This window comes from Nesterenkonia halotolerans (assembly GCF_014874065.1).
Classification (GTDB): domain Bacteria; phylum Actinomycetota; class Actinomycetes; order Actinomycetales; family Micrococcaceae; genus Nesterenkonia; species Nesterenkonia halotolerans.
Genome location: NZ_JADBEE010000001.1, coordinates 683,743 through 741,413, shown reverse-complemented (window position 1 = coordinate 741,413; position 57,671 = coordinate 683,743). Strand labels below are relative to the sequence as shown.

Sequence of the window (57,671 nt, the reverse complement as noted above, 5' to 3'; positions counted from 1 at the left end):
GAACGAATCGCACCCGATCGAGTCCACCGGGCGCGAGCTGCGCAAGCTCTTCTCCTGGATCCCGCAGGATGATGACTACACCGAGGGTTCCACCGCTCGATGAATCATCACGGTGAGCGGGGCGGGCCATCGCGGCCCACCCCGCTCACCGTCTTTGCGTGCACCACACCCCAAGCCACCCCACGAAGCGCCCAGAAAAGAAGGACATAGTGAGCACTCACCGCCCCGTCGTCGTACTTGCCGAGGAACTCTCACCCGCCACCGTCGAGGCACTCGGTCCGGATTTCGAGATCCGTCAGTCCGACGGCACCGACCGGCAGCGGCTCTTCGCTGATCTCGCCGACGCGGACGCGCTGATGGTGCGCTCCGCCACCCAGGTCGACGCCGAGACGCTCTCCCACGCCAAGCAGCTCAAGGTCGTCGCCCGGGCCGGCGTGGGTCTGGACAACGTCGACATCAAGGCGGCCACCGCCGCCGGCGTCATGGTGGTCAACGCTCCCACCTCGAACATCATCTCCGCCGCAGAGCTCACCTGCGCGCACATCCTGGGCCTGGCCCGCAACATCTCTCCGGCCCACCAGGCGCTGCGCGAGGGACAGTGGAAGCGCTCGAAGTACTCAGGCCTCGAGCTTGCCGACAAGACCCTCGGCGTGATCGGCCTGGGCCGCATCGGTGGACTGGTCGCCGAGCGGATGAAGGCCTTCGATATGGACATCATCGCCTATGACCCCTACGTCACCTCGGCACGCGCTCACCAGCTCGGTGCGCAGCTGGTCAGCCTGGATGAGCTCTACGCGAAGTCTGACGTGATCACCATCCACATGCCCAAGACCCCCGAGACCCTCGGCATGCTCAACACCGAGTCCTTCGCCAAGATGAAGGACACCGCGTTCGTGGTCAACGTCGCTCGCGGCGGACTGATCGATGAGGCTGACCTGGAGAAGGCCCTGGCCGAGGGCAGCATCGGCGGCGCCGCCGTCGATGTCTTCGCCGCGGAGCCCTCCACCGACCTTCCCTTCTTCACCCGAGAGAACGTGGTCGTCACCCCGCACCTGGGCGCCTCCACCGCCGAGGCTCAGGAGAAGGCAGGCGTCTCGGTGGCGAAGTCGGTGCGCCTGGCGCTGGCCGGCGAGCTGGTCCCCGACGCGGTCAACGTCGCAGGAGGCGCCATCGATGAGCTGGTCCGCCCGGGCATCCCGCTGATCGAGAAGCTCGGCCGCGTGCTCAACGCCCTGGCCACCGACGCCTTCACAGACATCGAGACCGAGGCCGCCGGCGAGATCGCCGAGCTCAACGTCTCCGCGCTGCAGCTCGCGGCGCTCAAGGGCCTGTTCACCGATGTGGTCTCCGAGCAGGTCTCCTATGTCAACGCCCCGGTGCTGGCCGAGCAGCGCGGCATCTCCACCCGGCTGACCACCACCACCGAGGTGGAGGACTACCGCAATGCGCTCACCGTGCGCGGGGCCACCAGCTCCGGCACCAACCTCGAGGTCCGCGGCACCCTCACCGGGCCCAAGCAGATCCAGAAGATCGTCGGCATCAACGGCTACGACCTCGAGATCGCACTCACCGAACACCTGGTCGTGCTGGAATACGCGGACCGCCCCGGAGTGGTCGGCGCACTGGGCCGGATCCTGGGGGAGCACCAGGTCAACATCGCGGGGATGCAGGTCTCGCAGAACACCAAGGCCGGCCGCGCGCTGGCAGTGCTGGCCATCGACGCCGCCCTGCCCACCGGGGTGCTCGACGCGATCTGCGCCGAGGTTGAGGCGAACATGGCCGCCGAGGTCGATCTTGAGGACTGAGACCAGCGGCGCTTCCCGGCGTGATCCCGCGACCGGGCTCGGCAGCCCGGAACAGCGTGAGGTAAATTCCTAAGGTGACTTCTTCCCAGCCCTCGTACTACATCACCACTGCGATCTCGTACCCGAACGGGACCCCTCATATCGGGCACGCCTATGAGTACATCGCCTCCGACGCGATGGCACGCTTCAAGCGTCTCGACGGATACGACACGTACTTCCTCACCGGCACCGATGAGCACGGGCAGAAGATGCAGCAGTCCGCGGAGAAGGAGGGGATCGCTCCCCGAGAGCTCGCGACCCGCAACTCCGCCGAGTTCAAGCGGGTGGACGACGAGGTCTTAGGCGTCTCCTACGACCGATTCATCCGCACCACCGATGAAGACCACTATGCCGCCTCCACCGCCATCTGGCGCCGCATGGTCGAGGCCGGAGACATCTACCTGGACAAGTACGCCGGCTGGTACTCGGTGCGCGATGAACGCTTCTTCACCGCCGACGAGACCGAGGTCCGCGCCGATGGCGAGCGCTACGCCACCGAGACCGGAACCCCGGTGACCTGGACGGAGGAGGAGTCCTACTTCTTCCGGCTTTCGAAGTACCAGCAGCCGCTGCTGGACTTCTTCGCCGCCAACCCAGACTTCGGGGGCCCGCGCAGCCGCTTCAACGAGGTGATCCGCTTCGTCGAATCCGGCCTCGATGACCTCTCCATCTCCCGGACCACCTTCGACTGGGGCGTCCCCGTGCCGAAGGACCTCACCGCACCGGAGACCGATCTCGATCACGTGATGTACGTCTGGGTGGACGCGCTCACGAACTACATCACCGGCGTAGGCTTCCCTGACACCGAGTCGGAGAGCTTCCAGAAGTTCTGGCCAGCGGATGTCCATGTGATCGGCAAGGACATCTCCCGCTTCCACTGCATCTTCTGGCCGGCCTTCCTGATGAGCGCCGACCTGCCGCTGCCCCGACGGGTGATGATCCACGGCTTCCTGCACAACGCCGGAGAGAAGATGTCGAAGTCGGTGGGCAACGTCGTCGCCCCTGCCGACTGGGTGGCCGAGTACGGTCTGGACCCGGTGCGGTTCTTCCTGCTCCGCGAGTTCCCCTTCGGCCAGGACGGCTCGTATACCCATGAGGCCGTCGTCGGACGCAAGAACTCCGATCTGGCGAACAACCTCGGAAACCTGGCACAGCGCTCCCTCTCGATGATCGTGAAGAACTGCGGGGGCATGATCCCGCAGCCGGGAGAGCGCACTGCCGCCGACCGCCGGATCCTCGCCCAGGCCGAGGAGCTGCTTCAGATCAGCCGCACCGCCTATGAGATGCAGGACTTCCATCGCGCACTGGAACGGACCTGGTTCGCACTCGGCGAGGCCAACGCCTACTTCGCGGAGCAGGAGCCGTGGAAGCTCAAGAAGACCGACCTCTCGCGGATGAACACGGTGCTCTTCGTGACCGCCGAGGTGGTGCGCAAGGTCGCTCTGCTCGTGCAGCCGGTCATGCCGGAGTCTGCCTCAAAGCTGCTGGACGCGCTGAACATCCCCGCGGCCGGAGATGCCGGGGCCACCAACGCCTCGGGAGCCGGCCCGCGCAGCTTCGCCGCCTTCGGGACCGAGCTCGTGCCGGGCACCCCGATCGAGAAGCCGGCGCCGATCTTCCCGCGACATGAGGAGCGGGTGGACTGAGCCCGCACGATCTCAGATGCTGAGAGGCTGAACTGAACCTCTCGTGCCGCTCGGATCCAGCGCATAAAGTGACGCTATGGCTGAGAACACATTTGAAATCGCAGTAATCGGTGGCGACGGCATCGGACCCGAGGTCGTCGCCGAGGCTCGCAAGGTGCTCGACGCCGCGGTGGCCGGAGAGAGCGCCCGGCTGAACTACACCGAGTACTCCCTGGGTGCCGCCCACTGGCTGAGCACGGGGGAGACCCTGACCGAGGAGACGCTCAACGCGCTGCGCGAGCATGACGCGATCCTCTTCGGCGCCGTGGGAGCAGATCCGCTCGACACGCGTGTCCCCTCCGGCATCATCGAGCGCGAGCTGCTGCTGGGGCTGCGCTTCAACCTCGATCACTGCGTGAACCTGCGCCCCACCCGGTCCTTCCCCGGAGTCACCTCCCCGCTCCGCGGGGTCGATGACGAGCACCCGATCGACTTCGTCGTGGTGCGTGAGGGCACCGAGGGACCCTATGCCGGAAACGGTGGACTGCTGCGCCGCGGCACCACCGCAGAGATCGCCACCGAGGTCTCGGTCAACACCGCCTACGGCGTCCGTCGCGTGGTCGAAGACGCCTTCACCCGAGCCCAGGCCCGCGACAAGCACCTGACCCTCGTGCACAAGAACAACGTGCTCACCTACTCCGGTGACCTCTGGACACGGACGACCGCGGCCGTCGCGGAATCCTTCCCCGACGTTCGCTGGGACTACATGCATGTGGACGCGGCCACCATCCACATGGTCAACAACCCGCAGCGCTTCGATGTGATCGTCACGGACAACCTCTTCGGTGACATCCTCACCGACCTTGCGCCCGCCATCACCGGCGGCATCGGCCTGGCATCCTCAGGGTCCATCAACACCTCGGGCACTGCGCCGTCCATGTTCGAACCGGTGCACGGCTCCGCGCCCGACATCGCAGGCAAGCAGATCGCTGACCCCACCGCTGCGGTGCTCTCCGCCGCGCTCATGCTCGATCACCTCGGGATGTCCGAGGCTGCCGAGCGCATCGAGGCTGCGGTGTTGAGCCAGCTCACCGAATGGGCCACCGAGGGGGCCGCCGGACTGAGCACCAGCCAGCGCGGAGATGCCTTCGTCGCGCGGCTGAGCGGTTGAACGCTCACTGCGAAGAACTCGTAGAGTAGGACCTAATCTCTGCCCGCGAGCTTCTCATCGCTCGTCATCTGAAAGGTCACCATGGAGTTTGATCACACAGCCCACCCGAATCCCACCTCAGCTGCGCGACTGGAGCAGATCCTCGCGAACCCCGGATTCGGGACCAGCTTCGCTGACCACACGGCCGTGATCGACTGGACCGCCGAGCGTGGATGGGCCAACCCGCGGGTGGAGCCCTATGGACCCATCGCGCTGGATCCCGCTGCCTCGGTGCTGCACTATGCCCAGGAGATCTTCGAGGGCATGAAGGCCTACCGCCACGACGACGGCGGCATCTACACGTTCCGGCCCCTGGAGAACGCCAGGCGGCTCAACCGCTCCGCACAGCGCATGGCGCTTCCCGAGCTGCCCGAGGAGCTCTTCGTGGCCTCGCTGGAGGAGCTCGTCCAGACGGACAGGGACTGGGTCCCCAACGGCGACGGCGAGGCGCTGTACCTGCGCCCCTTCATGTTCGCCTCCGAGGCGTTCCTCGGCGTCCGCGCCGCCCGCGAGGTCTCCTACCGGGTGATCGCCTCCCCGGCCGGGAACTACTTCGGCGGCGAGCTCAAGCCCGTGCGCATCTGGGTGACCCGTGACTACATCCGGGCCGCCCCCGGCGGCACCGGCGCGGCCAAGACCGGCGGCAACTACGCGGGATCGCTGGCGGCCCAGCAGCAGGCCACCGCCCAGGGCTGCGACCAGGTGCTCTTCCTGGACCCCACCCGCGAGAACGCCGTCGAGGAGCTCGGCGGCATGAATGTGTTCCTGGTGACCGCCGACAACCGGCTCATCACCCCCGAGCTCACCGGCACCATCCTGGAAGGCATCACCCGCGCCTCGGTCATCCAGCTGGCCAAGGACCGCGGCATGGCCGTGGAAGAACGTCGGGTGACCCTGGACGAATGGGGTGCGGGCATCGCCGATGGCAGCATCACCGAAGCCTTCGCCTGCGGCACCGCCGCGGTCATCACCCCGATCGGCGAACTCGTCGACGGAGACCGCAGCATCGCCTCCGCAGGAACCGGCGAGGTCACCACCTCGATCCGCGAGGAGCTGCTGGGCATCCAGACCGGAACGGTCGAGGATCGCCACGGCTGGATGCACCAGCTCGCCTGAGCCGAACCCTCCAGGAACGTGCAGTGCGCACGGACGATAGAGTTGGTCCATGCGCATTGCACGTTTTGTCACGGACGCCGAACCTTCCTACGGACTTGTCACCGGGGAAGAGGGCGAAGAGACCATCATCGGACTGGCCGGAGATCCCTTCTATCAGGGCATCCAGCAGACCGAGACCACCCACAAGATCGAAGATGTGCGCCTCGTGGCGCCGATCATTCCCCGCTCCAAGGTCATCGGAGTGGGAAAGAACTACGCGGACCACGTGGCCGAGATGGGCGGCGAGATCCCGGTCTCCCCGCTGCTGTTCATGATCCCCAACACCGCCGTGCTCGGCCCGAACGAGCCGGTGACGCTGCCCTCCTTCTCCGAGGAGATCAGCTACGAGGCCGAACTCGCCGTGGTCATCGGTCGCATCTGCAAGGACGTGCCGGTGGATCGGGTCGATGAGGTCATCTTCGGCTACACGGTCGCCAACGACCTCACCGCCCGCGACGCCCAGCGCACCGACGGGCAGTGGGCCCGCGCCAAGGGCTTCGACGGTTCCACGCCTCTGGGTCCGTGGATCGAGACCGAGCTGGACACGGAGGGCCTGCGGGTCACCGGCCGGCTCAACGGCGAGACCGTCCAGGACGGCTCCACCTCGGAGATGATCTTCGGCGTGGCCGAGCTGGTCTCCTACATCTCCCAGGCCTTCACCCTGCTCCCAGGCGATGTCATCCTCACCGGCACCCCCGCCGGCGTCGGACTGCTCAGCTCGGGTGACCGCTTTGAAGCGGAGATCGAAGGCATCGGCACACTCGTCAACCACTTCAGGAACTGATTCCCCCTATGACTGTCACTGCTGCACCCGCAGACAAGATTCCCGCCGTCGATCCGCAGACTCAGGTCCGCGTCCGGTTCTGCCCCTCACCCACCGGCACGCCGCACGTGGGGCTGATCCGCACCGCGCTGTTCAACTGGGCCTATGCCCGGCACACCGGCGGCAAGCTCATCTTCCGCATCGAGGACACCGATGCCGCACGGGACTCCGAGGAGTCCTACCAGCAGCTGCTGGAGGCGCTGCGCTGGCTGGGCATCGACTGGGACGAAGGAGCCGAGGCTGAGGGCCCACACGAGCCCTACCGGCAGTCCCAGCGCGGAGAGATCTACGCCGAGGTGCTGCAGAAGCTGCAGGAGGCCGGGTTCGTCTACGAGGCGTACTCCACCCCGCAGGAGGTGGAGGAACGCCACCTCGCCGCAGGGCGGGACCCGAAGCTCGGCTACGACGGGTTCGACCGTGAGCTCAGCCAGGACCAGATCGAGGCCTACCGGGCCGAGGGTCGCGAACCGGTGCTGCGCTTCAGGATGCCCGATGAGGACATCAGCTTCACCGACGCGGTGCGCGGAGAGATCACCTTCGGCGCAGGCTCGACGCCGGACTTCGTCGTCGCCCGCGCCAACGGCCAGCCGCTCTACACCCTGGTCAACCCGGTGGACGACGCCCTCATGGAGATCACTCACGTGCTGCGCGGCGAGGACCTGCTCTCCTCGACTCCGCGCCAGGTGGCGCTGTACCGGGCGCTGCACGCCGTCGGCGTGGCCAAGCACCTTCCGGTGTTCGGCCACCTGCCCTACGTCATGGGGGAGGGCAACAAGAAGCTCTCCAAGCGGGACCCGGAGTCCAACCTCTTCCATCACCGTGATCGAGGGTTCATCCGTGAGGGTCTGCTGAACTACCTCGCGCTGCTGGGCTGGTCGCTCTCCGCCGATGAGGACATCTTCACGGTGGAGGAGCTCATCGAGCACTTCGACATCGCCGACGTGCTGGCGAATCCCGCACGGTTCGACGTGAAGAAGGCCGAAGCCATCAACGGCACTCATATCCGGCGCCTCGAGTCCGCAGATTTCCGGGACCGCCTGGTGCCCTACCTGCAGGCTCGTGGGCTCGTGGGTGAGCCGCTGCATGAGCGGCAGGCCACCATGCTCGACGGCGCGGCCCCGCTGGTCCAGGAGCGCATCGCGCTGCTGGATGAGGGAGCGGACATGATGAGCTTCCTCTTCGTGGAGGACTCCGCGCTCCAGATCGAGGACAAGGCTTTCAGCGGTCTGGGGGACCAGGTCTTCGAGACTCTCGATGCCTCCATCGCGGCCCTGGAGTCGGTGGACGAGCAGGCGTGGACCACCGAGTCGGTGGAGGCTGCGCTGCGCGAAGCGCTGCTCGACGGACTCGGGCTGAAGCCGCGCAAGGCCTTCGGCGCGGTGCGCTCGGCGATCTCCGGACGTCGAGTGTCTCCGCCGCTGTTCGAATCCATGGAGCTGCTGGGTCGGGACTCTTCGCTGAGCCGACTGCGCCGCTTCCGTGAACTCGCGGCGGCGCGCGGGTGAGCTGAGCTGCAGCTGGCACTGGTGGTGCCCCGGTGATTTTGTGCTTGGGCCCCACCAGTGTGTATAGTTGATTCCCGTTGCTGGGCGCGAAAATGCGCCTGCGGCGACAGCGTTGACAAGCAAATATTGGGCTATGGTGTAATTGGCAACACAGCGGTTTCTGGTACCGTCGTTCTAGGTTCGAGTCCTAGTAGCCCAGCGAAGACCCTCATATGGTCTTTAACACAGCACGATCGGCCCTCGGCGACGGGGGCCAAAGCTATGGAATACGGCCCCATCGTATAGCGGCCTAGTACGCTGCCCTCTCACGGCGGTAACGCGGGTTCGAATCCCGCTGGGGTCACGGTCGTTCGCCCCGATCTGTTCGCAGATCGGGGATGAACCTTCCATGCAGCATCTCCAGCCCGGCTGGAGCGTCAATTTCATAGGGCCCCATCGTATAGCGGCCTAGTACGCTGCCCTCTCACGGCGGTAACGCGGGTTCGAATCCCGCTGGGGTCACCACAGGTGATAGAAGAAGCGCCCGGTCTCGAAAGAGGCCGGGCGCTTCTTCTTTGCGTTGAGGGGCGGATTCTCCGGGCATCTCATGGGCTTTTCGGCCCCCAGTGTTCGGAGAATCCGCCGTTCAACGCGGATGCGATGGGTGGGGTCAGTGCTCCTCGGGGCGGCCCGTGAAGGGCAGGACCGAGGACCCGTCGCCGAGTCCCTCGCCGCCGATGACCACGAGCCCGCCGTTCTGCTCCAGGATCACGGCCGAGACGCCTTCCAGGGATCCGTGTGCCGAGTTGCGTGCAGCGGTATGCACGTCATCCTCCACCAGCTGGTGCTTGTGCAGCGCCTTCCGCTGGAACTTGCCCTGGTAGTAGATCAGCACCGGTGGGGCGTCCAGGACGCGCCGCATCTTGGGGGAGCGGCCTCGGATGAACGCCATCAGCCACTGCAGCAGCACGATGAGCGCCAGTGCGAAGATCGCCTGGCTGAGCGGCACGTCCACGGCGGTGATCGTACGACCGAACGCCGAACCGATGGTGACTGCCACGATGAAGTCCAGCGGCGTCATGTTCGCCATGGTCCGCGGACCGGAGAGTCGCAGGATGAAGATGAGGGCTATGTAGCCGGCCGTCAGGGTGATGGCCGTGTGAAGGATCGGGTCCCACCCGGCCCAGTATTGAGTGATATCCATTCGGCGACCCTGTCACTTCGTCGGTGCAGTGTCCACCGGGACAGCGAAGACGATGTGGTTGTCCTCGTGGCTGCCCTCCTCGACGTCGAAGAGTCCTGTGCAGGTGATCAGTCTCAGCTCGTCCTGCGGCTGCGCCCCGAAGACCTCCTGGGTGGGAAAGTCGTCCTTCGGGAAGACCTCGGTGCGCTGCACCCGGTACTCGTGGATCTCACCCTCAGCATCGGTGACCTCCACCTCGTCACCGGGCTCGAGCTCCACCAGACGGTGGAAGACCGCGGGGCCCGTGGTGGAGTCCAGGTGTCCGGCCAACACAGTGGGGCCGCGTCCTCCTGGCATGCCGCCGCCGTCGAACCAGCCAACCTCATTCCAGTCCTCTGGAACCTCCATGGTGCCGTCCTCAGCGATCCCGAGGTCGATGAGTGATTCCTCCACCTCGATGGAGGGGATGTTCACCGCGACGGGCCGCACCCCCTGCTGGGAGTCCGCTGCGTCGGCGTCCGGCGCTGCATCAGGAGACACCGGAGCAGAGGACTCAGCACTGGGAGACTCAGGGCTGGGGGACGCCTGACGAGGAGAGGCCGAAGCAGACGAAGAGGAACCACTCGTCTCGCCGGCATCGGGCCCCTCGGTCTGGGTCCCGGCCGTGCCGCAGGCGCTCAGGCTCAGCCCCGCCGCCAGGGCGGCGGCGACCCCGAGGGGCCACCGCCGAACCCTGGGAACAGCGGGCCCGTGAAGGAGTCGGGTCACGAGGTCTGGCTGCGCCGCACCAGCATCCAGGCGCCCGCGCCGGCGAGCGTCAGCACGCCTGCTCCGGCGATGACTCCGACGTCGGTGGAGGACTGCTGCAGCCCGCCGCCACCGGTCTCAATGCCGTCCAGCGGGACCTGCATGAGCTGTCCGCGGACCACGCCGGGGACGAATTCCTCGGTGTGCGAATCTCCGGTGAAGCCGGCGGGGTCGGCCTCGATCTCGGCGAGGCTGAATCCCTCGCCGGTGTCAGCGCCGTCGTCGCCCTCTACACCGGTCGTGAAGGGTCCAGCCATGCAGCCGGAGGAGGTCCGCGGGCCCTCACCGACGGGCTCAGGGTTCGGGAAGGCGATGCGCGGCGGTCCGGGCTCTCCCGCAGCGGCCTCGTGGATGTGCGTGGCGGTGTTGGCGGGGCTCTCGTAGCCGCCGCTCACGCCCTCCAGGGTGATGTCGTAACAGATGACCTCTTCCTCTGAATTGATCCAGAACATGAAGTCGCCCGTCGCGCCCTCCTGACCCGGAGCAACCTCTCCGTCCGGGTTTATGACCTGGTCCGGCGTCGCCATGACCGAGAATGCGCTGGTGAACTCGTCGGGTCGCTCGACCATCCCGTCACCCTCGGTGCTGGCCTGGGCCATCGTAGGGGAGAGCAGCAGCGCGGCGGCGCCCAGTGTGGCGCCTGCGCCGATGGTCCTGCGTCGATATGTCGTCATCATGGTGACTCCTTGGAGAACTCGTGTGAGCTGAATCTCAACCCCACATTGGGTACTACCCCGAGGACCCGGCGAGCGTTCATCCATGAGCAGGTTTTTCTTCCCGCTGATTCAGCCAAAGACGCAGGTCGAGCTGTGTATCGTAGAGCGAGACTCCACAGCCCTGCCCGGCTGGATCCTGGTACACAGAAGGAGAGGCCGATGACGCGCGAAGCGGCTGAGCACGTGCGCACCGACCGACCACCGACCGCCAGGGTCCCGAGCATCGAATTTGCCTATGACCAGCACAGCGCAGAGATCTTCGGGTTCGCGATCAACGCGCTGCAGGACCGTGGAGCCGCCGAGGAATGCGTCCAAGAGACCTTCGTGCGGGCCTGGAGGGCGCTCGACCGTTTCGATCCGGGACGAGGAAGTCTTCGGACCTGGTTGTTCGCGATCGCCAGGAACGTGGTGCGGGACGCTTTCAGCGCGCGGAAGCGTCTTCCGATCCCGATGGAGCCCGAGGCCACACAGCCCGAAGCCGCCGCTGAGGACCCGCCGGATCCCACGCAGATGATGGTGCTGGTGCAGGCGTTGGGACTGCTCAGCGCCGATCACCGTGAGGTCGTGGTCGCGGTGCACCTGCTCGGATTCACCTACGCTGAACTCGCTGAATCGCTGCAGGTGCCCGTCGCGACCCTGCGGACCAGGAGCTACTACGGACTGCGCGGCCTGCGCCGTGCGATGGAAGAGATGGAGGGTGAGGCATGAACCAGAATCACGACGACGCCGACCCTCGCCTGGAGCCGACAGCACGTCCCGGTCAGGCGCCGCTGACCGGGGCCGAGCACGTGACCCAGCGGCAGGCCGAGCTGCTCGGTGCCGCCGCCGCGGACGACCTCAGCCCCGCCGAGCGGCAGGAGCTCGAGACGATGTGCGCCCAGAACCCCTGGCTGGCCCAGGAGCTGCGGCAGCTGAGACGGACGAGCTCCGCGCTGGGCCAGCACCTGGGCGGGTGGAACGAAGAGGCTCCTTCCCAGCAGCTGAGGGCGCGTGTCCTCGCTGAGGTCGAGGCTGCGCCGGCTCAGGACGGGACCGCTCACGCTGCCATGGCCGAGGATGGGACGGCCCACGCAACGACCGCTCCTGCTCAAGCCGCGGGCGTCTCCACCCCCGTGCCCGCGCCCACGAACAGCACACCTCAGGCCGCGCCCGCTCGCTCCGACAATGCTCACTCGACACCTGGAAGCGCGGGCACCCGTCGTGCCGGCACTCGCCGCACCCGGAGGCGCCGGACCGTGCTGCTCGCCGCCGCCAGCGTGGCGATCGGTGTGGCCGCCACTCTCGGCGTCCAGACCGTGCTGGATTCTGGCCCGGCCGACACGGGCAGCGATCCAGCCCCTGAGTTCGTCGCGGCGCAGCCCTCGGGCACGCCAGGAGAGCTCGGTGTCCAGGAACCTGTCTCCTTCACCGAGCCGGACCTGGCCGGCGGGGACGCTGAATCCGATCCCGAGGTGGCCGTGGAGGGTGCCCTGGTCGCGCACACCTGGGGCACCGAGACGGTCCTGGAGATCACCGGATTGCCGGTGGGCAGCAGCTACTCCGTGGTGCTCGTCGGCGAAGACGGTGAGGAGATCGAATCCGGCTCCTTCCTCGGCTCCGAGCTGCCCGTGGAGTGCAGGATGAACGGCGCGGTGCTGCGCGAGGACGTGGATCGCCTGGAGATCCGCGCCGAGGACGGCACTGCCCTCACCGCAGCCGAACTGCCCGATGTCGACTGAACCGGCACACCCCACGGCTGCGCCACGCACCGTCGCACAGGCAGGTGAGGACGGGGTCCTGGCGATCATCATGGCGGAGCTGGGCGACCAGGCTCGACCAGCGAACGACCTCGTGACCATGACCCTGCCGCCGGGCGACGACGCTGCGGTCCTGCAGCTTCCCGACGACGGCGCACCCGCCCGGATCGTGCTCACCACCGACACCCTGAGCCAGGACCAGGATTTCCGCCTCGAGTGGTGGGGCCCGCAGGACCAGGGCCTCCCCGCTGGGCGAGCCGTGGGCCTGAAGGCCGCCGCGCAGAACCTCTCAGACCTCAATGCGATGGCCGCGACACCCATCTCCCTGCTGGTCAGCCTCACTCTGCCGGGCGCCACGCCGTTGGACTGGGTCCGTGGCTTCTACGGTGGACTGGCCGAGGCGCTGCGGACTCCAGGAGCGCAGGGCTGTGTGCTCGCCGGCGGAGACCTGGGCTCGGGTCCTGGCATCTCCGTGAGCATCACCGCGGTGGGTCGGCTTCCGGGCTCGCGGCAGCCGCTGACCCGCGTCGGCGCCCGGGCGGGAGACCAGGTGGCGGTCTCCGCTGGGCTGGGCCGGGCGGCGGCGGGGCTGGCGCTGCTGGAAGCCGGGCATGATTGCGCCGGGGAGCTCGCCGGGCTGCGGGACGCCCAGATCGCCCCTCGACCAGTGCTGACCACCGGTGCGCAGGCCGTTCAGGCAGGAGCCACCGCGGGGATGGATCTCTCCGACGGTCTGCTGCGCGACGCCGGACGGCTCGCTCGAGCCTCCGGGGTTCGAATTCGGATCGACGAAGCACCGCTGCGCGAGCACACGCGAGCTCTGGAGCCCGCCGCCGCCGCCCTGCACCTGCCCGAGGCGCAGACGCTGCACTGGGCCGCAGCCGGCGGCGAGGACTACGCCCTGCTGGCCACCTTCCCTGCCGAGGCCGCACTGCCGGAGGGCTTCTGCCGGGTCGGGGAGGTCATCTCGGCTGATGAGCCGCACGAGTCCGAAGACGCCGATGGCGCCCCCGAAGTGATCTTCGAGAGCGCCATCGATGAACTTGGCTGGGATTCGATGCGCGCCTGAGCCCGCCGCTAGATGCGACTCAGGCGCCTGTCGCCATGCGACTCAGGCGTCGACGAAGTGGCGGCCCAGCTGGGCGAAGCGCCAGCCGGCGCCTTCCCACTGTGCGGCGTCGAGGACGTTGCGGGCGTCGATGAACTGCTTCTGCGCCACGAGAGATTCGAGATCAGCAGGTACCAGACCCTTGAACTCGTTCCACTCGGTGGTCAGCACCACCAGGTCGGCATTGGTGACGGCCTCGGTCATCGAGTCCACGTAGCCCAGGCGCGGGAAGCGCTTGGCGGCGTTGCGGTTGCCCTCGGGGTCGTAGACCGCGACGTCGGCACCGGCGCTGAAGAGCCGGACCGCCACGTCGAGCCCGGGGGAGTCCCGGACATCGTCGGAGAGCGGCTTGAAGGCCACACCCAGCACCGCGATCCGCTTGCCAGTGAGGTCCCCGGAGAGGATGTTCTCCGCCAGGTTCACCACACGGTCGCGGCGGCGCAGGTTGATCTGGTCCATCTCGTCGAGGAACCGCATGGTGTGGTCCAGGCCGAGCTCGCCCACGCGGGTCTGCAGGGCGCGGATGTCCTTGGGCAGGCAGCCGCCGCCGAATCCGACGCCGGCATTGAGGAACTTGCGTCCGATGCGGGTGTCGTGGCCGATGGCGTCGGCGAGCGTGGTGATGTTGCCGCCCACAGCCTCGGTGACCTCGGAGAAGGCGTTGATGAAGGAGATCTTGGTGGCCAGGAACGCATTGGCCGCGACCTTGACCAGCTCCGCGGTCTCGAAGTCGGTGTTGATCCAGGGGGTGTCGCGGCCGAGCGCGTCGGAGTAGACGTCGCGCAGGATGGCCTCATCGGCCGGATCCGCGGTGCCCACCACGAGGCGGTCGGGGCTGATCGTGTCCTTGACGGCGAAGCCCTCGCGCAGGAACTCGGGGTTCCAGGCCAGGGTGACGCGCACATCGGGGGCAGACTCTTCCTCGACCAGCTTGGCGAGCCGGCGTGCGGTGCCCACCGGAACGGTGGACTTGCCGACGATCAGCGCGTCCTTGGTGATGGCCCGGGCGAGTGACGCGGTGGCCGCATCGACGAAGGTCATGTCCGCCCCGGTGCCGCCGGCCTGCTGGGGGGTGCCCACGGCGATGAAGTGCACGTCGCCCCAGGCTCCGACCGTTTCGAGGTCTGTGGTGAAACGCAGTCGGCCCGAATCCACGTGCTTGCGGATCAGTTCGGGCAGGCCGGGTTCATGGAAGGGGAGCTCTCCGCGGGAGAGCGAGTCGATCTTCTCGGGATCAATGTCCACGCCGAGCACGTTATAGCCCAGTTCAGCCATGCATGCCGCATGGGTGGCGCCGAGGTAGCCGGTTCCGATGACACTTATATTCTCAATCACGCCCCTCATCATAAGGGCCTGAAGTGCAATTCCGGGAATACCGGATCACGGGTGCGCCGAATCGGCTACTGCTCGCCCAGACCGTGCTCCGCCGCGTCGGGATTCTTCCGCACGAGCTCGGTCAGCTGGTGGGCCGCCTGGACGACGACGCCGGCGTACTGCCGGCCGGGCTGGCGGGTCAGCCGCTCGATCGGTCCAGAGATGGAGACCGCAGCTATCACTCGACCCGATGGCCCGCGCACCGCCGCCGAGACGGAGGCGACTCCGGCCTCGCGCTCGCCGAGGGATTCGCCCCATCCACGACGCCGCACGCCCGCCAGCACCGTCGGGGTGAAACGTGCGCCCTGCAGGCCCTCGACAAGGCGCTCATGATCCTCCCACGCCAGCAGCACCTGCGCGGCGGAACCAGCCTTCATCGAGAGCTGGGTGCCCACCGGAATCGAATCACGCAGTCCGATCGGCCGCTCGGCGGAGGCCACACACACCCGGGCATCGCCCTGGCGGCGGTACAGCTGCGAGCTCTCACCCGTGGCATCGCGCAGACGCAGCAGGATCGGACCCGCAGCGGTGACCAGCCGGTCATCGCCCGCGGCAGAGGCCAGCTCGGCGAGCCGGGAGCCGATCACATAGCGGCCGCGCACATCACGGCTGAGGAAGCGATGGTGGACCAGGGCGCTGGCCAGCCGGTGCACGGTGGGGCGCGCCAATCCTGTGCACTCCACCAGCTGCGCCAGCGAGGCCGGCCCGGCTTCCAGTGCGTCCATGATCATCACAGACTTGTCCACCACGCCGATCCCGGAGGGGGAGTGCAGCGGACGCGGTGGATCCGGGGGCAGCGTGGGCGGGGTCGTCGCGCCAACCCCCGCGGGGCCCAGCTTCTGCGCCACCATGCGGCGCTGCCGCGCGGTCGACGTCTGGGGAGAGTAGATCTCGGAGGACTGAGGCGGACGCGGCTCTCCGGGGCGGGGCGAGGACGGCGAAGCTGGCATGGGTCCATGATACTGGCAATCGCGCCGTCGATCTCAGATAATGAGACCTGTGCGGCCGGGTATAGATGCCGCCGTGCATTGGTGTTTCTCTAGTATGTGAGCCCATCAGGAGGATCCCATGGCAGAGAAGCCACTCACATTGCCTGAAAAGGTCTGGCGCGATCACATCGTCGTCCCCGGCAAAGAATCCGATGGTCAGCGTTCCCCTGACCTTCTCTACATCGATCTGCACCTGGTCCACGAGGTCACCAGCCCGCAGGCGTTCGAGGGCCTGCGCCTGGCCGGACGGCCCGTCCGCCGCCCCGACCTGACCATCGCCACGGAGGACCACAACACTCCCACCCTGGAGATCGACAAACCCATCGCGGACCCCATCTCGCGCAAGCAGGTGGACACTCTGCGCGCCAACGCCGAGGAGTTCGGCGTGCGCATCCATTCCCTCGGTGATGCCGACCAGGGCATCGTCCACGTGGTGGGTCCCCAGCTCGGCCTGACCCAGCCCGGAATGACCGTGGTGTGCGGCGACTCACACACCTCCACCCATGGAGCCTTCGGTGCGCTGGCGATGGGCATCGGCACCTCTGAGGTCGAGCATGTGCTCGCCACCCAGACGCTGCCGCTGAAGCCCTTCAAGACCATGGCCATCACGGTCAACGGGTCGCTGCGCCCAGGGGTCAGCTCCAAGGACATCATCCTGGCGGTCATCGCCGAGATCGGCACCGGCGGCGGACAGGGCTACGTCCTGGAATACCGCGGCAGCGCCATCGAGGAGCTCTCCATGGATGCGCGGATGACCATCTGCAACATGTCCATCGAGGCCGGCGCCCGGGCAGGCATGATCGCCCCGGACGCCACCACCTACGAATTCATCCAGGGCCGCCCGCATGCCCCGCAGGGGCAGGACTGGGACGCTGCGGTCGAATACTGGGACTCGCTGCGCACCGACGAAGGCGCCGTCTTCGACGCCGAGGTGATCCTCGACGCCGACACCCTGGATCCCTTCGTCACCTGGGGAACGAACCCCGGTCAGGGCGTGAGCCTCAACGGCACGGTCCCCGCACCGACCGATTTCACCGACGACGTCGCCCGCGAATCTGCTGAACGGGCGCTCACCTATATGGACCTCACCCCCGGCACCCCGATGAAGGACATCCGGGTGGACACCGTCTTCCTTGGCTCCTGCACCAACTCCCGCATGGAGGACCTGCGCGCCGCCGCGGAGATCATCGCGGGACGCGAGAAGGACCCGGAGGTCCGCATGATCGTGGTCCCCGGCTCCGCCAAGGTCCGGCTGCAGGCCGAGGCCGAGGGGCTCGACCAGGTGTTCAAGGACTTCGGGGCGGAATGGCGCTTCGCCGGCTGCTCCATGTGCCTGGGCATGAACCCGGACCAGCTGGCTGAAGGGGAGCGCTGCGCCTCCACCTCCAACCGCAACTTCGAGGGACGGCAGGGCAAGGGTGGCCGCACCCACCTGGTCTCACCCGTGGTGGCCGCCGCGACCGCCATCCGTGGCACCCTCTCCGCTCCTGCGGACATCCTGGTCCCCGCCTGACGTCGCCCACCGCCAGCCCTGAGCTCCGTCCTCGACCGTCAAAGAAAGACATCATGGAACCCATCACCACGCACACCGGCGTCGGTGTCCCGCTGAAGCAGTCGAATGTGGACACCGATCAGATCATCCCTGCGGTGTACCTGAAGCGGATCACCAAAACCGGGTTCGAGGACGCGCTGTTCTCCTCCTGGCGCAAGGACCCCAGCTTCGTGCTCAACCAGCCCACCTACCAGCACGGCTCCGTGCTCGTGGCCGGCTCGGACTTCGGCACCGGCTCCTCCCGCGAACATGCGGTGTGGGCGCTCAAGGACTACGGCTTCCGCGCCGTCATCTCCTCGCGCTTCGCCGACATCTTCTATGGGAACTCCGCGAAGCAGGGACTGCTCGCCGCCAAGGTCGCCCAGCCCGATGTGGAGCTGATCTGGAAGGAGCTGGAGAACAATCCCGGCATCGAGATCACGGTGGACCTGGTGAACCGCACCGTGATCTGCGGGACCATCGAGACCAGCTTCGAGATCGACAACTACACCCGCTGGCGTCTGCTCGAGGGGCTGGACGATATCTCGCTCACACTGCGCGAGGAGTCAGCCGTGGAGACCTTCGAGGCGACGCGGCCCGGTTTCAAGCCGAAAACCCTGCCAGCAAAGGTCTGACGCCGCTGCGGCGCTGCGCCGCGCGAGCCCGCCTTGACCGAATCGTTGTCTCAGCCAGCGGCGGAACTGGGAAGGGATTCCAGCGGCGTTGGTTACAGTGGCATGGCTACATTCCGCGTTGTCGAAGAAGGGACTTCCAGTCCAATGGCCAAGCTGCTCACCGTTCAGGGTGGAAAGCCACTAGAGGGATCCGTCCATGTCAGGGGTGCCAAGAACCTGGTGCCCAAGGCGATGGTCGCGGCCCTGCTGGGCAGCGAGCCCTCCCAGCTGCGCAATGTCCCTGAGATCAAAGACGTCGAGATCGTCACCAATCTGCTGCAGATCCACGGGGTCAAGGTCGACGCCGACCCGGCCACCGGTGACCTCACGCTCGACCCGCGAGACACCTACAGCGCCGCGCATTCAGAGATCGACGCCTATGCCGGGGACTCCCGCATCCCGATCCTCTTCTGCGGTCCGCTGATGCATCAGAACGGCGAGGCCTTCATCCCCGACCTCGGTGGCTGCCGAATCGGGGACCGACCGATCAACTACCACCTCGAGGTGCTGCGCAACTTCGGCGCCGTCGTCGACAAGACCCCCACGGGCATCCACATCTCCGCCCCACGCGGACTCAAGGGCGCCAAGCTCACCCTGCCCTTCCCCTCAGTGGGCGCCACCGAGCAGGTGCTGCTCACTGCGGTCCTGGCTGAGGGCATCACCGAGCTGGACAACGCGGCAGTGGAGCCAGAGATCCACGACCTGATCGCGATCCTGCAGCAGATGGGCGCGATCATCACGGTCTTCACCGACCGGGTCATCCGCATCGAGGGTGTGGAGCGGCTCTCCGGCTACAAGCACCGCGCCATCCCCGATCGCAACGAGTCGGCCTCCTGGGCCTCCGCCGCGCTGGTCACCCAGGGCGACATCTACGTCAAGGGCGCCGCACAGCGGGACCTCACCGCGTTCCTGAACACCTACCGCAAGATCGGCGGCGAGTTCTCCGTCGACGACGAAGGCATCCGCTTCTGGCACGCGGGACATCCACTGAAGCCGCTGGTCCTGGAGACCGACGTGCACCCGGGCTTCATGACCGACTGGCAGCAGCCGCTGGTCGTCGCCCTGACCCAGGCTCACGGGGTCTCCATCGTCCACGAGACCGTCTACGAGAACCGCTTCGGCTTCACCGAGGCGCTGGAACGCATGGGCGCCTCCATCCAGCTGCACCGGGAATGCCTGGGTTCGAGCCCCTGCCGCTTCGGTCAGCGCAACTTCCTGCACTCGGCCGTGATCTCCGGACCCGTGGAGCTCAAGGGTGCCGAGATCAACGTCCCGGACCTGCGCGGGGGCTTCTCCCACCTCATCGCGGCGCTCGCGGCGAAGGGCACCTCGACCGTCACCGGCATCGAAGTCATCAACCGTGGATACGAGCACTTCATGGACAAGCTCGTCGGACTCGGTGCGGATGTCGAGATGTCCGAACGCTGAGTCTGCCCGGTAGGGTTGATCTCTGTGACCGACCACAGCAGCGACCCAGCACCCATCGAGGGCAGGCGCCCCCCGAAACGCCGAGATCCTCGCGGTAAAGCAGCCCGCCGCGCGGACGAGGTGGACTACACGGTGGGACGCGGCACCCGGATCGGATTCGGGGTGACCGCCTCCGCAGCCATCCCTGTGCTGAACCTGTTGCTGGGACGCAGCTGGCGAGGCCTGGACACGCTGCCCGAGGAGGGCTTCATCGTCGTGGCCAACCACATCAGCGAGGCGGACCCGCTGGCGGTGGCGCACGCGGTCTACCGCAGCGGCCACACCTTCCACTTCATGACCAAGGATTCGCTGTTCAGGGTCCCGGGGCTGGGCAGGCTCCTCAGCGGGCTCAAACAGATTCCGGTGAGCCGCGACAGCCGGACCGATGCGCGCCGCTCCCTCGATGCGGCGCGCGACGTCCTCTCCGCAGGTGGTGCGATCATGATCTACCCCGAAGGCACGCTCACCCGCGACCCCGAGGGCTGGCCCATGCGCGCCAAGACCGGCGCGGCGCGACTGGCGCTGAGCACTGGCGCACCGCTGATCCCGATCACCCACTGGGGAGTTCAGGACTTCTTCGGGACCTACGCCAAGTTGCCGAAGGTTCTTCCACGCAAGCGCTACCGGCTCGCCGTGGGCCAGGAGATCGACCTCTCCGACCTGCGCGCGGTCCCGATGACCCGCGCGGTGCTCACCGACGCCACCGAACGCATCGAATCCGCGCTCACCGAAGGTGTGGCCGGCCTGCGCGGCGAAGAGCCCCCGGAGCTGATCTGGGATCGAAGCCTGCGCCAGCGGGTTCCGCGCAGACAGCCCCGCGGCGGACGCGCACCTAAGTCGACTCCCGAGGAGGGTTCACCGTGACCACGATCGCTGTGCTGGGAGCCGGAAGCTGGGGCACCACCTTCGCCAAGGTGCTTGCCGACGCCGCCGTGACGGGTGGCCAGGAGACCACCGTGACGCTGTGGGCCCGCCGCGCCGAAGTGGCCGCCGAGATCAACGAGGCCCACACGAACACGACCTACCTGGGGGAGACAGCACTTCCCGAGATGATCTCCGCCACGAGCGACCTGGCCGAGGCGGTCACGGGTGCGGAGATCGTCGTGCTCGCCGTGCCGGCGCAGTCGCTGCGCTCTCACCTGGGCGTGGTCCGGGAGAACCTTCACCCCGCTGCGGTGCTGGTCTCGCTGATCAAGGGCCTCGAACGCGGAACCGACCTGCGCATGTCAGAGGTCATCGCCCAGGAGCTCGCCGTCGGACCCGACCGCAGCGTGGTCATCTCCGGTCCCAACCTCGCGATGGAGATCGCTCGTGAAGAGCCCACCGCCTCCGTGGTCGCGTGCGCCGAGGAGTCCGTGGCCGAGCGGGTCGCGGCACTGTGCAACAACGCCTACTTCCGTCCCTACACGAACACCGACGTGATCGGCGTCGAGATCGCCGGAATCGTCAAGAACGTGATCGCCCTCGCCGTGGGCATCTGTGACGGGCAGAAGCTCGGGGACAACTCCAAGGCCTCGGTCATCACCCGGGGACTCGCCGAGACCACCCGACTCGCCACTGAGCTGGGCGGCGCGCTGGAGACCTTCTCCGGGCTCGCCGGTCTGGGCGACCTCGTGGCCACCTGCGCGTCGCCGCTGTCCCGCAACCGCAGCGCCGGACGCCTTCTGGGGGAGGGGCTCACCGCCGAGCAGGTCACCGAGCAGCTCTCGCAGACCGCCGAAGGCATGAAGTCAGGCTCCGCCGTCGTCGAGCTGGCCCGTCAGCACCGGGTGGAGATGCCGATCTGTGAAGCCGTGGTGGCCGTCCTCGAGGGGAAGCTGACGGTGGACCGGCTGGCTTCCCTGCTGCTCGCCCGAGACCTCAAAGCCGAAGGAAAGTAGATCCATGGCAGACAACGCCCCGGCACTGAAGCCGCGTGTCCTCGTCCTCTATGGGGGCCAGTCCTCCGAACATTCCGTGAGCTGCGTGACCGCAGCAGGAGTGCTGGGCGCCATCGACACCGACGCCTTCGACGTCGTCGCTGTGGGCATCACCGCCACCGGTCAGTGGACCCGTCCGGTGATCGATCCCCGCACCCACGCTTTCGGGGCGGATGAGCTGCCGCGGGTTCTGCCCACCGAATCCACGGTCCAGCTGCACTCAGGCGCCGCAGGGTCCTCCGAGCGCAGCGCCGAGCTGCTGGAGGTCCACCCGGACGGCTCCTCCACCGCCATGGGTCAGGTGGACGTGGTCTTCCCGCTGCTGCACGGGCCCTTCGGTGAGGACGGCGCCCTGCAGGGTCTGCTTGAGCTCGCCGGCCTGCCCTATGTCGGCGCCGGTGTGCTCAGCTCGGCGATGGCCATGGACAAGCACTACATGAAGATCGCCTTCGCCGCTGCAGGGCTGCACGTCGGGCCCTGGGTGACCATCACCGATCGGCAATGGTCCCAGGACCCCGCCGCTGCTCTGGAACGCGTGCGCGCGCTCGAGCTGCCCGTGTTCGTGAAACCATCGCGCGCCGGCTCCTCCATGGGGATCACCCGTGTGGATGCCTTCGACCAGCTGGAGGAAGCCATCGCAGCGGCCCGGAAACACGACCCCAAGGTCATCGTGGAGCAGGGGATCGACGGCCGCGAGATCGAGTGCGGCGTGCTCGGCTCCCACGCCGGGTCGCCGGCCCGCGCCTCGCTGCTGGGCGAGATCGTCGTCCATGACGGGTCCCAGGAGCACCAGTTCTACGACTTCAACGCCAAGTACACCGATGCCACCGCAGCAGACCTCTCCTGCCCGGCGGAGCTGCCCGATGATGTCAGCGACGAGATCCGCCGACAGGCGGTGATCGCCTTCGAGTCGCTCGGCGCGGAGGGAATCTCCCGGGCCGACTTCTTCTATACCGGCGCGGGCGAGGTGGTCATCAATGAGGTCAACACGATGCCCGGATTCACCCCCATCAGCATGTATCCGCAGATGTGGAAGGCCACGGGCATCGACTACCCGGAGCTGATCGCCGAGCTGATCTCCTTGGCACTGGAGCGCCCCGCCGGTCTGCGCTGAGCGAAGCCTCTGGGTCGGAGCAGAAACAGGGGCCCGCTAGGGGTTCTCCGCGGTGCCTTCCGCGTCGTCGGTCTGTTCGATGTCCTGCTCCGTGGTCGTGCAGCTGCGCGTCTGCTCCACCCGCTGCACCGCCGTGGACATGGCCAGCATGGCCGTGGACGAGGCCACCTCATCGAGATTCAGCAGCACCTCCACCGCGGGGTCTCGGCCGTAGCTGACCAGACGCCAGGTGTGGTCGTCCTCCTCAAGCGCGAGCCAGTCCACGCCGTCGGCGGACACACAGAACTCCGGACTGGGGCCCGGCGGCACGACGCCGCAGCGCACCACGACCTCACTGGGGTCACCCCAGACCGCCGTCCCCTGTGAAGCGGTCGGTCTCAGCTCGTGCTCGCCGATGACCTCCGGTATCGCGAGCATCACATCGGCGCATTCGGGGTTCGCGGCGTCAGGCGCCCCCGCGACGGTGGCGGTGCTGGCGCATCCGCTCAGCGCCAGGCCTGCGGCGATCACCACCGAGCTCAGAACCGTGCGGACGCCACGGCCACGCTCACGGTGATATCGAGGGTTCAACGGCATATGACATATTCTGTATGAAGTCCATACCATTTGCCCATTTCAGGAGCACCCATGACGAACCAGGTCGGCTACGACGAACCCAAGCCCACTAGGCGCCGTGGTCGTCGTGCTGCGCTGATCATCGTCAGTGTGATCGCCGTGCTCGTGGTCGGTGCGCTGGTGGCGGCGATGATGTACATCAACTCGCTCAGCAGCGCCTACGAGGACAACGCCCAGGTCTTCGAGGAGAGCTTCCCCGAGGAAGAGGGACGCCCGGTCAAGGCCGAGGATGACGAGTCGATCAACATCCTGCTGCTGGGCTCCGATGCCAATGGCGGTTCCGGCGAGACCGAAGACCTGCCGGACGTCCCGCAGGGCGGACGCTCGGACACCATGATGTTCGTGCACATCCCGGGCGACCGCGACGGCGTGCAGATCATGTCTATCCCGCGTGACCTGTGGGTCGAGGTTCCCGGCCAGGGCCAGCACAAGATCAACGCGGCACTGAGCCTGGGTGGGCTTCCGCTGACCATCAGCACCATCGAAACGCTGTTCGACGCTCGCATCGATCACGTGGCCGCCGTGGACATGCTCGGTTTCACCGGACTTGTCGACGCACTCGGCGGAGTGACGGTGAACTCCAGCTATGGGGAGGCGTTCACCACAGGCGAGGGGTACACCTTCCAGCCCGGGGAGCAGACCATGAACTCGGAGGAGGCGCTGTCCTTCGTGCGCCACCGCAAGAGCTTCCCGGACGGGGACCTCCAGCGCGTGCGCAACCAGCAGGCCTTCATCCGAGCAGTCATCGACGAGACACTGACCCCGGGCAACCTCAGCAATCCCGGCCGCGTCCAGGACATGGTCGAGACCTTCTCCCCGCACCTGATCGTGGACGACACGCTCGACTCCTCCACCGTGGCGTCTCTGGCATGGAACATGCGCGGCGCCGCGAGCAGCATCGACATGTTCACCGTCCCGACCGCCGGCAACGGGTATTCGGACGACGGGCAGTGGATCTTCTACCAGGACGAAGCTGCCATGGACGAGATCTCCTCCGCGATCCAGGACAGCACCCTCGACGAGTATGCCGCCAGCAGATGAGGTGAGCGCTCCTGCCTGTGGACAGGGCGCGGGTGCGGGACCGAGCGTGCAGCGAGAGAACCACCGAGAGGGGTGCGGCAGATGAGGGGCAAGGTCAAGGGCGCCGCAGCCGTGCACCGCTGGTTCATCCTCGCTGAGGCCGCTCTGGAGCAGAACAAGGACAACCTCAACCGGCTCAACGTGTTCCCCATCCCGGATTCCGACACCGGGGAGAACATGCTCGGCACCATCCGCGCCTGCCGCAGCAGCGTGGAACAGGCCCCCAGCCAGGACCTCGGAGGGCTCTTCGCCGCCGCGGGCTCCCGGGCGATGTCCGAGGCCTACGGAAATTCGGGAACTCTGCTGGCCGTGCTGATCTCCGGTCTCGCGGAGCCGCTCCACGGCCAGGAACGACTGACCATCACCGGACTCAGCCATGCCCTGGAGCGGGCCCGCGTCCGCTCCTGGTCCGCACTCACCGACCCCGTGGCCGGCACGATGCTCTCGGTGCTGGACGCCGTCCACGATGAGGTGCGCCGGTCCGCGGGTGAGGCCGAGGAGCCGGAGAGCCGGGCAGCGCTGGAGGCCGTCATGCCCCACGTGGTCTCACGAGCCCTCGCCGCGGTGGAGGCCACACGGGAGCAGCTGCCGGCCCTGCAGCGGGCTGGGGTCGTTGACTCCGGAGGAGCCGGGCTGCTGGTCGTGCTCATCGCGCTGCATGCCACCATCACGGGCCGAGACATGGACTTCTCCGCGCTGCAGACGCTTCCCGGATGGAACCAGGGGCAGGACACGCCCGCCGCGCAGGACTCGACCGGGGTGGAAGTCATGTGCACCGTGCGGCTTGACCCCCTCGGCGCCGCCTCGCTGCGGCATGAGTTGAACACGCTCGGCGACTCGGTCATCGTGACCCCCATCGACTCGGCGGCCGCTGAGGACGGGAGCTACCGCTGGCGCATCCACGTCCACACCCGCGAGGAGCCCAGCACCGCGGAGACCGTGCACGCCGCAGGAGAGGTGGAGTCCTACTCCGCGACGCCCCTGCACCGAACCCAGGAGTGACCCGGCGTGGCAGTGCTACCCACCACCGAACTCCACCGAGTCCTGGGCGCCGAGTCCGCCAAGACCCTCGAACAGGGACTGGGCATCACCACCGCGGCGGAGCTACTGCAGCACTACCCCCGCCGGTGGATCGAATTCGGCCATCTCTCCTCCTTCCGAGACCTTCCCGAGGCGGGGGAGCACGTCAGCCTCATCGCTGAGGTTACCGGGGTCTCGGTGCGCAAGATGCAGAACCGGCGCGGCTCGCTCGCCGAGGTCTGGGTGGCCGACGACGAGGGCAATTCGCTGAAGATGGCCTTCTTCAACGGCTGGTCCGTGGGCAGGACCCTGCGTGCCGGTGTCCGCGCGATCTTCCACGGCAAGGTGGGGAGCTACCGGGACCGTCCGACCCTGACAAATCCCGACTTCACGGTGCTCCTGGACACGGATCCCCTGGACGCCCCCAACGGTCCCGGCGCTTCGAAGGGATCCGAGGAGGCCGTCCACTCCGGCGAGATGGTCAGTGCAGCGGCGAGCGCGTCGGACCCAGAGAGCGCCGTCCAGGCCCCCCGGGTGCTCAGCCGGGGCCGCACCCCGGTGCCGCTCTACCCCGCCACGTCCAGCATCAGCAGCTTTCGGATCCTCGACTGCATCGAGATTCTGCTGGACATGATCGACTTCGAGGACTGGCCCGAGCCGCTCCCGGCCACCGTCCGGGCCGCCGAAGCGCTTCCCGACCTGGGGGAGGCGTATCGGCTGATCCACCGACCCGAGACACTCCAAGACCCGGACCGTGGTCTGCACCGGATGCGCTTCCACGAGGCTTTCCTGCTGCAGGGGCTGCTGCACCTGCGCCGCGTCCAGGACCAGGACCGTGCAGCCACGCCCAGGCCGCGGCGTGCCGGCGGCCTCCTCGATCGTTTCGACGCCTCGCTGCCGTTCACGCTCACAGCGGGACAGCGAGAGTGTGGAGACCTCATCGCCGCCGAACTCGACCGGGAGCGCCCGATGAACCGGCTCCTGCAGGGTGAGGTCGGCTCGGGCAAGACGCTCGTGGCGCTGCGGGCCATCCTGCAGGTGCTCGAGACGGGAGCCCAGGCCACGCTGATCGCGCCGACCGAGGTGCTCGCCGCGCAGCATGAACGATCCCTGCGCCGCATGCTCGGCGGCCTGGCCGATGAGCTCGGACTGACGCTGCTCACCGGATCGCTGAACACCGCCCAGCGGCGCAGCGCGCTGCTGGACATCGCCTCCGGCACCGCGCGACTGGTGGTGGGCACTCACGCAGTGCTCGGCGAGCAGGTGCACTTCCTGGATCTGGGGCTTGCAGTGGTGGATGAGCAGCACCGCTTCGGCGTCGAACAGCGGGATGCGCTGCGACACCGCTACGAGCTGACCCCGCATATGCTCGTCATGTCCGCCACGCCCATCCCGCGGTCGGTGGCGATGACTGTCTTCGGCGACCTCGAACTGACCACTCTTGAGGGTCTCCCCAGCGGACGCCAGCCGATCGCGACCCATGTGGTCCGCACGGTCCAGGGCCCCCGGATGATCGGCCGGGTCTGGGAGCGCATCGCAGAAGAGGTCGCGGCCGGGCACCAGGTCTATGTCGTGTGCCCCAAGATCAATGAGGCTGACCACCGCGAGGACCCGGAGACCGGAGTCCAGACGGACCAGGACGCCTCGGTGGAGCTCATCTCCCAGCGGCTGGCCGAGCACCCTCTGCTCGGCGAGACCCGACGGGCCCAGGTCCACGGCAGGATGGACGCCTCCGCCAAGGAAGAGGTGATGACCGCCTTCGAACGCGGCGAGATCGACGTGCTGATCTGCACCACCGTGATCGAGGTCGGAGTCGATGTCCACAACGCCACTGTCATGGCCATCCTCGACGCCGATGCCTTCGGCGTCTCCACGCTGCACCAGCTGCGCGGGAGGATCGGTCGCGGCGGAGCCCATGGACTGTGTCTGCTGGTGACCCGGCTGCCCGACGAGCACCCTTCTCTGGAGCGACTGGACCAGGTGGCCGAACACTCGGACGGCATGACCCTGGCCAGGCTCGACCTCGAGCGGCGCCGTGAGGGCAATGTGCTGGGCGCGGCCCAGGCGGGACGTGCCTCCACCTTGAAGCTGCTGCGCACGATCAGAGATGAGAAGATCATCACTCGCGCCGCAGGGCTGCTGGCGGAGCTCAGTGCGGCCGACCCGCGCTGGGAGGCATACCCCGGGCTGCGCGAGGCGGTGTCGCAGTATCGCGATGTCCACGCCGGAGCCGACGAGTTCATCCAGCGCGGCTGACCGCGGTAGATCGCAGGGCAGGGCAGCGCGAGCCCGAGCAGCACAAGCCAGAGCAGAACAGCGCAGACAGGAGCAGGCCATGGCACGCATCATCGCTGGCACGCACAAGGGGCGTCGTCTCACGGCCGTCCCCACCGACGCCACCCGACCCACCAGCGACCGGGTCAAGGAATCGCTGTTCTCCCGGCTTGAGGGCTATGACGCGCTCGAGGATGCCGTCGTCGTCGATCTCTATGCAGGGTCAGGAGCGCTGGGCTTCGAGTCGATCAGCCGCGGCGCGCGCAGCCTGGAGGCGGTGGACAAGGCGGAGGCCGCGGTGAAGACCCTGCGCCGCAACGCCGAGCCCTTTCACGCACCCGGATCGGAGATCAGCGTGCACAAGGCAGATGCGCTGAAATACCTCACCGCTCGCACTGGGCCGGCGATCGAGCTGCTCTTCCTCGATCCGCCCTACCAGTTCGGCGACGCCGAGCTGCTGAAGGTCCTCACCGCGGCAGTGGGCCAGCTGCATGAGGGGGCCACTGTGGTGATCGAACGCGAGAAGCGCAGCGGACGTCCCTCGATGCCCGAGGGGCTGGAGATCTTCAGTGAGAAGTCCTACGGGGGAACCCACGTGTGGCTTGTTGAGCCCACTGGTGAAGCTCCTCCCCGCTGAGCACGTCCCCGGGATGCGGGCCTGCGGCCCAGATGGCGTTGAGCTCGGTCTGCTCCAGCGGAGCCGATCGGCGCGCGGCGAAGGTCAGATTCCCCTCTGCGCGGGCCTCGAGCACATCGGTGGGCGCGCTCAGCAGCGCCGAGTCGTTGGACGTCCCCAGCCCCGCTGAGGCTTCGAGCAGCGAGGCCACCTGGGCGCGGACGAAGTCCATGGGCGGCTCGTCCCCGAGGTTCATCAGCAGCAGACCGCCCGGCGCGACCTGCTCGAAGGCGCGGGCGTGAAACTGGGTGCTGGTGAGCTGCGCGGGCGCCTCCGCGCTGTTGAACAGGTCGACCACGACGACGTCGAAGGTGCGCCCAGCGAGAACGCCGCCCGGGGCGATCGCCGCGGCGGCGTCCGCGATGAGGTTGTGCGGCAGGGTGCGCATCGGCAGGTGCTCGAGCACGAACTCCACCAGCTCCGGCTCGATGTCGAGCACCGTCTGCTCGACCTCTGGGAAATGGTGTTCCAGCCAGCGCGGCAGGGTCAGCGCGCCTGCTCCCAGATGCAGGATCTGCGGGGCCTGGTGCGCCCCTCGGGCCGAGAGGCGCTCGCGGGCACAGGTCTGCAGCACCGCTGCCATCCGGATCAGGTAGTCGTGCAGCAGGAAGCCGGGGTCGCCGACCTCGACATGGGACTGTTCGGCCCCTCCGATGCTCAGCACGACGCCGTCCTCGGTCAGGTCATCCAGGTGCAGCTCCGCCAGGCTGCCTGAGAAGGACAGCCGCTGGCTGCGTGGGAGCCCCAGCCCCTCCCGCGCCGGCATCAGCGGCGGGCCGCCGGCTCGCTGGCTCGCTCGTGCGCTGGGTGCGCTGCCAGAGCCGCCGGAAGATGCTCGCGCATGCGACGCAGAGCCTCGGTGATGGTGGTGTGATCCTTGCAGAAGGCGAAGCGCACCAGGCGCTGCAGCTCGTCCATGGGCTGGGCCGTGTGCTGGATCGTCAGGGCTGAGACCGGGATCGCGGCGACCCCCACCTCCTCGGCGAGGATCCGGCAGAAGTCGACGGCGGAGAGCGAGGTGAGTCCGGAGACGTCACCGAGGACGAAGTAACCCGCCTCCGCCGCATTCGGAGCCAGGCCGAGATCGTGCAGGCCCTCGCGCAGCAGGTCGCGCCCGGCCTCGAGCTCCGCCGTGTTCCGGGCGAAGAATCCCCGGTCGTCCTCGAGACCCTGGGCGACCGCCCACTGGAAGGCGGGGCCGGAGGAGAAGCTCAGGAACTGCTTGACCCCGCGGATCTGGCTGATCAGCTCCGCGCCGCCGGTCACCCACCCGACCTTCCACCCGGTCACCGAGAAGGACTTCCCGGCAGAGCCCACGGCGACGGCCACCTGCTCGGCCCCCTCCACGGTGAGGATGCTGCGGTGGGGGAGTGCGGCGTCGGAGAGGACAAGATGCTCGTAGACCTCGTCGCACATGATCCGCAGGTCGTGCTTCTTCGCCAGTTCGACGATCCGGCCGAGCTCCTCGGTGCTGAAGACGGTTCCGGTGGGGTTGTGCGGCGTGTTCAGCAGGATCATCGACGTGCGCTCGGTGATCGCCGCCTCGAGCGCGTCCACATCCGGTCGGAACTCCGGACCGCGCAGCGGCACCCCGACCATCCGGGCCCCCGCCAGGGCGACACAGGCGCCGTAGGAGTCATAGTGCGGCTCGAAGGTGAGCACTTCGCTGCCTGGCTGGGCGAAGGCGAGGATCGTCGCCGAGATGCCCTCGGTGGCTCCGGTGGTGACCATGACCTGGGTCTCCGGGTGCAGGTCCAGGCCCTGCCGACGTCGCTGCGCGGAGCTGATGGAGGCCCGCAGCTCGCTCAGGCCCATCCCCGGCGCGTACTGGTTCCGTGGACCTGAGCTGGGGTCGGTGATCGACTGCGCCGCGAGCTCGAGCAGCCAGTCCGGGCCCTCGGTGTCCGGAAAGCCCTGGCCGAGGTTGATGGCCTGGTGTGCAAGGGCCGAAGCCGTCGTGCGTTCGTAGATGGTGGGCACGACGCGGGGCGAAGAGCGAGGGGACTCCGGGTCCAGGGTGTTGGCGCCGGCCGCGCTGCGGGCCCAGGGCTTCTCGAAGGCGAGCGGATCTGGCTGGGGAGAGGGAGAGGACATGAACACCATGGTAGAACGCACACGAATCCTGGACATTTCCTGCGCGCCCCCAGCAGGCCCGTCTCCGCCTGGAGTAATGTCGTGCCATGCAGCTAGCAGTGTGCCCCGGATCATTTGACCCCCTGCACAACGGACACGTGGAGATCATCGCGCGTGCCTCGAACCTCTTCGACGAGGTGATCGTCGCCATCTCACCCAACATGCACAAGAACCCTATGTTCTCGGTCCAGGAACGCATGGACATGGCGCGAGAGACCTTCTCCTATGTGCGCGGAGTCAGCGTCAAGCCGCTGGGTTCCGGGCTGCTGACGGAGTTCTGCAAGGAGGTCGGGGCCAACGCGCTGGTCAAGGGTCTGCGGGACCCCAAGGACCTGGCCTACGAGAGCCCCATGGCCACGATGAACCGCCATCTCTCCGGGCTCGAGACGGTGTTCCTCGCCGCCGACGGCCGCTACACGCACCTGTCCTCGACCCTGGTCAAGGAAGTCCACTCCCTCGGCGGCGACGTCTCGGAGTTCGTGCCGCGAGCCGTCCAGCGCCGGCTGCAGGAGCGGCGACGCAGCTGAACCGACGAGCGGAGCTTCCCTCTCGAAGAATTCGGTCACGCGCAGTGCTGGAGATTCCCTGGTCCCCGGGCCCAATAACGATAAGGTGTGTACATGAGTTCAACGACTTCTATCCGCAAAGCTGTGATTCCCGCCGCTGGTCTGGGAACACGCTTCCTTCCGGCCACCAAGGCGATGCCCAAAGAGATGCTCCCAGTGGTGGACGAGCCGGCCATCCAGTATGTCGTGGCTGAGGCCTCGAAGGCTGGCCTCGAAGACATTCTGATGATCACCGGACGCAACAAGCGCTCCCTGGAGAACCACTTCGACCGGGTTCCGGACCTGGAAGCCACGCTGGAGGCCAAGGGCGACACCAAGAAGCTCGACGCCGTGCGCCGCGCCACCCAGCTCGGCGACCTGCACTACATCCGCCAGGGCGAGGCCAAGGGCCTCGGCCACGCCGTGCTCTGCGCCAAGCGACACGTGGGAGACGAGCCCTTCGCCGTGCTCCTCGGCGACGATCTCATCGACGAGCGGGACGAGCTCCTCTCCACCATGCTGGAGACCCAGCAGCGACTCGGCGGCTCGGTCATCGCGGTGATGGAGGTGCCGGAGGAGAACATCAGCGCCTACGGCGTGATCGACGCCAACGGCAAGGACAAGGAGACCGACGCCGAGGGCAGGCCCGCCGACGTCGTCCCGGTCCACGCCCTGGTGGAGAAGCCGGCAGCGGAGGACGCCCCCTCGAACCTGGCCATCATCGGACGCTACGTCCTGCACCCTGCGATCTTCGCGGAGCTCGAGCAGACGGCGCCGGGACGTGGCAACGAGATCCAGCTGACCGACGCCCTGCAGGAGATGGCGGGCAAGCCGGTCGAAGACGGCGGCGGAGTCCACGCGGTGATCTTCCGTGGTCGCCGCTACGACACCGGCGACAAGCTCAGCTACATCAAGGCTGTCGTGACGCTGGCCGTGGACCGCGAGGACCTCGGACCGGACCTGCGAGAGTGGCTGAAAGAGTTCGTCGCGGAGATCTGATCCCCGGTTCGCACGCCACCTGCCCCGACTGGTAGAGTGGCACGTCGGTCTAGATCATTAAGGAGTGGTTCAGCGATGACTGCTCTCACTGTAGATGTCCAGGAGCTCCGGGGCAGACCCGGAACTCAGGACGAACTCTCCAGAACTGTCCCTGCCCCGAAGGACCTTGCAACGGTCCTCATCGGGATTCCGCAGGGCAGTGATCTGCAGCTGGATCTGCGCCTGGAATCGGTGCACGAGGGTGTGCTGATGACTGGCACGGCCTCTGCCGAGGTCAGCGGCCAGTGCGGACGTTGTCTGGATGAGATCAGGTACCCGCTCACCGTCGACGTGATGCAGCTGTTCAGCTGGCCCCAGAAGGCCCAGGCAGCTGCTGACGCCGAGGATGAGGACACGCGCCTGATCCCTCACGACCTCACCATCGATCTGGAACCGGTGCTGCGCGACCTGATGGTCTCGGCACTGCCGTTCCAGCCGGTCTGCCGCGAAGGCTGCCCGGGACTGTGCTCCGAATGCGGATTCCGCATGGAGGATGACCCCGAGCACTTCCACGAGCAGCTCGATCCCCGGTGGGCAGCGTTGAAAGACGTGGCCGCCGGAATGCCGGATCCGGACTCTTCGTCCGAATCCAGCACCTAGAACCAAGTCAAGAAGACCCTGTCCATCATCGAGAGAGAAAAGAGACACCGTGGCTGTTCCAAAGCGGAAGATGTCCCGATCCAACACCCGTCACCGCCGCTCCCAGTGGAAGGCTTCGACCCCGAAGCTGGTGAAGACCGTGGAGAACGGTCGCGTCGTCTACAGCCAGCCTCACCAGGCCAAGCTGGTCACCGACTCCGCCGGCACCCCGCTGTTCTACGAGTACAAGGGTCGCAAGGTCGCCGACGCCTGATTCTCCTGCACTGAAGAATCGAGCAGTGGAGAACCATGCAGTGACAAAACACGAAGAGCTTACGAAGAGCCTCGGGGTGCACATCGCCCCCGAGGCTCTTCGTCTTGCCCTCACGCACCGGTCCTATGCCTATGAGAACTCCGGGCTCCCCACGAACGAGCGGCTGGAGTTCCTCGGCGACTCTGTCCTCGGACTGGCTGTGACGGACTACCTCTACCGAAGCTTCCCGGATCTTGCCGAGGGAGACCTCGCCAAGCTTCGTGCTGCGCTGGTGAGCACCCGCGCACTGGCCCGCGTCGCCCGCGGACTCGGCATCGGCCCGTACATCAGCCTCGGCGCCGGCGAACAGCTGACCCAGGGCAAGGATAAGGACTCGATCCTTGCCGACACCATGGAGGCGCTCATCGGCGCCGCCTACCTCTCCACCGACATCGAGACCGCGCGCCGACTGGTGCTGCGCCTGGTCGTCCCGCTGCTCAGCGACAAGGACGCGATGACCGCCGGGAAGGACTGGAAGACCACCATCCAGGAGATCGCCGCAGGACGCGACATGGGAGAGATCCGCTACCTCATCGCGGACTTCGGTCCCGACCACCACAAATCCTTCACCGCCACCCTGGTCATCGGCGGCGTCGAGCATGGTTCCGGCTCCGGCCCCTCCAAGAAGGAGGCCGAGCGGGAAGCCGCTCGAAAGACCGTGGAGACGCTGACCTCCGGCCGAGGGGAGCAGGGCGACATTCTGACCCTGGTTCTCGACCGGTTCGAAGACGCAGCACCCTCCAGCTCCTGATGCGCCTGGTGCCCCATGCCTGAGCTGCCCGAGGTGGAGGTGGTGCGTCGCGGCGTCGACCGCTGGGCCGCCGGGCGCAGAGTTCACTCTGTGCAGGTCCATGACCTGCGCAGCCTTCGTCGACACGCTCCGAGCATCCCTGATGTGCAGGAGCGGATCGAGTCCTTCAGCGCGGCGCTGCGGGGAAGCATCCTGCTGGCACCTCAGCGTCGTGGCAAATTCCTCTGGATCCCGCTGCAGCCTTCCTCCGACTCGCCGCGGCAGGCGAACCGGGTGGAACAGATCGGCCCTGACCCGCAGGCTGGTCCGGCACACGCGCTGCTGATCCACCTGGGGATGAGCGGTCAGGTGCTGATCAACACCCCGGAGACCCTGCCCCAGAGACATCTCAAGATCACCCTCGGGCTGACTGCCGAGGGGGAGGCCCCGAGTCAGCTGCGCTTCATCGATCAGCGCATCTTCGGCGGGATGCAGATCTCCGAGCTTGTCGCCTCGACACACCCCAGCGGCACGGTGCCCGTCGCCGCCTCCCATATTGCCGCGGACCCGCTGGAACCGAGCATGGACGCCGAAGTCTTCTTCCGCACCCTGCGCCGGCGCAAGACCGGGCTGAAACGGGCGCTGCTGGATCAGACCATGATCTCCGGCATCGGCAACATCTACGCAGACGAGGCGCTGTGGCACGCCCAGCTGCACTACACCCGACCGACCGAGACCATCACACGCAGTGAAGCAAGCCGTCTCCTGCGCAGCGTGGAATCCGTGATGGCGGCCGCCCTGGCGGCCGGCGGAACCAGCTTCGATTCCCTCTACGTCAACGTCAACGGGGCCTCCGGCTACTTCGACCGGTCGCTGCAGAGCTACGGGCGCGCCGGTCAGCCCTGCCGCCGCTGCGCAGGAACCCCGCGCGCCGCCGTGATCCGCCGTGACCCCTTCATGGGGCGCTCCTCCTACTGGTGCCCCACCTGCCAGCCCCGTCCGCGGCGCGCCCGAGGTTGAGCTGAGGCTCGAGCGTCCTCGCTTCGCCGCGCTGCCAGGCGCGGGCCTGCGATGTCGTCCTCGTCATACCAGCAGATGCGCGGACCGCGAAGCTGGTGGGCTAGCATGAATCGGATCGACGAACGCGTAAAGGAGGGTCTGTGGCGGATAGGAAACACCCTGAGCCGCAGCCGCACCGACCCCGCCGGGCGGCGCGGATGCCCGCAGACTCCGCGAACTCTGCGCCCTCGGCTGAGGACTCCGCCTCACCTGCCTCGGCCAAGAAGGCACGAGACCCCCGACGAGGTCGCCGCACCATCCGCACCGTCCTCATCGCGGTGGCTGTGCTGCTCGTGGTGGCGGTCGGCGCCGGGCTGATCTACGTCCAGCAGCTGCGCAGCGCATTCGACGACCAGCGCAACGTGCTCGACCTGCAGCTCGACGGCGACGACTCTGCTGAGCGCACCGAGGAGGGGACGATCAACATGCTCCTGCTCGGTTCGGACAGCCGCGGCGAGGATGACCTCGAGTACCGGGGAAGCATCGGCGACAACGCCTCGGAGCGCTCCGACACGATGATGTTCGTCCACATTCCCGAGGACCGCTCCGGCGTCTATGTGATGTCGATCGTGCGTGACCTCTGGGTGGACGTGCCCGGGGAGGGTCAGGGCCGCGTCAACTCTGCCCTGGGAGTGGGCGGATATCCGCTGGTGGTCGACACCGTGGAAGAGCTGCTGAACACCCATATCGACCATGTGGCGATCATCGACTTCGATGGGTTCGCCGATCTGACCCGGGCGCTGGGCGGCGTCTATGTGGACAACCCCCGACCCTTCTCCACCGGACAGCACAACCCGGCGTTCTACCCCGAGGGCACCATCCGGCTCGAAGGTGACAACGCGCTGCGCTTTGTGCGCGAGCGCAAAGCATTCCCCACCGGGGACTTCGTCCGCGTGCAGAACCAGCAGCTGGTCGTCAACGGGATCGTGGACCGGCTGCTCTCCGCCGACACGCTGACCAACCCCCAGCGGGTCATGGACATCGTCAACGGCATCGTGCCCTACCTCAGCGTCGACGACGGACTGGACGCCGACACCATCGCCTCGTACGCCCTGGAGATGCGAGACATGCGCTCCGAGGACATCCACATGTTCACCATCCCCACCGGGGACCTGGCGACAACCGCCAGCGGAGCCCAGGTGATCCTCAAGGACGAGGAGATGCTCGAGCTGCTCCAGCGTTCCCTCAAGAACGAGAACATGGAGGGCTTCCTGGACTATGTGGAGCTGCGTGAATCCCAGGATGAGCAGCAGTGACACCACGCGTGCAGCTGCTGACCCACAGCTATTGGCCCGAGCGCACCGCGCCCCAGCGGCGCTGGGAGCGCCTGGTCGCCTCACTGCGCGAGGACGGCTGGGCGGTCGACGTCGTCGCTCCCGCGGCCAATAAGCACCACACCCCGGTCCACCACCGCGAGCAGGGCCGGTTCAGCCTGCGGCCTGTCATCGGCCCGTCCGGTGAGCGGGTGCACCGGACGCCCTATGTGCTGCTGCGCAATTCGCGCGCCGGCAGGTTCGCCTCTGATCTCGCTTCAGGGGTGCTGATGGTGCCCCGGGCGCTCACAGCGCCCAAGCCCGACCTCGTGGTCGCCACGGTGCCGGCGCTGCCCACGATCTGCGCGGGATGGGTCGTGGCCCGGGCGCGCAGGATCCCGCTGGTGGTCGACATGCGCGACGCCTGGCCCGAGCTCGCCCGCGAAGCGGAGGTCAGGGCGGGACCGCTGGGACGGCTCATGGAGGCGGCAGTCATCAGCGTCCAGCGTCGAGCCGAACTGGTGGTCACGGTCACCGAGGGATTCGCTCAGCGGCTCCGCGAACGCCAGGTCTCCCCGGTGGAGACCATCAGCAACGGCGTGGCGCTCGACCAGGTGCCCCAGCTGGACCAGCGACGGCGTGCCCCCGGGGAGCTGCGGCTCGCCTATCTCGGCAATCACGGGGAGAGCCAGGCGCTGGAACGCATGATCCGCGCGGTGGCCTCGATTCCACGAGACCAGGGGCTCGACGTCCGGCTGCGCCTCGTGGGCTCCGGCACCCAGAAGGAGCAGCTGCGCCAGGTGGCCCTCGCCACCGGCGCTCTGGCCAGCGGAGCTGTCGAGTTCTGCGACCCGGTCCACGGCGACGAGGTCTGGGACCACTACCGCTGGGCCGACTCCGCGCTGGTGAGTCTGCGCACCGACTGGGCCTCCTTCGCCTGGACCGTGCCCTCGAAGACCTTCGAGCTGATGGGGCTGGGCAAACACATCTCGGCTGCCGTCACCGGAGAGGCCGCCTGGGTGCTGGGCCATGCACAGAACGTGACCTACCTCAGCGGTGACACCGAGCAGATCGCCGCCACGCTCAGCCAGCTGGCCGCGGACCCGGACTCCACTCCGGTGGACCCCCGAGGCCGCAGCTGGGTCGCGGAGTACGCCGACCTTCCCGGGCTGGGCACGCGCTACGCAGCTCTGCTCGCGGCTCTTCGCGCCGAGGCGCACCGGTGATCACCGCAGCCAATGCCTATGTCTGCGTATGCACCTTTCGGCGTCCGGAACCGCTTGCGCAGCTGCTGAGCTCCCTGCGTGCCCAGGAACATGTGGCGCTGCCGAACCTGATCCTGGTGGACAACTCTCCCGAGGCTGAGGCGCAGGCCCAGGTCAAAGATCAGTACCCAGAGGCTCGGTACGTCCACGAACCACGCCCGGGCATCGCCGCGGCGCGCAACGCGGCTCTCGAGGCCGTCCCGGCAGAGGCCGAGGCGGTGCTGTTCCTCGACGACGACGAACGAGCCGCCGCGAACTGGCTGGCCACGCTGATCGACTGCGCGAACGAGTCCAGGGCGGACACCGTCTCGGGGCCGGTCATCTCACATTTCGGCGACGATCCGCCGACCTGGCTGCAGGAGTCCGGTTTCATCCGGCGCACCGATTTCCCCACCGGACCCTGGAGCTACCGTCCCGCGACCAACAATGTGCTGGTCCGAGCTGCCTGGTTCCGCGAGGCGGGCTTCCGCTTCGACGAGGCCTTCAGCTTCATCGGAGGCGAAGATTCGGATCTCTTCGGGCGGATGCAGGCAGCGGGCGCACGGTCCTGGTGGTGCGCCGAGGCAGTCGTCGTCGAAGATGTGCCGGCCGAGCGCCTGAGCCCCGCCTGGATGCGCCAGCGCGGACTTCGGGCCGGGCACGTCCGGGCGACGAAGCTGATCCGTCGCGCGGACCGGGATCATCCCGGGCTGCGGCTGCGGGCCCGGATCGCCGCCGAGGGTCTCGGCCGCATGGGCTACGGTCTCGCGCGCACCGCGGCGCGGCGCATGAAGCGGGCACCCGTGCGGTATGTGGACAGCATCTATCACCGGGAGGGTCTGGGCATGCTCCAGGCAGCGGCCGGACGACGCTACGAGGAATACGGCCGCTGAACGGCCAGCGTGTAGGCCGTCTCCGCCGCCGTGATGCCCCACTGCTCCGTCGCGCGCCGGTGCACCCGCTCGACCTCGGCGGCCACCTCTCGCAGTGCGCTCACCTGATCAGCGGACTTCGGCTTCAGCGTGCGGCGATACACGGCGCCCGCGCCCCGGCCCCAGCGTGTGCGCTTGAGCTGGGCCAGCTGCAGGGTGGCGGCCCCGCGCGCACGGCGCTTGAGCCGCCCCGCCGCCGGTCTCAGCTTCCGGGCTGATGGCAGCCGGCGCCGACCGAAGAACTGCAGCGCCTCCGGAGTGCGCCACGGGTACTGGCCCGGATCACCGACGTAGAACGCTGCGATCTCCCGCAGCACCTCGGCAGCCTCTTCCCGCTGGGCTGTGGGCACGCGCGAGTACTTCCACAGGTACCAGGTGACGAAGAAGTGCTCGAAGCGGGTGTCCATATAGTCCTGCAGCAGCCCTTCCTCCTTGAGCCAGGCGGATCGCGCGGCCTCCAGAATCAGGTACTTGCGGAAGTAGCCGGGAGTCACCACGTTGACGATCGAGGTGTCCACCGCGCCGTAGTAGACATAGACCGGTCGATCGACCGGGACGTAGGCGCGCGCGTGGAAGAGCAGCTGCTGGAAGAAGAAGGTGTCCTGCCCGGTGGCACCCTCCGGCTGGGTCAGTCCCAGGCCCTGCAGCCAGTCGGTGCGGGCCAGGAGTCCTTCGATGGAGGCCGGCCGGAAACGGATCCCACGCAGCGAGTCCCGTGTCGGCCAGCAGAGCCCGTCCCGACGTTCGATCGCGGAGTACCAGTCGTGGACCGGCAGGACCATGTGCCGGTCGGTCCAGGTGACCTGGGTGCCGAGCGCGAAATCGGCCTCGGGATGCTCGGCGAGACTCCGCTGCAGCTCGTGATAGCCGGCCTCGAGCTCCTCGTCGTCGGGGTCCAGGTAGGTCACGAACTCCGTGGCGGCGAGCTCCAGGCCGGTGTTGCGCGGGCGGGAGGCGGACCCGGAGCCCGCGGTGTGGTGGCGGAACGCGAAGACATTCGGATGGTCCCGTGCCAGCTCCTCCACGGTGGCCACGGTGACCGGGTCGGTGGAGCCGTCGTCGACCAGCAGCACCTGAGTGCGGGGGAAGTGCGGTGAACGGCGCAGCGAGGCGAAGGCCTTATGGCGCAGATGATCTCCGTTGTTGTAGACCGGGACGATCACGGAGAGCTCGAGATTCCCTGCCTCCGCCGCTCGGCGGACCTGTTCCTTGGCCTCAGCGATCTCATCGCCGGGGTGCGGCAGCGCGGCAGGGAGCAGCCCGCTCTCCCGGACGGAGGCCGCGGGTGCATGCCCCAGGTGATCGATGGCGTAGACGCGAGCGTCCTGCCCGGAGGCCGCCAGCACGGGACCGGAGACGAGCGCCGCCGGCTCGGGGCGCCACCACGCGGTCAGACCCAGGTCCAGCCCCATGTCATGGGGGTCGGGGAGGGAGGCGAGGCCGCGGTGGTGCCGATGGGCCCAGCTGTCGGACTCCGCAGCGGATCCGCTGAGCTTCGTGGTGATCGTCGCAGACTGGTAACGGAAGGCGGCCACGTGATCGGCCGCGTAGTGCGGCAGGTATCGCCGTCTCGTATCCAGCGGCAGCAGCACATCGATCTCTCGGGACAGCGGGTCTGCCGCGCGGGCGCCAAGCTGGTCCCAGGTCAGCAGCTCCACCTGCCCCAGGCCACGCGCCGCCAGGTCTTGAGCCGCCATGTCCTGGGCGAGCTCCGCGGTGACGGTCTCGGTCACGGCCACGACCATCTCCTGCTGGGGCGCGGCATCGAGGCGTGCGATCCGGGCCACGTGGGCGAGCAGGTCGGTGACGTGGTGGCGCAGGAAGACCTCCCGGACGCCGTCGCCCTGGGCCCGGCGCAGCTCCTCGAGGTCGAGCCCGCGCAGACTCTCCTCCACATCCGCCGCCGAGTTCGCGATGCGCACCTGCGGGTGATACGAGTTCAGGCCCTGGTTGTAGGTCGAGAGCAGCAGGGTCCCGGAGGCCTGCAGCTCCAGCGCCCGGTTGGCGAACATCGTCTGAGAGCCGATCACCGAATTGAGGTTCACCGCGATGTCCACCACACGCTGGAGGTCCATGAGCTCGTGATGGTCGAGGGCGGGGACCCGGTAGGGCCAGTACTTGACCGGGATCAGCTGGTTGCCGCTGAGCATCGGCTGCGCCGAGTCGAGCTGGGTGGAGATCTCTTCCCACCAGCGGTCCACGATCGCCAGCGGCCTGCCCGCGGCCAGCACGCCGTCCAGGATCCATTCCGCGAAGCGGGCCCGCTCGGGGTACTTCTTCCCCATCCAGGAGCCGGCGAAGAAGATCAGCTCGCGAGCCTGTGCCGGGGCGCTGCGGGAGCCGATCGGGGAGTGCAGCAGCGGATTGACTCCGAAGGGCAGCACCTCGATGCTGAGCGCGGCGGGGCAGTCGCGCCGATAATCTTCGATGACCTCGGCGGCCGTGGTGAGGATGTGATCGCAGGCGCGGGCCACATCGAGGAACTGGCGGTAGTCCGGCGGGTCCTCCTTGCCGTAGTAGACCGGGGGAGCCCCCGCTGTCCGGAAGGCGGGGATGATGGTGTTGATCAGGAGTCGACGGCGCGCGGGAGCCTCGGGGGAGGTGTTGTCCCAGGAGAACCCATCGTGACCGCGCCAGGTGGCGGCGACCAGCAGCAGGTCCACCTCGCCGACGTGGTCCTGCCAGTTCTCGGGAGTGATCGGGAACAGCTGGGCCGACCCCGAGTAGGTGTCGAAGAGGAACCGGTCACAGATGATCCCGATCCGCAGGTCCAGCGGGGGCCGCGAGACGCCGGCCTCGGTGGACGGCAGCTGCGCGGCGGCGATCTGCGCGGCGGCGAGCGAGTCTTGTACCGGCCGCGCGGCCAGCGGAGCCGCCAGTGGGGCTGCATGCGGGGACCCAGGGGCCCTGGAGTCCGGAGCCACGAAATCTGGAGTCGAGGAATCTGGCGCCGCGTCACCGTCAGACGCAGTCTGGGACCGGCGGCGCAGATCGGCGGCGCGCTCGCGGTGAGCCCGTTCCAGGGGACCCCAGAGCTGCTCGTAGTGCGCTGAGCTGGAGAGTTCGTGAGCCGCGGCGTCGTGCGCCTGAGCTGCCCGCTGTGCCGCCGACGCGACCGCGGAGGCCCCGGCGGCGGAAGCAGGCTGGCTGGCGGACTGTGCGGAGGCTTCGTCTGGGCGATTCACCCCTCGACACTATCTCGAGGCGTATTGGGTTTGGAGCAGACAGTCCGCCTTGCTAGAGTGGGGTCTCGTTGCGGCGGATGATCGGCTCTTCTTGAGGGCCAGAATCTGGACGCATGCGGGGATGTAGCTTAGTGGTAAAGCTTTGGTCTTCCAAACCAACGATGCGGGTTCGATTCCCGTCATCCCCTCCAGTCGCTGACAAGCCTCTCCCGCTGACCAGGCCCTCCCGGTCACCGCAGGAGAGGCTTTTTCTGTATCTGCCTGCTGAGCGAGCTGAAGAGTGAGAGGAACCCATGGCGCGTCCCCGGATCTACTTCGTGGTCCAGCCGACCGTGGCGCACTACCGCGAGCCGCTGCTGCGCCAGCTGTTGGAGTCCTCACGCTACGACTTTGACCTCGTGGGCCGGTTCAAGAACTCGGAAGCCTCCAGTGCAGACACCATCCATTCCGCCGCCGAGGATGTCCTCGACAAGGTCCGCCCGCTGCGGTTCTCCGCAGTCCGCCAGTTCTGGTGGGAGCACGGTCAGGTCCGCGAGATCTGGCGCGGTGAGCACGATGCCTATGTGATCGCCGGCAGGATCCCCACCGTCTCCGCCTGGGTCGCCTCCGCGGTTGCCGCGCTGCGCGGACGCACGCTGATCATGTGGGGGCACGGCTGGAAGCGCCCCGAGGACGGGCTCAAGCGCCGCATCCGCCTCGCGTTCTACCGGCTGACCGACGGCCTCCTGGTCTACGGTGACCGGGCCAAGGAGCTGGGCAGCTCCTACGGAGTGCCGGCGGAGAAGATCCAGGTCATCTACAACAGCATCTATCCGGAATCGAGGATCGGCGCGGCCCGGGAGATGGCAGCGTCCGCCGGCGCGGAGACTTCTCCCCGCGCAGCCGACGACGACGCCGGCTCGCCCGCCACGATCATCTACAGCTCCCGGCTCACGGCCCGGCACCGCCTGGACCTGCTCGCCGACGCCCTCGGCGGCATGGACGCGGAGGTGCGGCCCAAGGTCCTGATCGTCGGCGAGGGCGCCGAGCGTCCCCGGCTCGAGCAGGTCTTCGCCGCCCACGGGGTGGACGCGGAGTTCCTCGGAGCCGTCTATGACTACGCCGAGCTGCGCGCGCTCTACGCGCAGGCTGATCTCGCCGTCTCGGTGGGCGGCGCCGGACTCAACGTCACTCAGGCGATGAGCTTCGGTGTGCCGGTGCTCGCCGAGGACGGCAACCCCGACTCGAGCCCCGAGATCGAGGCAGTCCTCGAGGGCGTCACCGGGCGGTATTACCAGAGTGGTGACGCGCTCTCCCTGCGTCGGGTGCTCGCCGAGCTCCTCGCGTCCCCCGAGCAGCTGAGGCATCTGGGGGAGGCGAGCCTCGCCGTCGTGCGGGATCGCTACACCGCCGAGAAGCACGCCGAAGCGATCCAGAACGCCCTGGATGTGCTGCTCTCCCGCGCGGCGAGGCGGCCCTAGACCTCAACCCAGCCGGTATGACGCTCCACGCCGGCATCTGTCGCATGCCTGTGCCATGTCCCATCGCTGTTTCCGCTCAAAGGGGTGGGACATGGCATAGAGATGCGACAAGTCGCAGGAGGTCCCCGCAGGAGGGCCTGTCCACGCAGGAGGTGTCCTCCGGGTCAGTCCCGGTTCGGCAGGATCATGTTCGTCATCCGAGCGGTCGAGAGGCGGCGGCCGGCGTCGTCGGTCATCACGATCTGGTGGCTGGTCAGCTGGCGGCCCAGATTGATCGGGGTGCAGGTCGCGGTGACCAGGCCCTCGGTGACCGAGCGATGGTGGGTGGCGCCGAGTTCGGTCCCGACCACCGCGTTGTCCACGCCCAGGTTCACCCGGGCGTGCAGGATCGCGGCGATGGAGCCCAGCGTCTCGGCGAGCACCATGTGCGCGCCCCCGTGGAAGAGCCCCATGTTCTGCTCGTTCCCCGCTACGGGCAGTGTTGCCACCAGCTTGTCCGGGTGCATCTCCACGTAGCGCAGCCCCATCTTCACGCCCAGCGGGGTGACCCCGTGCGGGCCGGTCCACGGCTGATACTCGCTGGGAATCCCGGCCGCCTCCATCCGGGCGAGGCGCTCCGCTTCATCCGGGAACGGGGTGGGTCCGGCGGAGTCCTGGCTGCCGGAGACGTGATTGAGTGCATCATGCTGAGAAGTCATGGGCTCCAGCTTAGATGTTGCCGCGCGAGGCGATGCGTTCGAGGCGAGGCGCACCTGGGGTGACCAGCGGGGGTCGCGATAGGCTTAGGACCGTGTCAACTAGCCCCCATAAACTCCTTGTCATCGACGGTCACTCCATGGCGTTCAGGGCCTTCTACGCCCTGCCCACCGAGAGCTTCCTCACGGATTCCGGCCAATACACCAACGCGGTGCACGGCTTCACGAACATGCTGCTCAAGCTGATCCGCGAGGAGCTTCCCACGCACGTGATCCTCGCCTTCGACCTGGACACCCCCACCTTCCGGCACACCTCCTATGCCGAGTACAAGGGCGGCCGTGCGAAGACCCCCGAGGAGTTCCGCGGCCAGATCGACCTGATCAAGCAGGTCGCCGAGGGGATGAACATCGCTGTGGTGACCCTGGAGGGCTACGAGGCCGATGACATCGTCGCCACCTACGCCACCCGCGCGGACACCGCGGGCTGGGAGACCCTGATCGTCTCCGGGGACCGCGACACCCTGCAGCTGGTCACCGAACGGACCACGCTGATGTACCCCACCTCGGGCCTGTCCAAGGTCGCGATGCTGGACCCGGCGGCCGTCGAGGAGAAGTACCTGGTCCCGCCGCTGAAGTACCCGGACCTCGCCGCACTGGTGGGGGAGTCCGCGGACAATCTGCCCGGCGTGCCCAAGGTGGGCCCGAAGACGGCCGCGAAATGGATCGCCGAATATGGCTCCACCCGAGGGATCATCGAGAACGCCGACGCCATCGGCGGCAAGGCCGGAGAGAACCTGCGCGAGGCGCTCGCCGATGTGGAGCGCAACCTGGAGCTGAACCTGCTGCTGCGCGACCTCGATCTCCCCGTGGCGCTGGAGGATTCCGAGCTGCAGCTCCCCGACCGTGAGGTCCTGGATCCGCTCTTCGACGCGCTGCAGTTCAACCAGATCCGCGAACGGCTCTTCGAGACCTTTTCCGCGCGCTTCCCCGAGGCCGTGGTGGCGCCCGAGCCCACCGAGGCCCTGCCTGCGGTCACCGTGACCGAGCAGGCGGAGGAGCTCGCAGCGTTCCTGAAGACCCACACCGGGGCGCCGATGGCGATCTCGCTCTGCCTGGACCGCAGCGGCGAATCGCTGACCACCAAGCCTAAGCGGGACGAGGCCGCCCGCGTGGCCGAGGCGCTCGCCGTCGTGCTGGTGCCCTCTGCTCCCGGAGATGTGGCAGCGGCTGCCGAGGGGGCGGAGCCTCCCGAGGCGGATTCTGCCGAAACCGACGACGCCGGGGACTCCGCTGCTGAGCCGGCCGGAATCCCCGCGCTGGCCGTCTCGCTGAGCGCCCTCGACGCGAAGGCCGACGCCGTGCTCGCGGAGTGGCTGCAGGACCCGGAAGCGCCGAAGCTTGTCCATGACATCAAAGACGCCGGCAAACGGCTGGCCTGGCGCGGACTGCATCTGCGCGGTGCCGTGGAAGACACGCTGATCTCCGGCTACCTGATCCAGCCGGACCGACGGAACTTCGCCTTCGCCGAGCTGGTCACCCAGTACCTGGGTGCCTCTACCGATCCGGCCTCCTACCTCGGGGGCCACAGCGCCGACGACGCCGAGACGCCCGGTTCGCAGGGGCCTGACCTGTTCTCCTCCCAGGATCTGCTTCCCGGAGTCACCGCCGAGGACCTGGACGCTGCAGCCCTGCATGGGATGTTGCTGCATCAGCTCTCCCAGGCGCTGGGGGAGCAGCTGGTGGAGCGCAACGGTGAGAAGCTGCTGCGCGAGATGGAGATCCCGCTGGCCGAGATCCTGCTGCAGATGGAGCTCACCGGCATCGCCGTGAGCACCGAGAAGCTGGATTCGCTGGATGCGGAGTTCGCCGAGGCCATCGAAGCCTCAGCGCAGGAGGCTTACGCGGTGGTGGGGCATGAGGTGAAGCTGGGGTCGCCCAAGCAGCTGCAGGCCGTGCTCTTCGAGGAGCTCGAGCTGCCCACCGCCGGAGTGAAGAAGAACAAGACGGGCTACTCCACCGACGTGGAGACCCTGCAGGCGCTGCTGATCAAGACGCAGAACGACTTCCTGGTGCACCTGATGAATCATCGGGACTCCAGCAGACTGCGCCAGACCGTCACGGGCCTGACCGAGACGGTCACCGGGGATGGCCGGATCCACACCACCTACGCGCAGACTGTGGCCGCCACCGGCAGGCTCTCCTCGCTGAACCCGAACCTGCAGAACATTCCGGTGCGCACCGCGGAGGGACGGAAGATCCGCGAGGCGTTCGTGGTCGGCGCCGGCTACGAGTCCCTGCTCACCGCGGACTACTCGCAGATCGAGATGCGCATCATGGCCCATCTCTCTCAGGATCAGGCGCTGATCGAGGCCTTCCGTGCGGGGGAGGACCTGCACAACTTCGTCGGCTCCCGAGTGTTCGGGGTCGAGGCTTCCGAGATCACGCCCGAGCAGCGCTCCAAGGTCAAGGCGATGAGCTACGGCCTGGCCTACGGACTCTCCAGCTTCGGGCTGTCCAAGCAGCTGGGCATCGGGGTCGATGAGGCTCGGAACCTGATGAACGAATACTTCGAACGCTTCGGCGGAGTCCGGGACTATCTGCGCGAGGTGGTCACCCAGGCCAAGAAGGACGGGTTCACCTCGACCATCTTCGGGCGTCGCCGCTACCTGCCGGATCTGACGAGCGAGAACCGGCAGCTGCGCCAGATGGCCGAACGTGCCGCGCTGAACGCCCCCATTCAGGGCTCTGCGGCGGACATCATCAAGCAGGCCATGATCGGCGTGGACTCCGCCATGCGCGCCGAGGGGCTCGAGTCTCGGCTGCTGCTCCAGGTCCACGATGAGCTCATCTTCGAGGTGGCCGCGGGGGAGCGCGAGGCCCTGGAGAACCTGGTGGTGACCCATATGGGCGCAGCCGCCGAACTCGACGTCCCGCTGGATGTGCATGTGGGTGTGGGCTCCTCCTGGCATGAGGCCGCTCACTAGGCTGAGCCGCCCCGGGTGCGCCTGCCCCGCCTGGACCACCCGGCCCGCCGCAGCCCATCCCACCCACTTGTCGCATCCCTATGCCATGTCCCATCGCTTTGAGCCGAAATAACCATGGGACATGGCATAGACATGCGACAGATCATCGGGGAGCGACCCGAGGGCGTCTCGACCAGGGTCAAACACCCCAATACGCAGACTGCTCAGCGGCGGAAAAGGGCCCCGAGCCCTTCGGCGCGAGCCGGGTGGCCGGCGAGGCGAAGCCCCTGCCAGGCGGTGACCTGGTTGGCCGTGAGCACCGGCACGCCCAGGGCCTCTTCGAGCCGTGGCAGCACGGCGATCGTGTGCAGGGCGGTATCCGGGATCAGCAGACATTGCGCGCCGGTCAGGTCTGCGGCGCGGGCGGTCTCGAGCACCCACTCGGCGTCCAACAGCCCGGCGTCCTCGCCGCTGGGAACGTCGTAGGTGGACAGTGCGGTCACCGTGATCCCGTCCTCCTCGAGGAAGCGCACGAAGTGTGAGGCGACGTCCTGCGGGTAGGTCGCGGCCACGGCGACCCTGTTCAACCCCAGGTGGTGCACCGCTTCGGCGAATGCCAGGGAAGTGGAGGAGGACGGGACGCCGGCCGCCTCCTGGATCCATCTCGCCTGTTCCCGGCACCCATCCAGGCCATAGACGAAGCTGCCCGAGGTGCACGCCCACATCGCCGCGCGCGGGGCGAGCTCGCGCGCCTTCTCAGCGGATGGCACAAGGTTCCCCCGAGATCCCAGGTCCAGCAGTGCCTCGACATCGTGGTCGGTGCTGCTCTCCCAGGTATGGATCACCGGAAAAGAAGTCTCCGGAATGATCTGCTCGAGGGCGGGGAACTCGTCCTCCGCGCTGTAACCCGGATAGAGGATGGCGAGAGTGTGCATAGTGGTGAAAGGCCCTCTCGTGGTGCGTCGCGTGTCTCTCCAAGAACCTACAGGTAGATTGTAGACAATCATAGGGTGTTCTTCCGTGGCACCCGCAGCTCATCGAATGGAGAACCCTGATGGCCCGCTACCTCACCATCACCCTGGAGAAGCGCGGCGTCACCGCGCGGGCTCGCCTGCTCGACGAGGAGGCCCCACGCACCGCCGAGGCTGTGTGGCAGGCCTTGCCCCAGTCCGGTCAGGTGTTCCACGGCAAGTTCGCGCGCAACGAGATCTACGCCCTGGTTCCCGCCTTTGCGGCTGAGGAGCCCGGGCCCGAGAATCAGACGATCACTCCGATCCCGGGGGACCTGTGCTATTTCACATTCGAGGGTGTGCTCGATAATCCTGCCTATGGTTACGACGCCTCTGCAGGAACGGCCGAGAACCGGCTGCTGATTGATCTCGCCGTCTTCTACGGACGCAACAATCTCCTGGTCAACGGTGATGTCGGGTGGGTCCCGGGGAATGTGTTCGCCACGATCGAGGAGGGTCTCGCCGAGCTTGCCGCCGCGTGCCAGGACGTCTGGATGGGTGGTGCCCGCGGGGAGACGCTGAGCTTCGCGCGCGCCGAGACTCCCTCGGGTGACTGAACTGACCGACGCGCAGGACCCTCAGGCGTTCCCGGAGCAGCATTCCGGACCGTGTTCACCTGGCTGAAACCTCCCCACGGGTGGGAGCCCCTATAGTCGGAATCACCAGCACTATGAGTGCGATTCAGCTGTCATGGCCGAACTCTCGAGACTGTCGTTTTCGTCAGTCCCGCAATCCTGCGATTCATAGGAGTGAACATGACATTGGAAGCCCAGGGACTGCTGTCCGGCCCACCTTCCCGCTCGGCGCTCGGAGTTGTCATGCCGTTCGACATGGAGCTCGACGCAGAGCTGTGGCGCTGGCTCCCCGCCGACGTCGATCTGCTGGTGACTCGGACGCCGTTCGTGGACGCCGTCGTCACGGTGGAGTTCGCGCGGGAGGTGGCGCAGGCGAGAGTCGTCACCGATGGCGTCCGCAGCGTCACCGTCGGCCGCGCGGACGTGGTCCTCTACGCCTGCACGTCCGGAAGCTTCGTGCGTGGTCGAGCCGGACAGGAGGAGCTCGTGCGCGCGATGACCGACGCCGGCTCCCGCGACGCGGTGACCTCTTCCGGCGCGATCGTCGAAGCTCTCGGCGCCCTCGGGATCACGCGTGTCGCCACGGCCACGCCCTATCTGCCCTCGCTGTCGCTTCTGCTGGAATCGTTCCTCAACGAGTACGGCGTCACCGTGACCGGCAGCGCTGAGCTCGGACTCGACCGGCGCATCTGGGAGGTCCCCTACGCGCAGACCGCGGAGCTGATCCGTCTGGCTGACACCCCCGACGCCGAGGCCATCGTGGTGAGCTGCACCAATCTTCCGACGTACGACCTCATCGCGCCTCTGGAGGCGGAACTGGGAAAGCCCATCATCACGGCCAACCAGGCCATCACCTGGGCCGGACTCCGGCGACTGGGAAAGCTCGCGGAAGGCGAGGGGCAGTCACTGCTGCGCGCCACGGCGCACCGCGATCAGCCCGGGCCCGGGCCGACCGCGCGGTATTCGCTCCTCTCGCCCGCCCCGGAGCATCCCGCCGGAAGCGCTGTTCCACCACCCGTCCTCACGGGCGGCTGAACGCCCCACGCTGGCCACGACCGGACGACGCCGACCACCGCTGTCGTGTGCCCCCCCGCCCGCCGAGCCCGCACGAACCGACTTGTCGCATTCCTATGCCAAGTCCCATCGCTTTGGACGGAAATAACGGTGGGACATGGCATAGAGATGCGACAGATGGAGGGGTGACTGCTCTCGACGGGTAGGCCCTCAGCGGCAAAGCTCGTGCCGACAATGCGGCTAGAAGTGCGGTTACACCCGAGGAACACCGGCGCGGGTCAGGCGGTCGCGCAAGACGCCTGCCCGGTGCAGGTCCTCCCAGCTCCAACGCACCACACGTCGGCCGGTGCTGCGGATGGCATCCTCGCGCAGCTTCTCCTGATAGACCGCCTCTTCGGCAGATGTGCCGAAGAGCTCCTCAGATCGAAGGTACTTGTGCTTCCCGTCGAACTCGCCGACGACGCCGCCCTCCCACTCAAAGTCCATCCGATACTCGCGGCCCTCCACCCATACCCGGCCCTGCAGCTCCGGCACAGTGAAACCCAGTTCAGCGATCCGGACCCGGGACAGAGACTCGCCCACAGATTCCGACCGCGGATCCGCGAAGTCGAAGGCACGGTCCCACGCCGCACGGAACCGCTTGATGCGTAGGAAGTGCTCCCACTCGGACAGGCTTTTCTCGAGAGGCAGTTCGGTCCTGGCGGTCCGCGCGAGCGCGGCATCAAGCACGACGACGGCGTGATCGAAGGGCATGCGAGGCAGCGTGTCCAGCAGTGCAAGAGCCAGCGGCTCCACCGAGACGGTCAGTTCTGCCGAATCCGAGGTCAATCCACCGAGGCACGCCGGGGTTACAAGTTCACTCAGCACATCCGTGCTCACACGATCTGCTGCCAACGCCGCGCGAAGCTCCGCCCGCGTCACACCGCGGGGGAGTGGAGGTTCATGCAACCGGGTGGGATAAATCAACCGCCCAGGTTCTCCGTGGAGCCCCACCTGACTTCGGTGCAACGTGCGCAGATGGACCTCTGACGGCACCGCCAACAGCGGAAGGCCGTGCAGGATGAGCGCCGACTCGCGGCAGAATACACCGGAACCGCCGGCAAGGGCCGCGGCGGCCATGGAGGCGTGGTATCGGCGGGAGGGCAAAGCCGCTGACCACGCGCGGCTCGAAGCGTAGACGCCTCTCCTGATGCGGAGCTGACGTCCTCGGCCCACCTCACGGGAGAGCGCTGTTCCACTATGCAGTCCCAGTGCGTCCACGGAGCTGCGGACCAGGCTGATGTCTCCTTCGGGCTGCTCCATCTACCCAGCATTGTGGTGGGGGATCCGCGCCCAGTCCTTCCGGCAGGTCATTGGGGAGATCCCCATGAGGCGCGGTGCGGCAGTCGCCGCAGGGGAAAACTCGGCCGGGGGTCCGGCGGCGGCCGCAAGACTCTGCCGCGATCCGTCCGTGGGTCCCGCTTCACGGCATGGTGATCAACCCGGAAGCCAGTTTCTCGACGCGAGCCCTGAGGGCTTCGCGGACGGCGCGGACACCGTCGAGATCCAGTTCGGCCGGGTCGCTGATGTTCCAGTCCTCGTACTTCTTGCCCGGGTAGATGGGGCAGGTGTCGCCGCAACCCATGGTGATGACGACGTCCGCGGCCTGGACGACGTCGTCGGTGAGGGGCTTGGGGAACTCCTCGCCGAGGCTGACCCCGACCTCGCCCATCGCGGTGACGGCGTTCTCATCGAGATGCTCTGCCGGCATCGACCCCGCAGAGCGGACATTGATCGTTCCCTGGGTGAGGTCCCTGAGCAGCGCCGCAGCCATCTGGGATCGCCCAGCATTCTGCACGCAGACGAAGAGGACCTCCGGGACGCCACTGGGCCGCATTCCTTTGGCATGGGCGAGGGCGTTCAGCCGGTCCTGAGCGAAGCGGCGCGTGAGGATCGGCAGGTAGGTCTTGATCTTCGCCGTGCGGGCGAGGGCTGCGTAGGACTCAAAGACATAGCGTTCGATCGTCTCTGCGGCGAAGACGCCCGTGAAGGTCACGGCGAGTTCCTCACTGATGCGGTGCAGGACATGTTCATGAGGGCCGGTGGGGGCGTCGGTCTGCGGTGATGTGCTCAAGGTGTGAGTCCCTTCAGGAGTCCGCGCATGGTGAGAAGAAGTGGACGCTCGGGTCGCTGCCGCGCGAACCAGCGACTCATAGAAGATCGACCAGCTTCGATATTCAGTATGGGGATTTATATCGACGGTTGTCAATGAAACCCGTGCGGGTGCTTGGGCGGGTTGAGCGCGGGACGGCCGCCCGTCTGGCACCAGCACCGCCGGACCGATATCGTGAATCACTGTGGCAGACCTACACGCACCCCAGCAGCCCGCGATCGCACCCCTCGCGAAGGGGCTGCGCAGCGAGACCTTCCCAGCGGCATTGACCCCGGACGGCAAGTCCGTGAACCCCCAGACGGCGGCCTTCGCCCGCACCGCGGAGCAGGGCTTCTACGAGCCGTGGTTCTCCGACGAGCAGATCGGCCGCATCGGGCGGACCCTGGTGGCAGATGAACAGACGCTCTCCGCGGTCTATGTAGACCGCGACGACGCCGCTCAGGAGTACTGGGGTCCGGCGCTCGCGGAGGTCGGCTTCGACGACGAGCATCCCGTGGGCACCTTTGTGGACTACGACAAGACCCTGAATGCGGGTGGACCGAACGGCCCGCTCCCGGCGCGGCTGATCACCGTGGTGACGGTGAACCCGAGCTTCCGCCGTCGAGGCATCCTCAAGCACCTGATGACCTCCGCGCTCTCCCGCGCCGTGGCCGACGGGTTGCCGGTCGCCGCGCTGACCGTCTCCGAAGGTGGCATCTACGGCCGCTTCGGCTTCGGCTGCGCGACCCGCGAGGCACGGATTCGGGTGGATCTGGGGGAGGGCACCGGTGAAGGATTCGCCCTGCGCTCCCAGCCTGCCGGCCGCGTGATCTCTGCGGACCCGGTCAAGCTCGACGAGGTCATTGGCACCAGCTTCGCTGAGTTCCACGCACGCACCCGTGGATCCATCGGGCGCCAGCAGACATATCAGATGATCAGCACCGCACGGCTGAACCCCGAGGATCAGAGCGCATGGAACCGGAACCTCCGGGCGGCGGTCCACATCTGCGAGGACGGCAGCATCGGTGGCTATGTGACCTTCAAGCACGAGGGCTGGGACACCGAGCCCAGCACCATCCGCATCTACGACCTGATCGCCGCGGATGACCAGAGCCATCTTGCTCTCTGGGACTACGTGGCGAACCTCGACCTCGTTCGTCGGGCGACCATGAGCACCGCGCCGCTGGTGGACCCGCTGCAGACCGCACTGGTGAATCCGCGCAGCTATCGGGTGGAATCACTGAAGGATCTCCTCTGGGTGCGGGTCCTCGATGTGAAGAAGGCGCTCGAGGCTCGTGCCTTCAGCAGCGATGGCGAGTTCGCCCTCGAGGTGGAGGATCCGCTGGGAATCACCGGTGGCCACTTCACCATCAGCGTCAGCGACGGCGCCGCCACGGTCACCCCTGCGCAGGCCTCCTCCGCAGCCGGGCTGCCCTCGCTCCAGCTCAGCGTCGAGTCCCTGGGCTCGGTGTATCTCGGAGACGTCTCCGTGCGGACGCTGCACGCCGCCGGTCGGCTCGGCTCCAGCACGGAGCAGGACGTGGAGCGGATCTCCCGCATCATGGATCTGCCGACGGCCCCGTTCTGCGCCACCCACTTCTGAGCCGCCTGCTGCCCGGTCCGCCGGTTGATTCGTATTGGATTGCCGGTATAAACTTACCGGGCGCGTTCTGCGCACAGAGTCGCCTTCGACATCTGATGCAGATTCAGCTCCACAGTCCGCCCTTCGGCGTCCACGCCGGAATCGGGACCTGACGAGCTCACCCTGTTCATCTGTCCATCGCTCGGTGCACCAGAACGTCGCCCTGCACGGCAAGTCCGTGCACTGACCACGCCAGCACACGATCCATATCGGAGCCCCTACTACATGACCACCACTACCACTGCCCCACAGGTCGCCGTCAATGACATCGGCACCGCAGAAGAGTTCCTCGCCGCAGTAGATGCGACTATGAAGTACTTCAACGACGGAGACCTCGTAGAGGGCACCATCGTCAAGGTCGACCGCGACGAGGTCCTCCTCGACATCGGGTACAAGACCGAAGGCGTCATCCCGTCCCGCGAGCTCTCCATCAAGCACGATGTGAACCCGGACGAAGTCGTCGCCGTCGGCGATCTGGTGGAGGCTCTGGTCCTCACCAAGGAGGACAAAGAAGGCCGCCTGATCCTCTCCAAGAAGCGCGCACAGTACGAGCGCGCCTGGGGCGACATCGAGCGCATCAAGGAAGAGGACGGCGTCGTCTCCGGCACCGTCATCGAGGTCGTCAAGGGCGGCCTCATCCTCGACATCGGCCTGCGCGGCTTCCTGCCCGCATCGCTGGTGGAGATGCGCCGTGTCCGCGATCTCGCGCCCTACATCGGCCAGGAGATCGAAGCCAAGATCATCGAGCTGGACAAGAACCGCAACAACGTGGTGCTGTCCCGCCGCGCATGGCTCGAGCAGACCCAGTCCGAGGTCCGCTCCTCCTTCCTCAACAAGCTCGAGCGCGGCCAGGTCCGCACCGGCACCGTCTCCTCGATCGTCAACTTCGGTGCGTTCGTGGATCTCGGCGGCGTCGACGGTCTGGTGCACGTCTCCGAGCTGTCCTGGAAGCACATCGATCACCCGAACGAGGTTGTCGAGGTCGGCCAGGAAGTCACCGTCGAGGTCCTCGAGGTGGACATGGATCGCGAACGCGTCTCCCTGTCGCTCAAGGCCACGCAGGAAGATCCATGGCAGACCTTCGCCCGCACTCATGCGCTGGGCCAGGTCGTCCCCGGCAAGGTCACCAAGCTGGTGCCCTTCGGTGCATTCGTCCGCGTGGAAGACGGCATCGAAGGCCTCGTGCACATCTCCGAGCTGGCAGTGCGCCACGTTGATCTGGCCGAGCAGGTCGTCTCCGTGGGCGACGAGCTCTTCGTCAAGGTCATCGACATCGACCTCGAGCGCCGCCGCATCAGCCTCTCGCTGAAGCAGGCCAACGAAGGTGTCGACCCCGAGGGTGCAGAGTTCGACCCCGCCGTCTACGGCATGGATGCCGAATACGACGACGCCGGCAACTACAAGTACCCCGAGGGCTTCGATCCGGAGACCAACGAGTGGATGGAAGGCTACGACGAGCAGCGTTCCGTCTGGGAGGCCCAGTACGCCAAGGCCCAGGAGCGTTGGGAAGCTCACAAGAAGCAGGTCGTTGCAGCCATCGAGGCAGACGCCGAAGCCGCCGCTCAGGCGACTGTCGGTTCCAGCTCCTCGAGCAGCAGCAGCTCCAGCAGCAAGTCGGAGCCTGCTCCGTCGAACTACTCCTCCTCGCAGAACACCACCACTGAGGATGCCGGCACGCTGGCCTCCGATGAGGCGCTGGCTGCTCTGCGCGAGAAGCTCACCGGAAACGGCTGATCTTCACGGCTGATCTAGTCTGAGCGAGAAAAGGGCCCGCTCCACCGATCCGGTGGGACGGGCCCTTTTCGTGCGCCGTGGTGATCGGCCGGTTCTCCGGTGCGCCAGAGACGCCGCGGGCCAGCCTGACACGGCCAGCAGCCTTCAGCTTGCCGTGGAGACCGTCACCGTGAAGCGCGCGTCGCGTGCGAGCTGCTGGGTGGGGCCAATCTCGCGCGTCAGCACCGACCGGTGCTTCAGATGCGAGTTATAGACGCAGTACAGCCGTCCACCTGGTGCGAGCACCCGCGCCGCCGCCCGGATCAGCCGGTTGGCCGCCGCCGGGTCCACCGCGTTGCCCTGGTGGAACGGCGGATTGAGCAGGATCAGCTCTGCCGAGGAGTCGGGGAGAGTCGACAGCGCGTCGTCGCGCATCGCCTCGATCTGGTCCGCGACGCCATTGGCGGCGGCCGTCAGTCGGGTGGACTGCACCGCTGAGGCGGAGTGATCGGTGGCGATCACGTGCAGCTCCGGGTGGCGCAGCGTCAGGAATGCGCTCACGGTGCCATTGCCGGAGCCGAAGTCCACGGCCTCCTCGGCGCCGGGAAACTCCGCCTGGGCCTCGGCGGTCTGCAGCAGCAGCCGTGTGCCGGGGTCCAGCTTCGTCCCGCCATAGGTGGCGCCCATGCTGCACAGGGTCAGATCGGTCGGGGCAGCCCCGGGGATGCCGATCTGGTGGGCCTGCGTGCGCGGCTCGGCCGCGGGGACGTCGCTGCGGGGCGACCGCGCGGTGAGGATCCGCGATTTGGACCGTCCGCGCCCTGCCGAGACGTCGGTGAAGTTCTTCTCCAGGACCTGGTTCATCGAATGGTTCATGTGCTTGTCCCGACCTCCGGCCAGCACGACGACGTCCGCTGCTGCATGCTCGCGGATAAGCCAGGCCCAGTCGGCCAGTGTCTCCAGGGAGCGGGGGAGGTGCATCAGAACGGTGTGCACCCCGGTGAAAGCCTCGGGGTGAACCTCGGTCAGTGACGGCAGCTCCGCGGGGACGGGGGCGGGCAGTTCGTAACGCCTGGCGTTGCGCTGGAGACCCAGCTCGGCCCCCAGCTCGTCCTGGACGACATGAACGGCTGAGACGGCGTCCTCCACCGCGGCGCAAGCGGCGCCGGGCTTGCCGGCCTCGGAGATCAGCGCATCCAATACGGGCAGCGTCAGTGCACCGGAGCGGTCATCGAGGATGAGCACGCCCTCGCGCGGGTGGCCCTGCTCCCACCATGCGGCAGCGGTGTCGAGCAGCAGCATGTCCACCGCATCGGCCGGGGGACTCAGCTGGGTGAAATCGAACGTCTCGGTGAGTCGAGACGGCTGGACATCGGGGGTCTGCCCCGGAGGAAATGACATGGAGACAGCTTAGATGGTCCACTGATCCGCTGATCCCGGAATGCGGCGGTGAATCGTTACTCGAATGAGATTGCGCACGCCCTTCCGGGAGTTGGCGGGGGAGCCTGCGGCGAAACTGGGTTCAACCAGGGAAAAATCTGCCGACCCGCTGGGAACGCGGGTGCATTCTCAACGAGAATTCCATAGCGTAGTGACGATCACCCGCCGGTCGGGCCTCAGCCAGACCCTATGAAAGGCAATGATGCTGCTCCGCCTCCATGATTTCTTCAGGCTGAGAACCAGCCCGATTCTCTTCTTCGGATCCGCTGCGATCGTCATCGCATTCGTGATCCTGACTCTGCTCATGCCCACGGGGATGGGGGAGTTCTTCGGTGCGGGCTCCGGCTGGATCTACGACAACCTCGGATGGTTCTACATCTCTGGTGTGACCATCTTCCTGATCTTCCTCATCTATAAGGCCTCCGGTCGCTTTGGCCGGATCAAGCTCGGCGCCGACGGCGATGAGCCGGAGCATTCAGACGTGGCATGGTTCGGCATGCTCTTCGCCGCAGGCATCGGCACCATTCTGATGTTCTGGGCCGTGGCGGAGCCCGCCAACCACTTCGCCAACCCGCCGCGTGAGGGCCAGATGGGTGTGGAGCCGCGCTCCATGGAGGCCGCGAATGAGGCGATGGGCTTCACGCTCTACCACTTCGGCCTGCACACCTGGACGATCTTCGCGCTGCCGGGCCTGGCCTTCGCCTACTTCATCTACAAGAGGAACCTGCCTCCGCGCGTGTCCTCGATCTTCCAGCCGATGCTGGGCGACAAGATCCATGGCCCGATCGGCAAGGGCATCGACATCCTGGCCATCGTGGGCACGATCTTCGGCGTCGCCGTCTCCATCGGCCTGGGCACCCTGCAGATCCACGCCGGTCTCGCGAACCTCCTGGGCATCAGTGACTCCGCCTGGAACTTCATCATGATCATCGCGGTGGTCACCGTGATCGCCACGATTTCAGCGGTCCTCGGGGTCGACAAGGGCATCAAGCGACTCTCGAACTTCAACATCTGGACCGCCATCGCGCTGCTGCTCTTCGTGCTGATCACCGGTCCCACCGTCTTCATGCTGCGCGGCATGATCGAGTGGACCGGCGTCTACGTCTCGATGCTTCCTGAGCTCGCATTCTGGAACGACACCCTCGCCGACACCGGCTGGCAGAACGGATGGACCATCTTCTACTGGGCCTGGACCGTGGCCTGGGCACCCTTCGTCGGGATCTTCATCGCTCGCATCTCCCGGGGGCGCTCCGTGCGTCAGTTCGTCGCCGGCGTGCTGGGCCTGCCCACCCTGTTCACCATCATCTGGTTCGGGATCTGGGGTGCCGGTGTCTTCGACATCGAGCTCAACGGTGACGGGGGACTGGTCGACACCGTGCTGGACGACGGCGTCGAGGGTGCGCTCTTCGCCTTCCTCAACGAGTTCCCGCTGGCCACACTGACCTCGTCCATCGCCATCATGCTGGTGGGCATCTTCTTCGTCACCTCCATGGACTCCTGCTCGCTGGTCCTCGATGACATGTGCAACGGCTATGAGGGCAAGGCCCCGCTGCATCAGCGGGCCTTCTGGACGATCGCCATCGGCACCATCGC

Annotated in this window: 50 protein-coding genes and 4 tRNA genes (2 of these 54 only partly in view); 40 read left to right on the top strand and 14 right to left on the bottom strand. The window is 67.3% G+C overall.

The features are described 5' to 3' along the window. The 10 genes from ilvC to H4W26_RS03335 form a co-directional block, all read left to right on the top strand. Positions 1-103, top strand: partial view of a ketol-acid reductoisomerase gene (gene ilvC / locus H4W26_RS03380; protein ID WP_192590739.1) — the end only. The gene continues 923 nt to the left of window position 1, outside the view; the window shows 103 of its 1,026 coding nt (coding positions 924-1,026); the start codon falls outside the window, past its left edge; it ends in the stop codon at positions 101-103. 106 nt (positions 104-209) lie between these two features. Further along, complete coding sequence (gene serA / locus H4W26_RS03375; RefSeq protein WP_192590738.1) at positions 210-1,805, top strand: phosphoglycerate dehydrogenase; 1,596 nt, start codon at positions 210-212, stop codon at positions 1,803-1,805. Positions 1,806-1,879: 74 nt separating this feature from the next. Next, positions 1,880-3,490: a methionine--tRNA ligase gene (gene metG, locus H4W26_RS03370; protein ID WP_192590737.1), complete on the top strand. Its 1,611-nt coding sequence runs from the start codon at positions 1,880-1,882 to the stop codon at positions 3,488-3,490. A 76-nt stretch (positions 3,491-3,566) separates the two neighbouring features. Beyond that, positions 3,567-4,640: a 3-isopropylmalate dehydrogenase gene (locus H4W26_RS03365; RefSeq protein ID WP_192590736.1), complete on the top strand. Its 1,074-nt coding sequence runs from the start codon at positions 3,567-3,569 to the stop codon at positions 4,638-4,640. Between the two features lie 81 nt (positions 4,641-4,721). Then, a complete protein-coding gene (locus tag H4W26_RS03360; protein ID WP_192590735.1) occupies positions 4,722-5,795 on the top strand; it encodes a branched-chain amino acid aminotransferase in 1,074 nt (357 codons plus the stop codon). Positions 5,796-5,844: 49 nt separating this feature from the next. After that, positions 5,845-6,618 carry a fumarylacetoacetate hydrolase family protein gene (locus H4W26_RS03355; RefSeq protein ID WP_192590734.1) on the top strand — a complete coding sequence of 258 codons (774 nt, stop codon included), beginning with the start codon at positions 5,845-5,847 and terminating at the stop codon, positions 6,616-6,618. Between the two features lie 8 nt (positions 6,619-6,626). Beyond that, complete coding sequence (gene gltX, locus H4W26_RS03350; protein WP_192590733.1) at positions 6,627-8,162, top strand: glutamate--tRNA ligase; 1,536 nt, start codon at positions 6,627-6,629, stop codon at positions 8,160-8,162. A gap of 127 nt (positions 8,163-8,289) precedes the next feature. Then, positions 8,290-8,361 (top strand) — tRNA-Gln (locus tag H4W26_RS03345). 71 nt (positions 8,362-8,432) lie between these two features. Then, positions 8,433-8,505 (top strand) — tRNA-Glu (locus tag H4W26_RS03340). An 85-nt stretch (positions 8,506-8,590) separates the two neighbouring features. After that, positions 8,591-8,666 (top strand) — tRNA-Glu (locus tag H4W26_RS03335). A 145-nt stretch (positions 8,667-8,811) separates the two neighbouring features. On the opposite strand, the gene H4W26_RS03330 is transcribed toward H4W26_RS03335, so the two are convergent. The 3 genes from H4W26_RS03330 to H4W26_RS03320 are packed head-to-tail and all read right to left on the bottom strand — an operon-like array spanning position 8,812 to position 10,808. After that, positions 8,812-9,345 carry a DUF421 domain-containing protein gene (locus tag H4W26_RS03330; protein ID WP_192590732.1) on the bottom strand — a complete coding sequence of 178 codons (534 nt, stop codon included), beginning with the start codon at positions 9,343-9,345 and terminating at the stop codon, positions 8,812-8,814. Positions 9,346-9,357: 12 nt separating this feature from the next. Beyond that, positions 9,358-10,092 (bottom strand): class F sortase, encoded by a 735-nt coding sequence (locus tag H4W26_RS03325; protein WP_318779753.1) that lies wholly within the window; start codon positions 10,090-10,092, stop codon positions 9,358-9,360. Beyond that, the gene (locus tag H4W26_RS03320) at positions 10,089-10,808 is read right to left on the bottom strand and encodes a CHRD domain-containing protein (protein ID WP_192590731.1); all 720 of its coding nucleotides are present in this window, start codon (positions 10,806-10,808) and stop codon (positions 10,089-10,091) included. Before H4W26_RS03320 ends, H4W26_RS03325 begins: the two co-directional genes overlap by 4 nt. 198 nt (positions 10,809-11,006) lie before the next feature. Between H4W26_RS03320 and H4W26_RS03315 the strand changes: the two genes are divergently transcribed. From H4W26_RS03315 to thiL, 3 genes are read left to right on the top strand one after another with little or no spacing between them, the layout of a single operon-like run. Continuing rightward, entirely contained in the window at positions 11,007-11,555 is a 549-nt protein-coding gene (locus tag H4W26_RS03315) for an RNA polymerase sigma factor (RefSeq protein WP_192590730.1), read from the top strand. After that, entirely contained in the window at positions 11,552-12,565 is a 1,014-nt protein-coding gene (locus H4W26_RS03310) for a hypothetical protein (protein WP_192590729.1), read from the top strand. The genes H4W26_RS03315 and H4W26_RS03310 overlap by 4 nt, the downstream gene beginning before the upstream one ends. Next, positions 12,555-13,652: a thiamine-phosphate kinase gene (gene thiL / locus H4W26_RS03305; RefSeq protein WP_192590728.1), complete on the top strand. Its 1,098-nt coding sequence runs from the start codon at positions 12,555-12,557 to the stop codon at positions 13,650-13,652. The genes H4W26_RS03310 and thiL overlap by 11 nt, the downstream gene beginning before the upstream one ends. A 42-nt stretch (positions 13,653-13,694) precedes the next feature. Here thiL and H4W26_RS03300 read toward each other — a convergent pair whose 3' ends face one another. Beyond that, a complete protein-coding gene (locus H4W26_RS03300) occupies positions 13,695-15,035 on the bottom strand; it encodes a UDP-glucose dehydrogenase family protein (RefSeq protein WP_225939576.1) in 1,341 nt (446 codons plus the stop codon). A 56-nt stretch (positions 15,036-15,091) separates the two neighbouring features. After that, positions 15,092-15,916 (bottom strand): IclR family transcriptional regulator, encoded by an 825-nt coding sequence (locus H4W26_RS03295; protein ID WP_378625975.1) that lies wholly within the window; start codon positions 15,914-15,916, stop codon positions 15,092-15,094. A gap of 217 nt (positions 15,917-16,133) precedes the next feature. Here H4W26_RS03295 and leuC point away from each other — a divergent pair, with 217 nt between their 5' ends. The 6 genes from leuC to H4W26_RS03265 all read left to right on the top strand — a co-directional run bounded on the left by leuC (position 16,134) and on the right by H4W26_RS03265 (position 22,759). After that, a complete protein-coding gene (leuC, locus tag H4W26_RS03290) occupies positions 16,134-17,567 on the top strand; it encodes a 3-isopropylmalate dehydratase large subunit (RefSeq protein ID WP_192590726.1) in 1,434 nt (477 codons plus the stop codon). 53 nt (positions 17,568-17,620) lie between these two features. After that, complete coding sequence (gene leuD / locus H4W26_RS03285) at positions 17,621-18,220, top strand: 3-isopropylmalate dehydratase small subunit (RefSeq protein WP_192590725.1); 600 nt, start codon at positions 17,621-17,623, stop codon at positions 18,218-18,220. 144 nt (positions 18,221-18,364) lie between these two features. Further along, positions 18,365-19,687: a UDP-N-acetylglucosamine 1-carboxyvinyltransferase gene (gene murA, locus H4W26_RS03280; RefSeq protein ID WP_192590724.1), complete on the top strand. Its 1,323-nt coding sequence runs from the start codon at positions 18,365-18,367 to the stop codon at positions 19,685-19,687. Between the two features lie 24 nt (positions 19,688-19,711). After that, positions 19,712-20,590, top strand: a complete 879-nt coding sequence (locus H4W26_RS03275) for a lysophospholipid acyltransferase family protein (RefSeq protein ID WP_318779752.1) — start codon at positions 19,712-19,714, stop codon at positions 20,588-20,590. After that, on the top strand, positions 20,587-21,606 hold the full coding sequence (locus H4W26_RS03270) for an NAD(P)H-dependent glycerol-3-phosphate dehydrogenase (protein ID WP_192590723.1): 1,020 nt from the start codon (positions 20,587-20,589) through the stop codon (positions 21,604-21,606). Before H4W26_RS03275 ends, H4W26_RS03270 begins: the two co-directional genes overlap by 4 nt. Before the next feature lie 4 nt (positions 21,607-21,610). Beyond that, positions 21,611-22,759, top strand: coding sequence for a D-alanine--D-alanine ligase family protein (locus H4W26_RS03265; RefSeq protein WP_192590722.1), 1,149 nt, complete (start codon positions 21,611-21,613; stop codon positions 22,757-22,759). Positions 22,760-22,795: 36 nt separating this feature from the next. Here the strand turns inward: H4W26_RS03265 and H4W26_RS03260 are convergent, their stop codons facing one another. After that, positions 22,796-23,335 carry a DUF3515 domain-containing protein gene (locus H4W26_RS03260; protein WP_192590721.1) on the bottom strand — a complete coding sequence of 180 codons (540 nt, stop codon included), beginning with the start codon at positions 23,333-23,335 and terminating at the stop codon, positions 22,796-22,798. A 51-nt stretch (positions 23,336-23,386) separates the two neighbouring features. Here H4W26_RS03260 and H4W26_RS03255 point away from each other — a divergent pair, with 51 nt between their 5' ends. From H4W26_RS03255 to rsmD, 4 genes are all read left to right on the top strand, one after another. Further along, positions 23,387-24,415 carry an LCP family protein gene (locus H4W26_RS03255; protein WP_192590720.1) on the top strand — a complete coding sequence of 343 codons (1,029 nt, stop codon included), beginning with the start codon at positions 23,387-23,389 and terminating at the stop codon, positions 24,413-24,415. 81 nt (positions 24,416-24,496) lie between these two features. Then, complete coding sequence (locus H4W26_RS03250) at positions 24,497-25,456, top strand: DAK2 domain-containing protein (protein WP_225939796.1); 960 nt, start codon at positions 24,497-24,499, stop codon at positions 25,454-25,456. Between the two features lie 6 nt (positions 25,457-25,462). Next, entirely contained in the window at positions 25,463-27,730 is a 2,268-nt protein-coding gene (locus H4W26_RS03245; RefSeq protein WP_192590718.1) for an ATP-dependent DNA helicase RecG, read from the top strand. A gap of 79 nt (positions 27,731-27,809) precedes the next feature. Further along, entirely contained in the window at positions 27,810-28,385 is a 576-nt protein-coding gene (rsmD, locus tag H4W26_RS03240; protein WP_192590717.1) for a 16S rRNA (guanine(966)-N(2))-methyltransferase RsmD, read from the top strand. Here rsmD and H4W26_RS03235 read toward each other — a convergent pair. After that, on the bottom strand, positions 28,315-29,190 hold the full coding sequence (locus H4W26_RS03235; RefSeq protein WP_192590716.1) for a spermidine synthase: 876 nt from the start codon (positions 29,188-29,190) through the stop codon (positions 28,315-28,317). The genes rsmD and H4W26_RS03235 overlap by 71 nt on opposite strands. After that, on the bottom strand, positions 29,190-30,518 hold the full coding sequence (locus H4W26_RS03230; RefSeq protein ID WP_192590715.1) for an aminotransferase class I/II-fold pyridoxal phosphate-dependent enzyme: 1,329 nt from the start codon (positions 30,516-30,518) through the stop codon (positions 29,190-29,192). Before H4W26_RS03230 ends, H4W26_RS03235 begins: the two co-directional genes overlap by 1 nt. An 86-nt stretch (positions 30,519-30,604) precedes the next feature. Between H4W26_RS03230 and coaD the strand changes: the two genes are divergently transcribed. From coaD to H4W26_RS03185, 9 genes are all read left to right on the top strand, one after another. After that, positions 30,605-31,084: a pantetheine-phosphate adenylyltransferase gene (gene coaD, locus H4W26_RS03225; protein WP_192590714.1), complete on the top strand. Its 480-nt coding sequence runs from the start codon at positions 30,605-30,607 to the stop codon at positions 31,082-31,084. 93 nt (positions 31,085-31,177) lie between these two features. Continuing rightward, the gene (gene galU / locus H4W26_RS03220; RefSeq protein WP_192590713.1) at positions 31,178-32,101 is read left to right on the top strand and encodes a UTP--glucose-1-phosphate uridylyltransferase GalU; all 924 of its coding nucleotides are present in this window, start codon (positions 31,178-31,180) and stop codon (positions 32,099-32,101) included. 75 nt (positions 32,102-32,176) lie between these two features. Continuing rightward, the gene (locus H4W26_RS03215; protein WP_192590712.1) at positions 32,177-32,740 is read left to right on the top strand and encodes a YceD family protein; all 564 of its coding nucleotides are present in this window, start codon (positions 32,177-32,179) and stop codon (positions 32,738-32,740) included. Positions 32,741-32,789: 49 nt separating this feature from the next. Beyond that, entirely contained in the window at positions 32,790-32,993 is a 204-nt protein-coding gene (gene rpmF, locus H4W26_RS03210; protein WP_192590711.1) for a 50S ribosomal protein L32, read from the top strand. A 40-nt stretch (positions 32,994-33,033) separates the two neighbouring features. Next, the gene (gene rnc / locus H4W26_RS03205; RefSeq protein ID WP_192591989.1) at positions 33,034-33,783 is read left to right on the top strand and encodes a ribonuclease III; all 750 of its coding nucleotides are present in this window, start codon (positions 33,034-33,036) and stop codon (positions 33,781-33,783) included. 15 nt (positions 33,784-33,798) lie between these two features. Further along, on the top strand, positions 33,799-34,782 hold the full coding sequence (gene mutM, locus H4W26_RS03200) for a bifunctional DNA-formamidopyrimidine glycosylase/DNA-(apurinic or apyrimidinic site) lyase (protein WP_192590710.1): 984 nt from the start codon (positions 33,799-33,801) through the stop codon (positions 34,780-34,782). Positions 34,783-34,922: 140 nt separating this feature from the next. Then, positions 34,923-36,077 carry an LCP family protein gene (locus H4W26_RS13960; RefSeq protein ID WP_192590709.1) on the top strand — a complete coding sequence of 385 codons (1,155 nt, stop codon included), beginning with the start codon at positions 34,923-34,925 and terminating at the stop codon, positions 36,075-36,077. Next, positions 36,074-37,300, top strand: a complete 1,227-nt coding sequence (locus H4W26_RS03190) for a glycosyltransferase family 4 protein (RefSeq protein ID WP_192590708.1) — start codon at positions 36,074-36,076, stop codon at positions 37,298-37,300. Before H4W26_RS13960 ends, H4W26_RS03190 begins: the two co-directional genes overlap by 4 nt. Continuing rightward, the gene (locus H4W26_RS03185; RefSeq protein WP_192590707.1) at positions 37,297-38,211 is read left to right on the top strand and encodes a glycosyltransferase family 2 protein; all 915 of its coding nucleotides are present in this window, start codon (positions 37,297-37,299) and stop codon (positions 38,209-38,211) included. The genes H4W26_RS03190 and H4W26_RS03185 overlap by 4 nt, the downstream gene beginning before the upstream one ends. Here H4W26_RS03185 and H4W26_RS13955 read toward each other — a convergent pair. Beyond that, the gene (locus H4W26_RS13955) at positions 38,190-41,435 is read right to left on the bottom strand and encodes a glycosyltransferase (RefSeq protein ID WP_192590706.1); all 3,246 of its coding nucleotides are present in this window, start codon (positions 41,433-41,435) and stop codon (positions 38,190-38,192) included. The two genes, H4W26_RS03185 and H4W26_RS13955, sit on opposite strands and share 22 nt — an antisense overlap. A gap of 117 nt (positions 41,436-41,552) precedes the next feature. Here H4W26_RS13955 and H4W26_RS03175 point away from each other — a divergent pair. Next, positions 41,553-41,626: transfer RNA gene (locus tag H4W26_RS03175), tRNA-Gly, on the top strand. Positions 41,627-41,728: 102 nt separating this feature from the next. Further along, positions 41,729-42,895: a glycosyltransferase family 4 protein gene (locus H4W26_RS03170; protein ID WP_192590705.1), complete on the top strand. Its 1,167-nt coding sequence runs from the start codon at positions 41,729-41,731 to the stop codon at positions 42,893-42,895. Between the two features lie 164 nt (positions 42,896-43,059). Here H4W26_RS03170 and H4W26_RS03165 read toward each other — a convergent pair whose 3' ends face one another. Beyond that, a complete protein-coding gene (locus H4W26_RS03165; RefSeq protein WP_192590704.1) occupies positions 43,060-43,593 on the bottom strand; it encodes a hotdog fold thioesterase in 534 nt (177 codons plus the stop codon). A gap of 32 nt (positions 43,594-43,625) precedes the next feature. On the opposite strand from H4W26_RS03165, the gene polA reads away from it, so the two are divergent. Beyond that, a complete protein-coding gene (gene polA, locus H4W26_RS03160; RefSeq protein ID WP_192591988.1) occupies positions 43,626-46,574 on the top strand; it encodes a DNA polymerase I in 2,949 nt (982 codons plus the stop codon). Between the two features lie 203 nt (positions 46,575-46,777). Here the strand turns inward: polA and H4W26_RS03155 are convergent, their stop codons facing one another. Continuing rightward, positions 46,778-47,488 carry a maleate cis-trans isomerase family protein gene (locus H4W26_RS03155; protein WP_192590703.1) on the bottom strand — a complete coding sequence of 237 codons (711 nt, stop codon included), beginning with the start codon at positions 47,486-47,488 and terminating at the stop codon, positions 46,778-46,780. Between the two features lie 119 nt (positions 47,489-47,607). On the opposite strand from H4W26_RS03155, the gene H4W26_RS03150 reads away from it, so the two are divergent. Both H4W26_RS03150 and H4W26_RS03145 read left to right on the top strand, forming a co-directional pair. Continuing rightward, positions 47,608-48,120 (top strand): DUF3830 family protein, encoded by a 513-nt coding sequence (locus H4W26_RS03150; RefSeq protein WP_192590702.1) that lies wholly within the window; start codon positions 47,608-47,610, stop codon positions 48,118-48,120. 198 nt (positions 48,121-48,318) lie between these two features. Beyond that, positions 48,319-49,173, top strand: coding sequence for a maleate cis-trans isomerase family protein (locus H4W26_RS03145; RefSeq protein WP_192590701.1), 855 nt, complete (start codon positions 48,319-48,321; stop codon positions 49,171-49,173). A 231-nt stretch (positions 49,174-49,404) separates the two neighbouring features. Here the strand turns inward: H4W26_RS03145 and H4W26_RS03140 are convergent, their stop codons facing one another. Further along, on the bottom strand, positions 49,405-50,454 hold the full coding sequence (locus H4W26_RS03140; protein ID WP_192590700.1) for a hypothetical protein: 1,050 nt from the start codon (positions 50,452-50,454) through the stop codon (positions 49,405-49,407). Positions 50,455-50,614: 160 nt separating this feature from the next. Beyond that, positions 50,615-51,265: an arsenate reductase ArsC gene (locus tag H4W26_RS03135; RefSeq protein WP_192590699.1), complete on the bottom strand. Its 651-nt coding sequence runs from the start codon at positions 51,263-51,265 to the stop codon at positions 50,615-50,617. A 223-nt stretch (positions 51,266-51,488) separates the two neighbouring features. Here H4W26_RS03135 and H4W26_RS03130 point away from each other — a divergent pair, with 223 nt between their 5' ends. Next, positions 51,489-52,886 (top strand): GNAT family N-acetyltransferase, encoded by a 1,398-nt coding sequence (locus H4W26_RS03130; protein WP_192590698.1) that lies wholly within the window; start codon positions 51,489-51,491, stop codon positions 52,884-52,886. 264 nt (positions 52,887-53,150) lie between these two features. Then, positions 53,151-54,659 (top strand): 30S ribosomal protein S1, encoded by a 1,509-nt coding sequence (gene rpsA / locus H4W26_RS03125; RefSeq protein WP_192590697.1) that lies wholly within the window; start codon positions 53,151-53,153, stop codon positions 54,657-54,659. A 144-nt stretch (positions 54,660-54,803) separates the two neighbouring features. Here rpsA and H4W26_RS03120 read toward each other — a convergent pair whose 3' ends face one another. Continuing rightward, positions 54,804-56,039, bottom strand: a complete 1,236-nt coding sequence (locus H4W26_RS03120; RefSeq protein WP_192590696.1) for a class I SAM-dependent methyltransferase — start codon at positions 56,037-56,039, stop codon at positions 54,804-54,806. Positions 56,040-56,280: 241 nt separating this feature from the next. Here H4W26_RS03120 and H4W26_RS03115 point away from each other — a divergent pair, with 241 nt between their 5' ends. Continuing rightward, a protein-coding gene (locus H4W26_RS03115) for a BCCT family transporter (protein ID WP_192591987.1) crosses the window boundary here: on the top strand, positions 56,281-57,671 show its 5' portion. 397 nt of this gene lie beyond the right edge of the window; only the first 1,391 of its 1,788 coding nucleotides appear in the window; it begins with the start codon at positions 56,281-56,283; the stop codon falls past the right edge of the window.

Excerpts from the sequence above, each read along its gene's own strand:
- H4W26_RS03365 (WP_192590736.1), top strand. The coding sequence starts at position 3,567 with ATGGCTGAGAACACATTTGAAATCGCAGTAATCGGTGGCGACGGCATC.
- H4W26_RS03360 (WP_192590735.1), top strand. The coding sequence starts at position 4,722 with ATGGAGTTTGATCACACAGCCCACCCGAATCCCACCTCAGCTGCGCGA.
- H4W26_RS03355 (WP_192590734.1), top strand. The coding sequence starts at position 5,845 with ATGCGCATTGCACGTTTTGTCACGGACGCCGAACCTTCCTACGGACTT.
- gltX (WP_192590733.1), top strand. The coding sequence starts at position 6,627 with ATGACTGTCACTGCTGCACCCGCAGACAAGATTCCCGCCGTCGATCCG.
- H4W26_RS03330 (WP_192590732.1), bottom strand. The coding sequence starts at position 9,345 with ATGGATATCACTCAATACTGGGCCGGGTGGGACCCGATCCTTCACACG.
- H4W26_RS03320 (WP_192590731.1), bottom strand. The coding sequence starts at position 10,808 with ATGATGACGACATATCGACGCAGGACCATCGGCGCAGGCGCCACACTG.
- H4W26_RS03315 (WP_192590730.1), top strand. The coding sequence starts at position 11,007 with ATGACGCGCGAAGCGGCTGAGCACGTGCGCACCGACCGACCACCGACC.
- H4W26_RS03310 (WP_192590729.1), top strand. The coding sequence starts at position 11,552 with ATGAACCAGAATCACGACGACGCCGACCCTCGCCTGGAGCCGACAGCA.
- thiL (WP_192590728.1), top strand. The coding sequence starts at position 12,555 with ATGTCGACTGAACCGGCACACCCCACGGCTGCGCCACGCACCGTCGCA.
- H4W26_RS03300 (WP_225939576.1), bottom strand. The coding sequence starts at position 15,035 with ATGAGGGGCGTGATTGAGAATATAAGTGTCATCGGAACCGGCTACCTC.
- H4W26_RS03295 (WP_378625975.1), bottom strand. The coding sequence starts at position 15,916 with ATGGTGGCGCAGAAGCTGGGCCCCGCGGGGGTTGGCGCGACGACCCCG.
- leuC (WP_192590726.1), top strand. The coding sequence starts at position 16,134 with ATGGCAGAGAAGCCACTCACATTGCCTGAAAAGGTCTGGCGCGATCAC.
- leuD (WP_192590725.1), top strand. The coding sequence starts at position 17,621 with ATGGAACCCATCACCACGCACACCGGCGTCGGTGTCCCGCTGAAGCAG.
- murA (WP_192590724.1), top strand. The coding sequence starts at position 18,365 with ATGGCCAAGCTGCTCACCGTTCAGGGTGGAAAGCCACTAGAGGGATCC.
- H4W26_RS03265 (WP_192590722.1), top strand. The coding sequence starts at position 21,611 with ATGGCAGACAACGCCCCGGCACTGAAGCCGCGTGTCCTCGTCCTCTAT.
- H4W26_RS03260 (WP_192590721.1), bottom strand. The coding sequence starts at position 23,335 with ATGCCGTTGAACCCTCGATATCACCGTGAGCGTGGCCGTGGCGTCCGC.
- H4W26_RS03255 (WP_192590720.1), top strand. The coding sequence starts at position 23,387 with ATGACGAACCAGGTCGGCTACGACGAACCCAAGCCCACTAGGCGCCGT.
- H4W26_RS03250 (WP_225939796.1), top strand. The coding sequence starts at position 24,497 with ATGAGGGGCAAGGTCAAGGGCGCCGCAGCCGTGCACCGCTGGTTCATC.
- rsmD (WP_192590717.1), top strand. The coding sequence starts at position 27,810 with ATGGCACGCATCATCGCTGGCACGCACAAGGGGCGTCGTCTCACGGCC.
- H4W26_RS03235 (WP_192590716.1), bottom strand. The coding sequence starts at position 29,190 with ATGCCGGCGCGGGAGGGGCTGGGGCTCCCACGCAGCCAGCGGCTGTCC.
- H4W26_RS03230 (WP_192590715.1), bottom strand. The coding sequence starts at position 30,518 with ATGTCCTCTCCCTCTCCCCAGCCAGATCCGCTCGCCTTCGAGAAGCCC.
- coaD (WP_192590714.1), top strand. The coding sequence starts at position 30,605 with ATGCAGCTAGCAGTGTGCCCCGGATCATTTGACCCCCTGCACAACGGA.
- galU (WP_192590713.1), top strand. The coding sequence starts at position 31,178 with ATGAGTTCAACGACTTCTATCCGCAAAGCTGTGATTCCCGCCGCTGGT.
- H4W26_RS03215 (WP_192590712.1), top strand. The coding sequence starts at position 32,177 with ATGACTGCTCTCACTGTAGATGTCCAGGAGCTCCGGGGCAGACCCGGA.
- mutM (WP_192590710.1), top strand. The coding sequence starts at position 33,799 with ATGCCTGAGCTGCCCGAGGTGGAGGTGGTGCGTCGCGGCGTCGACCGC.
- H4W26_RS03170 (WP_192590705.1), top strand. The coding sequence starts at position 41,729 with ATGGCGCGTCCCCGGATCTACTTCGTGGTCCAGCCGACCGTGGCGCAC.
- H4W26_RS03165 (WP_192590704.1), bottom strand. The coding sequence starts at position 43,593 with ATGACTTCTCAGCATGATGCACTCAATCACGTCTCCGGCAGCCAGGAC.
- polA (WP_192591988.1), top strand. The coding sequence starts at position 43,626 with ATGCGTTCGAGGCGAGGCGCACCTGGGGTGACCAGCGGGGGTCGCGAT.
- H4W26_RS03155 (WP_192590703.1), bottom strand. The coding sequence starts at position 47,488 with ATGCACACTCTCGCCATCCTCTATCCGGGTTACAGCGCGGAGGACGAG.
- H4W26_RS03150 (WP_192590702.1), top strand. The coding sequence starts at position 47,608 with ATGGCCCGCTACCTCACCATCACCCTGGAGAAGCGCGGCGTCACCGCG.
- H4W26_RS03145 (WP_192590701.1), top strand. The coding sequence starts at position 48,319 with ATGACATTGGAAGCCCAGGGACTGCTGTCCGGCCCACCTTCCCGCTCG.
- H4W26_RS03140 (WP_192590700.1), bottom strand. The coding sequence starts at position 50,454 with ATGGAGCAGCCCGAAGGAGACATCAGCCTGGTCCGCAGCTCCGTGGAC.
- rpsA (WP_192590697.1), top strand. The coding sequence starts at position 53,151 with ATGACCACCACTACCACTGCCCCACAGGTCGCCGTCAATGACATCGGC.
- H4W26_RS03120 (WP_192590696.1), bottom strand. The coding sequence starts at position 56,039 with ATGTCATTTCCTCCGGGGCAGACCCCCGATGTCCAGCCGTCTCGACTC.